55 protein-coding genes, 2 tRNA genes and 1 pseudogene are annotated in these 57671 nt (G+C 39.2%); 21 read left to right on the top strand and 37 right to left on the bottom strand.

The genetic code is table 11. The annotated features are described in order from the left end of the window. The first annotated feature begins 111 nt into the window (after positions 1 to 111). From I6F53_RS03570 to I6F53_RS03535, 8 genes are all read left to right on the top strand, one after another. Positions 112 to 342: a cell division protein ZapB gene (locus I6F53_RS03570; RefSeq protein ID WP_166420433.1), complete on the top strand. Its 231-nt coding sequence runs from the start codon at positions 112 to 114 to the stop codon at positions 340 to 342. Next, a complete protein-coding gene (locus tag I6F53_RS03565; RefSeq protein ID WP_197238510.1) occupies positions 342 to 647 on the top strand; it encodes a cell division protein ZapA in 306 nt (101 codons plus the stop codon). Before I6F53_RS03570 ends, I6F53_RS03565 begins: the two co-directional genes overlap by 1 nt. Before the next feature lie 63 nt (positions 648 to 710). After that, complete coding sequence (locus tag I6F53_RS03560) at positions 711 to 1730, top strand: MBL fold metallo-hydrolase (protein WP_197238509.1); 1020 nt, start codon at positions 711 to 713, stop codon at positions 1728 to 1730. A gap of 55 nt (positions 1731 to 1785) precedes the next feature. After that, complete coding sequence (locus I6F53_RS03555; RefSeq protein ID WP_197238507.1) at positions 1786 to 3255, top strand: LysM peptidoglycan-binding domain-containing protein; 1470 nt, start codon at positions 1786 to 1788, stop codon at positions 3253 to 3255. 66 nt (positions 3256 to 3321) lie between these two features. Then, a complete protein-coding gene (locus I6F53_RS03550; protein WP_007586440.1) occupies positions 3322 to 3810 on the top strand; it encodes an FKBP-type peptidyl-prolyl cis-trans isomerase in 489 nt (162 codons plus the stop codon). A gap of 21 nt (positions 3811 to 3831) precedes the next feature. Further along, positions 3832 to 4560 (top strand): SDR family NAD(P)-dependent oxidoreductase, encoded by a 729-nt coding sequence (locus tag I6F53_RS03545; RefSeq protein ID WP_197238506.1) that lies wholly within the window; start codon positions 3832 to 3834, stop codon positions 4558 to 4560. 24 nt (positions 4561 to 4584) lie between these two features. After that, positions 4585 to 5424, top strand: coding sequence for an amidohydrolase family protein (locus tag I6F53_RS03540; protein WP_197238505.1), 840 nt, complete (start codon positions 4585 to 4587; stop codon positions 5422 to 5424). A gap of 49 nt (positions 5425 to 5473) precedes the next feature. Continuing rightward, positions 5474 to 5845 (top strand): hypothetical protein, encoded by a 372-nt coding sequence (locus tag I6F53_RS03535; RefSeq protein ID WP_197238503.1) that lies wholly within the window; start codon positions 5474 to 5476, stop codon positions 5843 to 5845. 89 nt (positions 5846 to 5934) lie between these two features. Here I6F53_RS03535 and I6F53_RS03530 read toward each other — a convergent pair whose 3' ends face one another. The 4 genes from I6F53_RS03530 to I6F53_RS03515 all read right to left on the bottom strand — a co-directional run bounded on the left by I6F53_RS03530 (position 5935) and on the right by I6F53_RS03515 (position 9117). Continuing rightward, positions 5935 to 7110, bottom strand: coding sequence for a mandelate racemase/muconate lactonizing enzyme family protein (locus I6F53_RS03530; RefSeq protein WP_007375956.1), 1176 nt, complete (start codon positions 7108 to 7110; stop codon positions 5935 to 5937). A 26-nt stretch (positions 7111 to 7136) separates the two neighbouring features. Then, positions 7137 to 7904, bottom strand: a complete 768-nt coding sequence (locus I6F53_RS03525; protein WP_197238502.1) for a class II aldolase/adducin family protein — start codon at positions 7902 to 7904, stop codon at positions 7137 to 7139. Positions 7905 to 8069: 165 nt separating this feature from the next. After that, on the bottom strand, positions 8070 to 8393 hold the full coding sequence (locus I6F53_RS03520) for a c-type cytochrome (protein WP_197238501.1): 324 nt from the start codon (positions 8391 to 8393) through the stop codon (positions 8070 to 8072). Between the two features lie 184 nt (positions 8394 to 8577). Continuing rightward, entirely contained in the window at positions 8578 to 9117 is a 540-nt protein-coding gene (locus tag I6F53_RS03515; RefSeq protein ID WP_197178055.1) for a DUF2058 domain-containing protein, read from the bottom strand. 198 nt (positions 9118 to 9315) lie between these two features. Here I6F53_RS03515 and I6F53_RS03510 point away from each other — a divergent pair, with 198 nt between their 5' ends. Then, the gene (locus tag I6F53_RS03510; protein ID WP_197238500.1) at positions 9316 to 10464 is read left to right on the top strand and encodes an MFS transporter; all 1149 of its coding nucleotides are present in this window, start codon (positions 9316 to 9318) and stop codon (positions 10462 to 10464) included. On the opposite strand, the gene I6F53_RS03505 is transcribed toward I6F53_RS03510, so the two are convergent. Beyond that, positions 10431 to 10931, bottom strand: a complete 501-nt coding sequence (locus I6F53_RS03505; RefSeq protein ID WP_197178057.1) for a prolyl-tRNA synthetase associated domain-containing protein — start codon at positions 10929 to 10931, stop codon at positions 10431 to 10433. The genes I6F53_RS03510 and I6F53_RS03505 overlap by 34 nt on opposite strands. Position 10932: 1 nt before the next feature. Further along, entirely contained in the window at positions 10933 to 11328 is a 396-nt protein-coding gene (locus I6F53_RS03500; protein WP_197238499.1) for a hypothetical protein, read from the bottom strand. A gap of 169 nt (positions 11329 to 11497) precedes the next feature. Between I6F53_RS03500 and I6F53_RS03495 the strand changes: the two genes are divergently transcribed. The 4 genes from I6F53_RS03495 to I6F53_RS03480 all read left to right on the top strand — a co-directional run bounded on the left by I6F53_RS03495 (position 11498) and on the right by I6F53_RS03480 (position 18518). After that, a tRNA-Ala gene (locus I6F53_RS03495) sits at positions 11498 to 11573 on the top strand. A gap of 179 nt (positions 11574 to 11752) precedes the next feature. After that, positions 11753 to 13015, top strand: a complete 1263-nt coding sequence (locus I6F53_RS03490; RefSeq protein WP_197238497.1) for an ABC transporter substrate-binding protein — start codon at positions 11753 to 11755, stop codon at positions 13013 to 13015. Further along, entirely contained in the window at positions 13015 to 16251 is a 3237-nt protein-coding gene (locus I6F53_RS03485; protein ID WP_197238496.1) for an ATP-binding protein, read from the top strand. Before I6F53_RS03490 ends, I6F53_RS03485 begins: the two co-directional genes overlap by 1 nt. Before the next feature lie 59 nt (positions 16252 to 16310). Then, positions 16311 to 18518 carry a two-component system response regulator gene (locus I6F53_RS03480; RefSeq protein WP_197238495.1) on the top strand — a complete coding sequence of 736 codons (2208 nt, stop codon included), beginning with the start codon at positions 16311 to 16313 and terminating at the stop codon, positions 18516 to 18518. A gap of 80 nt (positions 18519 to 18598) precedes the next feature. Here I6F53_RS03480 and I6F53_RS03475 read toward each other — a convergent pair whose 3' ends face one another. Together I6F53_RS03475 and proB are read right to left on the bottom strand one after the other, a co-directional pair. After that, positions 18599 to 19846: a glutamate-5-semialdehyde dehydrogenase gene (locus I6F53_RS03475; RefSeq protein WP_197238494.1), complete on the bottom strand. Its 1248-nt coding sequence runs from the start codon at positions 19844 to 19846 to the stop codon at positions 18599 to 18601. After that, on the bottom strand, positions 19843 to 20949 hold the full coding sequence (proB, locus tag I6F53_RS03470) for a glutamate 5-kinase (RefSeq protein ID WP_166420417.1): 1107 nt from the start codon (positions 20947 to 20949) through the stop codon (positions 19843 to 19845). The genes I6F53_RS03475 and proB overlap by 4 nt, the downstream gene beginning before the upstream one ends. Positions 20950 to 21820: 871 nt before the next feature. Here proB and I6F53_RS03465 point away from each other — a divergent pair. Further along, the gene (locus I6F53_RS03465) at positions 21821 to 23668 is read left to right on the top strand and encodes a cation:proton antiporter (RefSeq protein WP_197238493.1); all 1848 of its coding nucleotides are present in this window, start codon (positions 21821 to 21823) and stop codon (positions 23666 to 23668) included. 70 nt (positions 23669 to 23738) lie between these two features. Here the strand turns inward: I6F53_RS03465 and I6F53_RS03460 are convergent, their stop codons facing one another. From I6F53_RS03460 to rpsJ, 21 genes are all read right to left on the bottom strand, one after another. Further along, positions 23739 to 24377 (bottom strand): tetratricopeptide repeat protein, encoded by a 639-nt coding sequence (locus I6F53_RS03460; RefSeq protein WP_197238492.1) that lies wholly within the window; start codon positions 24375 to 24377, stop codon positions 23739 to 23741. Positions 24378 to 24487: 110 nt separating this feature from the next. Continuing rightward, the gene (locus tag I6F53_RS03455; protein WP_024600222.1) at positions 24488 to 25801 is read right to left on the bottom strand and encodes an adenylosuccinate synthase; all 1314 of its coding nucleotides are present in this window, start codon (positions 25799 to 25801) and stop codon (positions 24488 to 24490) included. A gap of 214 nt (positions 25802 to 26015) precedes the next feature. After that, entirely contained in the window at positions 26016 to 26894 is an 879-nt protein-coding gene (gene hflC / locus I6F53_RS03450) for a protease modulator HflC (protein WP_197181492.1), read from the bottom strand. A 5-nt stretch (positions 26895 to 26899) separates the two neighbouring features. Beyond that, positions 26900 to 28069, bottom strand: coding sequence for an FtsH protease activity modulator HflK (hflK, locus tag I6F53_RS03445; RefSeq protein ID WP_166420414.1), 1170 nt, complete (start codon positions 28067 to 28069; stop codon positions 26900 to 26902). Between the two features lie 100 nt (positions 28070 to 28169). Further along, a complete protein-coding gene (gene hflX / locus I6F53_RS03440; RefSeq protein ID WP_197238491.1) occupies positions 28170 to 29459 on the bottom strand; it encodes a ribosome rescue GTPase HflX in 1290 nt (429 codons plus the stop codon). A 15-nt stretch (positions 29460 to 29474) separates the two neighbouring features. Further along, positions 29475 to 29738 carry an RNA chaperone Hfq gene (hfq, locus tag I6F53_RS03435; protein WP_024597268.1) on the bottom strand — a complete coding sequence of 88 codons (264 nt, stop codon included), beginning with the start codon at positions 29736 to 29738 and terminating at the stop codon, positions 29475 to 29477. Positions 29739 to 29819: 81 nt separating this feature from the next. Continuing rightward, positions 29820 to 30737 carry a tRNA (adenosine(37)-N6)-dimethylallyltransferase MiaA gene (miaA, locus tag I6F53_RS03430; RefSeq protein WP_197238489.1) on the bottom strand — a complete coding sequence of 306 codons (918 nt, stop codon included), beginning with the start codon at positions 30735 to 30737 and terminating at the stop codon, positions 29820 to 29822. A 10-nt stretch (positions 30738 to 30747) separates the two neighbouring features. Further along, a complete protein-coding gene (gene mutL / locus I6F53_RS03425; RefSeq protein WP_197238488.1) occupies positions 30748 to 32595 on the bottom strand; it encodes a DNA mismatch repair endonuclease MutL in 1848 nt (615 codons plus the stop codon). 32 nt (positions 32596 to 32627) lie between these two features. Next, complete coding sequence (locus I6F53_RS03420; protein ID WP_197238486.1) at positions 32628 to 33971, bottom strand: N-acetylmuramoyl-L-alanine amidase; 1344 nt, start codon at positions 33969 to 33971, stop codon at positions 32628 to 32630. 27 nt (positions 33972 to 33998) lie between these two features. Beyond that, the gene (tsaE, locus tag I6F53_RS03415) at positions 33999 to 34466 is read right to left on the bottom strand and encodes a tRNA (adenosine(37)-N6)-threonylcarbamoyltransferase complex ATPase subunit type 1 TsaE (RefSeq protein WP_197238485.1); all 468 of its coding nucleotides are present in this window, start codon (positions 34464 to 34466) and stop codon (positions 33999 to 34001) included. A 490-nt stretch (positions 34467 to 34956) separates the two neighbouring features. Further along, complete coding sequence (gene rpsQ, locus I6F53_RS03410; RefSeq protein ID WP_002957888.1) at positions 34957 to 35214, bottom strand: 30S ribosomal protein S17; 258 nt, start codon at positions 35212 to 35214, stop codon at positions 34957 to 34959. Next, a complete protein-coding gene (gene rpmC / locus I6F53_RS03405) occupies positions 35214 to 35405 on the bottom strand; it encodes a 50S ribosomal protein L29 (RefSeq protein WP_002957889.1) in 192 nt (63 codons plus the stop codon). Before rpmC ends, rpsQ begins: the two co-directional genes overlap by 1 nt. Continuing rightward, positions 35405 to 35818: a 50S ribosomal protein L16 gene (rplP, locus tag I6F53_RS03400; protein WP_002957890.1), complete on the bottom strand. Its 414-nt coding sequence runs from the start codon at positions 35816 to 35818 to the stop codon at positions 35405 to 35407. Before rplP ends, rpmC begins: the two co-directional genes overlap by 1 nt. Before the next feature lie 12 nt (positions 35819 to 35830). Then, positions 35831 to 36532, bottom strand: coding sequence for a 30S ribosomal protein S3 (gene rpsC, locus I6F53_RS03395; RefSeq protein WP_002957891.1), 702 nt, complete (start codon positions 36530 to 36532; stop codon positions 35831 to 35833). An 11-nt stretch (positions 36533 to 36543) separates the two neighbouring features. Next, positions 36544 to 36876, bottom strand: a complete 333-nt coding sequence (rplV, locus tag I6F53_RS03390) for a 50S ribosomal protein L22 (RefSeq protein WP_002957892.1) — start codon at positions 36874 to 36876, stop codon at positions 36544 to 36546. A gap of 13 nt (positions 36877 to 36889) precedes the next feature. Continuing rightward, positions 36890 to 37168 carry a 30S ribosomal protein S19 gene (gene rpsS, locus I6F53_RS03385; RefSeq protein WP_004588689.1) on the bottom strand — a complete coding sequence of 93 codons (279 nt, stop codon included), beginning with the start codon at positions 37166 to 37168 and terminating at the stop codon, positions 36890 to 36892. Between the two features lie 15 nt (positions 37169 to 37183). Beyond that, positions 37184 to 38008, bottom strand: a complete 825-nt coding sequence (gene rplB, locus I6F53_RS03380; RefSeq protein ID WP_002957895.1) for a 50S ribosomal protein L2 — start codon at positions 38006 to 38008, stop codon at positions 37184 to 37186. A 15-nt stretch (positions 38009 to 38023) separates the two neighbouring features. Next, positions 38024 to 38326 (bottom strand): 50S ribosomal protein L23, encoded by a 303-nt coding sequence (gene rplW, locus I6F53_RS03375; RefSeq protein ID WP_002957896.1) that lies wholly within the window; start codon positions 38324 to 38326, stop codon positions 38024 to 38026. Continuing rightward, complete coding sequence (gene rplD / locus I6F53_RS03370) at positions 38323 to 38928, bottom strand: 50S ribosomal protein L4 (protein WP_002957897.1); 606 nt, start codon at positions 38926 to 38928, stop codon at positions 38323 to 38325. The genes rplW and rplD overlap by 4 nt, the downstream gene beginning before the upstream one ends. A gap of 17 nt (positions 38929 to 38945) precedes the next feature. Then, positions 38946 to 39581: a 50S ribosomal protein L3 gene (rplC, locus tag I6F53_RS03365; protein WP_002957898.1), complete on the bottom strand. Its 636-nt coding sequence runs from the start codon at positions 39579 to 39581 to the stop codon at positions 38946 to 38948. A gap of 27 nt (positions 39582 to 39608) precedes the next feature. Continuing rightward, positions 39609 to 39920 (bottom strand): 30S ribosomal protein S10, encoded by a 312-nt coding sequence (gene rpsJ, locus I6F53_RS03360; protein ID WP_002957900.1) that lies wholly within the window; start codon positions 39918 to 39920, stop codon positions 39609 to 39611. Between the two features lie 581 nt (positions 39921 to 40501). Here rpsJ and plsB point away from each other — a divergent pair. After that, a complete protein-coding gene (gene plsB, locus I6F53_RS03355) occupies positions 40502 to 42940 on the top strand; it encodes a glycerol-3-phosphate 1-O-acyltransferase PlsB (RefSeq protein WP_197119723.1) in 2439 nt (812 codons plus the stop codon). Between the two features lie 21 nt (positions 42941 to 42961). Here the strand turns inward: plsB and tesB are convergent, their stop codons facing one another. After that, positions 42962 to 43819, bottom strand: coding sequence for an acyl-CoA thioesterase II (tesB, locus tag I6F53_RS03350; protein WP_197181500.1), 858 nt, complete (start codon positions 43817 to 43819; stop codon positions 42962 to 42964). Positions 43820 to 43896: 77 nt separating this feature from the next. On the opposite strand from tesB, the gene I6F53_RS03345 reads away from it, so the two are divergent. After that, positions 43897 to 44355 carry an EVE domain-containing protein gene (locus tag I6F53_RS03345; RefSeq protein ID WP_197238484.1) on the top strand — a complete coding sequence of 153 codons (459 nt, stop codon included), beginning with the start codon at positions 43897 to 43899 and terminating at the stop codon, positions 44353 to 44355. A gap of 74 nt (positions 44356 to 44429) precedes the next feature. Next, positions 44430 to 45464, top strand: a complete 1035-nt coding sequence (locus tag I6F53_RS03340) for a cytosolic protein (protein WP_197238483.1) — start codon at positions 44430 to 44432, stop codon at positions 45462 to 45464. 35 nt (positions 45465 to 45499) lie between these two features. Here the strand turns inward: I6F53_RS03340 and I6F53_RS03335 are convergent, their stop codons facing one another. Further along, entirely contained in the window at positions 45500 to 45697 is a 198-nt protein-coding gene (locus I6F53_RS03335; RefSeq protein ID WP_197238481.1) for a PLDc N-terminal domain-containing protein, read from the bottom strand. After that, positions 45697 to 46764 carry a potassium channel family protein gene (locus I6F53_RS03330; protein WP_197238480.1) on the bottom strand — a complete coding sequence of 356 codons (1068 nt, stop codon included), beginning with the start codon at positions 46762 to 46764 and terminating at the stop codon, positions 45697 to 45699. Before I6F53_RS03330 ends, I6F53_RS03335 begins: the two co-directional genes overlap by 1 nt. A 169-nt stretch (positions 46765 to 46933) precedes the next feature. Here I6F53_RS03330 and I6F53_RS03325 point away from each other — a divergent pair. Continuing rightward, positions 46934 to 47614 (top strand): annotated as a pseudogene (locus tag I6F53_RS03325) (TIGR00366 family protein). Positions 47615 to 47679: 65 nt separating this feature from the next. Here the strand turns inward: I6F53_RS03325 and I6F53_RS03320 are convergent. Continuing rightward, a complete protein-coding gene (locus tag I6F53_RS03320) occupies positions 47680 to 48696 on the bottom strand; it encodes a site-2 protease family protein (RefSeq protein ID WP_197238479.1) in 1017 nt (338 codons plus the stop codon). Between the two features lie 172 nt (positions 48697 to 48868). On the opposite strand from I6F53_RS03320, the gene I6F53_RS03315 reads away from it, so the two are divergent. Continuing rightward, positions 48869 to 50080 carry an EAL domain-containing response regulator gene (locus I6F53_RS03315; RefSeq protein ID WP_197238477.1) on the top strand — a complete coding sequence of 404 codons (1212 nt, stop codon included), beginning with the start codon at positions 48869 to 48871 and terminating at the stop codon, positions 50078 to 50080. Between the two features lie 32 nt (positions 50081 to 50112). On the opposite strand, the gene I6F53_RS03310 is transcribed toward I6F53_RS03315, so the two are convergent. Continuing rightward, the gene (locus tag I6F53_RS03310) at positions 50113 to 51189 is read right to left on the bottom strand and encodes a hemolysin family protein (RefSeq protein WP_197238476.1); all 1077 of its coding nucleotides are present in this window, start codon (positions 51187 to 51189) and stop codon (positions 50113 to 50115) included. A gap of 84 nt (positions 51190 to 51273) precedes the next feature. On the opposite strand from I6F53_RS03310, the gene I6F53_RS03305 reads away from it, so the two are divergent. Both I6F53_RS03305 and I6F53_RS03300 read left to right on the top strand, forming a co-directional pair. Further along, the gene (locus I6F53_RS03305; protein ID WP_197238475.1) at positions 51274 to 53769 is read left to right on the top strand and encodes an alpha/beta hydrolase family protein; all 2496 of its coding nucleotides are present in this window, start codon (positions 51274 to 51276) and stop codon (positions 53767 to 53769) included. Between the two features lie 216 nt (positions 53770 to 53985). Further along, positions 53986 to 54690 carry a response regulator transcription factor gene (locus tag I6F53_RS03300; RefSeq protein WP_024600237.1) on the top strand — a complete coding sequence of 235 codons (705 nt, stop codon included), beginning with the start codon at positions 53986 to 53988 and terminating at the stop codon, positions 54688 to 54690. Between the two features lie 16 nt (positions 54691 to 54706). Here the strand turns inward: I6F53_RS03300 and I6F53_RS03295 are convergent, their stop codons facing one another. The 3 genes from I6F53_RS03295 to I6F53_RS03285 form a co-directional block, all read right to left on the bottom strand. Further along, positions 54707 to 56218 (bottom strand): YifB family Mg chelatase-like AAA ATPase, encoded by a 1512-nt coding sequence (locus I6F53_RS03295; RefSeq protein WP_197238473.1) that lies wholly within the window; start codon positions 56216 to 56218, stop codon positions 54707 to 54709. 34 nt (positions 56219 to 56252) lie between these two features. Further along, positions 56253 to 56867: a trimeric intracellular cation channel family protein gene (locus tag I6F53_RS03290; RefSeq protein ID WP_197238472.1), complete on the bottom strand. Its 615-nt coding sequence runs from the start codon at positions 56865 to 56867 to the stop codon at positions 56253 to 56255. A 727-nt stretch (positions 56868 to 57594) separates the two neighbouring features. Next, a tRNA-Met gene (locus I6F53_RS03285) sits at positions 57595 to 57671 on the bottom strand.

Genomic DNA, 57671 nt, shown 5'->3' with positions numbered 1-57671 from the left:
TTATCCCTTAACGTAGAAGAAAAATCAGCTAAAACCGCCATAAATGCTGGCAAATCAATACACTTTGCTTTACATTTGCATGACATTAATTACAGTTATATGAGCGCCTTTATGAATAACACTACTCTTCAACAACTCGAACAACTGATCGATTCTTTAATCGAACGTAATAACCAATTACAAACAGATGTTGCTACTTTAAAAGAACAAAATACTAAACTAAGCGATGATAACGAATTGCTACAGCTTGAAGCACTTGAAAATGAAGAAAAGCAGAAAGATGCCAGCACTACTTTATCTGGTCTTCTTGATAAGTTACAAAGCGCACAACAGGCTAGCTAATGTCTGAGCTGCAAAACCAGCGGGTCACTGTTGAGTTGCTAGGTAAAGAGCAGCAATTTGCTTGCCCCGAAGGGCAGGAAGATGCATTAATAGCAGCAGCTAAAAATCTAAATGACTTAGTTGAACAAATGAAACTACGTTCAACCGTTAGAAGCGATCAAAAAGCCCTACTACTGGCTGCATTAAACTTAAGCCACGAATTGCTAGAAGCAAAAACACAGGCTACAGCTGAACAACAGCATCAAGACCAATTGATTGATAAACTCAGTCAGCATTTGGCAAATGACCCCAAACACCAAAAATAAAAAGCGCATACTGCGCTTTTTGTTTATTATTAAAATAATTAAACACCAGCGTAGAGATAATAAATGAAGTTAAAACTTTCAAACATAGCCTCTTTATGTAAGCACTTACTATTGGAATGCACATTATTAATAGTACCTAGCACCTACGCTGCCGTCACTTGGAATACAATAAACCCTCATATTCAGTTTTTAAAGCAACAAGACAAGCTTCGCTTTTACGACTCCAATCAAGTATTAATTGAAGGCGAAAAATGTGCCCTGCTTGTTGATACAAGCGCCAATTTTGCCGCAGTTGAGCAACTTGCTGAAGATTTGAAAAGACGTCTTAAAACGCCTTTATGTTATTTAGTTGCCACGCACTACCATGATGATCACTTATTAGGCATGGCGGTTATGCAAAATTTTTATCCTGATGCCAAGCTCATTGTTCATCAGCAAGTAAATAAAAATTTTAACCTTTATCAAACAGCCTATACCGACAAGCTAGACACCTATGAAAAGAGCATTGAGCTAAGCTACCAACGATTAGCAAGCGTAGAAAAAGATGAACAAGCTAAATGGCGAAATAAGTTAGAACTTGCAAAAAAACGGCTTTTTCACTGGCAAGAGTATCAACTTAACGAACCTAAAATTACAATCGATAACCGTAAAACTATCGACCTTGGTGGTTTTGAGGTAACTATTGAACCTCAACAGGCACATACCAATGGCGATTTAACTATTACCACTAATAACGGCAGTGTGCTAATTGGTGGCGATATCGTTGACTGGCTTCCTTATCCTGGTCACGGCGAACTTAAAAGTTGGCAGGCGTTGCTCAAGCAATATATTAACGACGAAAAGCTCACTGTTATTTTACCTGGGCACGGCGGCGCATTAACAAAAGAGCAGCTAAAACAGCCTCTATCGTTTTTAACAACCATAACAGAGCACGTTAAAAACAATAAAGATCAAAGTATTGAGCAGTTAATGCTGTCGTTTCCTGAATCAGTTATTGAGCCTTATAAACAAGAAGCGCTTAATATAAAATCGAGCAACTTTTTTTTACAAGCAGGCCTAAATCGCGCAAAAAGCGAAGAATAACTCAACACAACGGATTGTGTTAAAATAATAAAAGGAATTTACAAAAGTGATCACTATGCGCAGTTTGGTTTTATGTTGTTTGGGTATTTTGTTATTTGGTTGTCAATCAACGGAGCAAGAACCACAAGAAGCTCCACAAATATTTACTCATTTTGAGCCTAACTACACTTATGAGCAGGATGATGAAGTAGCTCAAACGCCCCAAGTTAGTGAGCACGTTACGCCACTTCAATTCAAAAAAACAATCGTAAAAAAGCGCCCACCAAAAACTACCGATCTATGGGTACATATAGCCAACAATCTACACTTTACGGTTTATCAAAATCGCGCTTTAAAAAAGCGTATCAGCTGGTACGCAAAGCAACCTAACTACTTACAAACGGTGAGTAAACGCGCAGCGCCTTACTTGTATCACATCGTAAAAAAAATTGAGCAAAAGCAATTACCTATGGAGCTCGCTTTACTACCGTTTGTAGAAAGCGATTTTAGACCAACAATAGCCTCATCGCAGCAAGCGGTGGGAGTTTGGCAGCTCGTTGGTGCAACAGCGCATCATTTTGGTGTTAAGTCAGACCAATGGTATGACGGGCGCCAAGATGTACTTGCTTCAACCGATGCCGCACTTGATTACTTAAGCTACTTACATAAACGCTTTGATGGTAATTGGCTGCATGCTTTGGCCGCTTATAATAGTGGCGAGGGCCGGGTTAAACGTGCAATCGAAAAAAACAAAAAACGCGGTAAAAGCACCGATTACTGGTCACTCAGCCTTCCAAAAGAAACCGCCGACTACGTACCCAAGTTACTCGCTTTAAGCTATTTAGTTAAGCACCCACAAAAGGGCATTAAACGTCCAAAGCTTGCGTATAAGCCATTTACAACGCAGATGAACATAGGTCAACAATTCGACTTTTCAGTCATCGCTAAACTCTCTGGTATAGGTTCAAAGCAGTTACACGCGATTAATCAGGGATATTTAAAAAATCAAAGCTCACCTAACGGGCCGCATACTTTACTGCTTCCCATTGGGCAAGAGACATTATTAAAAAGTCAGTTTTTTAAATCAAACTTTGCTGGAGAGTATATCGTTAAACAAAACGACACGCTTTACGGTATCGCTAGACGTTTTAGAATGTCGGTAAAAGCGTTAAAACAACTTAATAATAAAAATAATAATTTAATAGGCGTTGGAGAAAAGTTATTAGTTGGACAACCTAAAACCCTGCCAAGCACATTAACAGTTGATTACAAAATTAGCCCTTATCTAGAACACCAAGAAATTGCGATTCCCACCATTGAAATAGATTACGAAGTTAAGCTGGGTGATAGCCTTTGGAGTATAAGCCAGCTATACAATGTACCTCATAGCGACTTGGCAAAATGGAATAAGCTTTCTGCATCAAGCATTTTAAAACCTGGCACTCAGTTAGTGCTATTTATACCTCAAGCCGAAAAGCAAAAAGCAGCACCAATAAAAAAAGATTTTCTGCTAAATTTACAAAAAACACTAAATCAGCCACGTTAAGTTTATAAACAAGTATATTTCGCGTAAAATTGCGCCCTAACATAGTTATTATTTGAAGAGACAAGCATGCAAATTAGCAAAAATTCAGCAGTTGAATTTCATTACACCCTTAGCGAAGCGGGCGAGCAAATTGAAAGTAGCACAAACGAAGCGCCACTTACTTACATTCATGGCAGCGAAGGCATGCTTCCTGGTTTAGAAAAAGCACTAGAAGGCAAAGAAGCGGGCGAGAAATTTAGCGTTACTCTTGAGCCAAGTGAATCTTACGGCGAACGTGTTGATGACCTAATTCAACGCATCCCATTAAAGCACTTACAAGGCGACGTTAAAGTATGGAAGCCAGGTATGACTGCAATGGTTAGCTCTAACCAAGGTCGTCATCAGGTAACTATTGTTAAGGTTGGTCGTTTTAACGCAGATTGTGATTTAAACCACCCATTTGCTGGTAAAACGCTAACGTTTGACGTTGAAGTTATATCGGTACGTGAAGCAACAAGTGAAGAAGTTTCTCACGGACACGTGCACGCTGAAGGCGGCTGTGGCCACTCTCACTAGTCAGCAATAAAGGAAGTAAGTATGTCTAAAGTTGCAGTCGTTACAGGTGGTACAAAAGGTATTGGCTTAGCCGTAGTAAAGCGTTTGCTAAACAATGGCTATGAAGTACATAACCTTGATATAGAGCTGAGCGAAATCGGTATATTTCATCAATGTGATGTAAGTGATGTATCCGCGGTACGCAACTGTATCAACGCTATCTGTGAACAAAGCCAACGTATTGATGTACTTGTTTCTAATGCTGGAAAACACTTAAGCGCAAATATAGAAAGCACCGACGAGCAAACTCTCGATGCACTTTTTGCGCTTAATGTAAAAGGCGCTTATGCCGCAATACAAAGCGTATTGCCAAGCATGAAAGCGCAAAATGGCGGCGCTATTATATTAGTCGCTTCCGATCAGGCAATTATAGGTAAGCAAAACTCTTTTGCGTATAACCTAACAAAACATGCCCTTGCCTCAATGGCTAAAACAACGGCGCTTGATTACGCGGGTTTTAATATTAGAGCAAATGCGGTGTGCCCTGGCACAATAGAAACCCCGCTTTTTCATAACGCAATAGATGCGTATTGCAAAAAGAGTGGCGCAAACAAAGCTGAAATAGTTGCCGAGGAAGCAAGTCTTCAACCGCTTAACCGATTAGGTCAAGCCGATGAAGTTGCTGCCCTTGTAAGCTTTTTAGCAAGTGATGATGCCAGCTTTATTACTGGCAGCCTACAAAGTATTGATGGTGGTTATACAGCGCAATGAATACCGCCCAATGAGTAATGTGCAATGAGCCTAAAAATTATTGACCCACACGTCCACTTTTTAAATTTAGCAGAAGGTCAATACTCATGGCTACAAGGTGCTAACCCACCAGCATGGCCAAATTTAGACAAAATAAAACAGCCAGTAAGTGCAGAGCAACTTGTTAAAAGCACCGACTTTGAACTTGCAGGCCTTGTACATATAGAAGCAGGGTTTGATAACACCTCCCCTATTAACGAGCTAAACTGGCTAAGCTCACATTTAAAAAACCTGCCTTTTAAAGCCATTAGTTACAATCAAATTGACTCACCCGCAGATCAATTTACACATTGCTTAAAAGCTTTAGCACATTCAAATTTATGTGGCATTAGGGATATAACCGAAGGTAGTGATGCAAAGCGTTTATTAGATGCTAATAGCTTTAAAAACCTAATTACATTATCAAATACACAACTTCATTTTGAAGCGCAGTTTGATATTGAAAATAGCGAAATAACCAAACAAGTGGCTTACTACGCAAAGCAACTACCGCAACTTCAAATTATAATTAATCATGCAGGACTGCCAAGTAATTTAAATACTTGGCAACAAGGTGTTGAGTTACTTGCTCAGCATGACAATATTGCAATTAAATTTTCTGGCTTTGAATTACTTAAGCTCACCTGCGAGCAACAAGCAGCGTGTTTTAATTTTATTTTTAATCACTTTGGCCAGCAACGTATTATGTTTGCTAGTAACTTCCCTGTGTGCCAAATAAACACAAGCTACAACAACCTTTGGCATAATTATAAAGCTATATGTTCAAGCAATAAGATATGGCACAACCTCAGCTATACAAACGCTAAGCACTACTACCAAGTGTAAGTAAAACTAGTTATATTAAACTCTCTTTTTATGATAATACGGCCAATTTATGAAAATGTACTTTTTACTAATCGTTGTATTTTCAACGCTTCTTCTCAATGGCTGCATATCTCAAAATCCAGACCCGACACCTAAGCTGCAACATGCTCTACTGGCAAAGCCAAATAAAACAGCGGTTAGCAATGCAATTAAAACACTTGTACATATGCAAGAGACTCAATTAGCTGATGATGTATTTACTACCAGCAGCACAGTAACCCTTAGCAATGTAGATGGTAATAATATTATCGACACGCAAAGCCGCAATACACCCGATCAGTTTGAATTGATGATTAAAGGCAAGCAATGCTATATACGCCACCTTGATAGTAAAGCAACTATTGAACTTAAAGACGTGGAATGTAAAATCAACGAGTTATAACAAGCTTTACCTCCCCCAAAACAAGTAAAAGCCGGTAAGTGACTAATCACTTACCGGCTTTTTATATAACCTAAACTCAGATTAAAAAGTTACTTAATTTCTACACGTTGAGAGCGCATAACAATCTCATCGTTTAACTCAATACCCAACCCTGGCTCTTCTGACACTTCAAAGAAGCCATTTTTAGGTTGTGGGTCTTGTAAACATAACTCGCGGTTCCACTTTTTAATCGCATAAGTATGATGCTCATGAATCAAAAAGTTAGGAATAGCCGTTTCTAAGTGCAGTGATGCAGCTGTTGCAACTGGCCCGCCACATACGTGAGCTTGAATACGCACATCAAAAATATCAGCGTAATCACACACTTTTTTGGTTTCGGTAAAACCACCACATAAACCAATATCTGGTTGTAGAACATCAATACTTTGATCTTCTAAATACGGACGTACACCCCAGCGATTATACAAACGTTCACCACCAGCAATTGGCACATTAACTTTATCTGCTACTTTTGCGTGTAATGAGTGGTTTAAGTAGTTAACTGGCTCTTCAAAGTACATACAGTCAAATTCTTCTGCAATTTCACCTAACTGAATGGCTGTTGTCACACCTGGCAAACTGTGGCATTCAAAAATAATGTCTACTTCGTCGCCTACTGCTTCGCGAATAGCTTGCATGCGTGCACGGTATAGTTTCATTTCAGTACGTGAGATTATTTTTGTACGGTCGTAATAAGTATTACCGTCCTTATCGTACTGAATTGGATCTACTTTTACTGCATCGTAACCTTCGGCCATAGCCTTTAAGGCAGCTTCTGCATATTCTTGCGGTTGTACTAGCGCTTTAAATTCACTATCCCAGTCAAACTGTAATTGCGATGCGTAGGTACGTAGTTTGTCGTTAACTTTACCGCCTAACAATTGATATACAGGTAAACCAAGCGCTTTACCTTTAATATCCCAAAGCGCGGTATCTATTGCACTCATTGCTGCGTATACAACAGGTCCGCCGCCTAAGCCCCAAAAGCTTTCACGTAACATACGAGACCATAGTTTTTCTGTTTGAAATGGGTCGTGGCCGATTAAAAAGGCGTCGGCCATTTCCTTAATCATAGCCGCTGCAGCACTGTGACCTAAATCATATGCAAGGCCCGCTTCGCCAACACCACTAATGCCTTCATCAGTATGAATACGAACAAAAACAGGTGTCCAAGAAGGTCTATCAGGACAGTGAATATCAAATACTTCAACGCGATTTACTTTCATTAAAATTCCTTATTAACCACTACGGGTTATTTTGCAAAACTAGGGTCAAGTCGATACGCTTTACGTAACATAGCAGGCCACGCAAGTTGCCCGCCAGTACTACCACTGTGTACTACGTTTGCTTGATTATAAATATTGTCGATTATAGGCTGCGGCACTTCAATAACTTCTTGCGAACTTGCTTGCAGTGCTAATTGTATTTCGCACGCGCGTTGTAAATCATAAAAACGCATAAACGCATCACCCACAGTTGGGCCTACTGTTAAGCCACCGTGGTTTACCAATAACATATGGTTAGTGCTGCCCAAATCGTCTTGCAGCACTTTTCTCTCATCGTCGTTTACTGCAAGCCCTTCGTAGCCATGATAAGAAAGCGATGGCAGTGAAAACATTGAATACTGGCTAAGCGGTAATAAACCATTCTTTTGTGTAGCTACAGCGATTGTTTCTTTAGTATGAAGGTGAATAACACAATGCGCGTCTTCGCGTACCTCATGAATCGCACTGTGAATAGTAAAGCCAGCAGGGTTAATACTAAATGGCGTATCGTCAATAATGTTACCGTCTAAGTCGACCTTTACTAAATTAGACGCAGTTACTTCATCAAAGGTTAAACCAAAGGCATTTACTAGGTAGTGATCGGTGCCAGGCAAACGTGCTGATAAATGCGTATAGATCAAATCCCCCCAACGAAAGTGCTCTACCAGTCTGTAACACGCAGCTAAATCAATACGCAGTTGCCACTCTTGTGCTGATACTTTGTTTTTTAAATCGAGTTTGGGTAAATCAAACATAATAAGCCTTTTAAAAACGTACATTATTAACCTGTACGAACAGATGTTTAGAAGTCTAAAGCAGTCTCTATTTTATAGCAAACACCAAACAAAACAGCCACACTATTGTGTGGCTGTTTATAAAACTAAAATACCAATTGCATTAAAATGGTATAACTGCGTAAATTATTTTACGTTAGCTAGATAATCTGCAATTGCTTCAAACTCTTCATCAGTTACCGTTGCAACCATTGCTTTCATTGCCATAGTCATACCGTTATTACGTGCACCTGATTTAATGTCTTTCATTTGCGCTACTAAGTAGTCTTTGTTTTGACCACTTAGTTTAGGGTACATTCCCATAATTGGTGCTTTACCTTCAGCGCCATGACAGGTTTGACAATTTTTAGCGGTATAAAGTGTAGCGCCATCGGCAGCAGCTGCATTAAACGACAAACTTGCGGCTAAAGTAATGCCCGCGCCTAATAGTAGTGTTTTCATCTTGCTCATTGTATTTACTCTTCTTTTTTGACGGTTAGAAAAAACTGTTCTATTGATTGTAGTAAACAATCAAATAAAAAGCATACGTACGAAACGACGCTAGACGATCAACTTAACCAAAAACCGCTAACTCGTTTCTATCTCATTTTTATATACTTTAGCAAATAAAAATGAGCTTGCCCTTAATAGACTGTTACCACACTATATCATCTGGTACTTCAAAGTCTGCGTATGGGTCATCTTCATCTTTTGGTTTGTTTTCAGGCTCCACATGAAAAACAATATACTTTTCGTCAACTTCAGCCACTTTGCGTGCTGGTTCGTCGTCTAATACGTAAAATTGCCCTTCTAGTACACAAATAGCTAAACGACCGCCCGATAACGCTTTTTGCGTTTTCTCGTTCACGTCTAGGTTTTTTACTTTGTTTTGATAAGTAAAATTAAATGTGCGCTCACCACGAATAGCGTCTTGATTGTGGTGCTCTAAAATTTGTTTAACACGCGCTTCTTGCTCGCGTTGCTTTAAGCTCACTTGGCGTGTTTGGTTAAGCTCTTCAGCTTTTTTTTGCTGCTCTAGCTTGGTTTGTTGTATATGCTTTTGCAGATCACTTGGGTTACTAGTAGCCCCTTTCTTTTGCTTTTTTTGTTGCTTACGCTTTTCTGATTTAGCAACTTTAGCATTATGCGATGTTGTTAATCCTGCTTGAAGCAATTGGTCTTGTAATGAACCCATGGCTTTGTTCCACTAAAAACTAATATTAGGGTTATTTTAATCACCAACGAGTTCAAATAACAGCGCTATCGACATTAATCTAACAAACTAATTAAAACAATCCATGATATGACGCAAAGAGCATGGTTTTAATTATCAATTAAAAACAATTTTTAATTCAATGTCACGTAACCAATCAGCAAATGTATAAGCCATATAATGCGTTTACCTCATCTACTCATTTGCTCGGTATTTATATTTTTTGTACTTTATGCACCACAACCTCTACTTAGCCTTTTTGCAAGCGAATTTAATGTAGCCCCTGCAGTAGCTGGCAGCTTAATGACTGCAACTATGTTGCCCTTAGCCATTGCCCCGCTCGTCTATGGTTTGTTTTTGGCAAAAAGAAATCCATTACTAATATTACGTATTGCAATGGTGTTTTTAGGCCTTAGCTGCTTACTTTTTATATATGTACCTAGCTTTGAGCTTTTGCTATTAGTTAGATTTTTACAAGGCCTAACGCTTCCAGCAGCCTTAACTGCAATGACTAGTTATATAGGCATGAGTTATAGCGCTGATACACTTCAAAAAAATATGACCCTATATATTGGTAGCAGTATAGTTGGAGGCTACTTTGGCCGTGTCCTCGCGGCTTTATTTAGCGATTTATGGAATTGGCAGAGCTTTTACTACGTTATTGCTTTTATGCTTATTTTTTTAGCTTTAACAATCAAACATTCTCAATTTTCGAACCCAGCAACAAAGTCTCAGCTTTCGCCACTTAACTACATTAAACAACTTAAAGAAGGCGCTGTACTTAAAGTGTACGGTGCCGTTTTTTGTATGTTTTTTTGCTTTGCTGCACTACTTAATTACTTACCGTTTATATTGCAAAATACGTTTTTAATAACAAATACTCGCGACATAGGTTTAGTTTACAGTGGCTATTTAATTGGGGCTCTAGCCTCGATTGCCGCGCCTTGGTTACTTAAAAAAGCCCCTTCTCCTTGGCATTTATTAACTGCAGTCTTTAGTTTTTATAGCGTGAGTATTATTTTACTAATGAGCCACCAGCTCAGCTTATTTTTAATCGCATTTACTTTGTTTTGTGGTGCAATGTTTGTGATTCACTCAACCGCAGCGCCGCTCGTTAATAAAATAAGCAAAGCACCACCCAGTGTGACCAATGGCGGGTATGTATCGTTTTATTACAGTGGTGGAGCGCTTGGCTCGTTATTACCCGGTGTGGTGTACCAACATCATGGGCAAACAGCGTTTATGTTTACGCTGCTTGCTGTTTGCTTATGTGGTTTATTGCTAATTTTGTGGGCTTACTTAGAAGGCAGAAATACAACGCGTGGCTGATGTTTTGTGTGATTAAAAAATGTGTTTAAGTCAGCTTTACTAAGTAACCATGTTTGGGTGTTCTCAAACGGATGACAATGAAACAACTCTCCATGCCAAATCTCTTGATCAACCCATAAGCTTACTTCGTTTTGCTTATCATTTAAAAGAGCCAACATTGATACACACCCAGGCGCTACCTTTAAATACTTAGCTAAACGCTCACTTGAAGCAAATCCTAAACGTGAAAGTCCTTGCTGCTTTGACAATGTCTTTAAGTCGAGTTGCTTATCGTGTGCTGTAATAACTAAAAAGTGTCGCTTACCTTCGTTATCACGCAAAAATAGGTTTTTAAGACGCGTACCCGGGCGTTCAACCATAAACTCATCAGCCGCTAAGCTCGTGTGTAGCGGTGGATGTTCTATCACATCGTAATTAATACTTAGCTGCGCTAAAAGCTCTGCTAACTTGCTTTTATCAGCCAACATATTACAAACAACGCCCTCTTAATTGTACGCTTAGGTCTCGCCATAAAACTTCACTTACTTCGTGTTTATTATCGCAATACTGGCGCTCTTTTAACTCTTGGTTTAATAACTCAACAGCTTGATCTTCTAACTGCAGTTTTAGCACACTTGACTCTTCAAAATGCTCTTGCTCAATATACTGCTTAACTTCACCACGGCTTGGTCTGTTGTTAGGACCACGGTCTAGGTTAAAGTTTTCACGATTTTTAGCTTTTACCGAAACAACATAAGCAAAAAGTTTATTGCCTTGCTCATCTTGCCTTTCGTGAAACTGTTTATTATTTATTTCAAAAGGAGGACTGTCATTTGAGGCACAACCAGCGAGTAAAACCATAAGCGCTAGAACACATTTTTTCATTGTTTTTTATCGTTTTAGTTTTGAATTAAGCCGAGTCTAACAAAAATTGACGTAAACAGTGAAAATTTACGAAAAAATACTTGACCAAATTTATAAAAAAACTTAAAGTTCGTCCCGCTTGGAACTCAGCAGCCAAGCAGTTACATTATTATATGTAACTTAGGAATGTGGGGCTATAGCTCAGCTGGGAGAGCGCCTGCCTTGCACGCAGGAGGTCAGCAGTTCGATCCTGCTTAGCTCCACCACTTTCCTACTCCTTTTCAAATTCGCTCTACTCTTCTATTTTTTCATTGTTTTTATTATTTTTTGACACCCTACTATTCTAATTTTTCATTCTATATAATTTTAAATTTATCCATTCAACTTGTGTCTTTACAAGTTCTTAGCTATACATAATGTCACACATTAGTACTTTAGGCTTAACATGGACAACCCTAAGCGTTCAACGCTAAAAAAGCTAGCTGCAATAGGTTTAACAGCTGGTGCAATAACACATGCGCCTTATGTTTTTGCCCGAAAAAAAGTGACGTTAAGAGTGCTTGGTACTCATGTAACACTCCAAGAAGCTATTCGCAAACAAGCGATGAGCGACCTAGGTATTAATATTGAATTTACCCCCGCAGGTAGCGCTGCTGTTTTGCAAAAGGCATCAATGGACCCTAGCTCCTTTGATTTATACGAACAATGGTCAAACAGCATTAATGTGCTTTGGGATGCAGGTTCTATACAGCCAATAGAAAAAAAACGACTCACCTACTTTAACGAAATAAACCCACTGACTAAAACGGGAAAACTAACCGAAACTGCAAGTATTGGTGCAGGTGATGCCCCTTACAAACTATTAAATGTTCAACCTGATGGGACATTAAGCGCACAAGAAAGCGATCATATTAGCTTTTTACCTTATGTGCATAATGTTGACTCTTTTGGTTACAACACCGATTTTATTAAGCCCGGTATAGCATACGAAACAGAAAGCTGGAGTTGGCTGCTTGATGACGAGAACAGAGGCAAAGTAGCTATTGTAAATGCGCCTACCATTGGGTTATTTGACCTAGCCCTAGCAGCACAAAGTAAAGGGCTTATAAAATTTAACGATATAGGTGCAATAACCCGCCCAGAACTTGATAGATTGTTTAGCATATTACTCGACTTTAAACGCCAAGGTCACTTTAGCGGCTATTGGAACTCAGTTCCCGAGTCAATTGAGTTTATGAAAAGTAAACGTGCCCATATAGAAAGTATGTTTTCGCCTGCGGTTTCAGCCTTAAACAGCCAAAACGTTAATGTACGCTTTGCTGCACCAAAAGAAGGGTACAGAGGCTGGCATGGTGTTATGTGCTTATCATCACAAACACAAAATAGCGTAAAAGATGCAGCTTACGATTATATGAACTGGTGGCTTTCGGGCTGGCCAGGCGCATTTATCGCTCGCCAAGGTTATTACATTAGTAATCCACAACGCTCTAAACTACTACTATCTCCGGCTGAATGGGATTACTGGTACGATGGAAAAGTAACAAACGTAGATTTATTAAATACCAATGGCGAAGTAGCAGTAAAAGCGGGAGAGCAGCGTAATGGCGGTAGTTACCATAAACGCTTTAGCAATGTAGCAGTATGGAATACAGTTATGCCAACCTATGACTACAGCTTGCAAAAATGGTATGAGTTGATTAGCCGATAATGATAATAAATTCTATTAAATCAAAAATAATTTTAGCCTTATGCTTACTTGTTGGGCTACTCCTTTTGCAAAGTTACCTATTTAACTATTCGCAAAACGCTTTACTTAGCTTACAACAATCTCAGCATAATGCGCTAATTCAAAGCGAGGCAGTAACGCATTTAGAAAACGACATAATCTCTTTGCAAGGGCATGCGGTTTCATTTATTGACCATGCAAACGAAAATACGATTACCAAATTTAATTTTTATTTAAATAAGGCAAATCTGAATCTTGAACAACTAAAAACAAGCACCTTAAACCACGCACCAGAACACAGTAACTCATTAATTCGCCTTGGCGAGTATTTAAATAGTTATCAAGATACATTTGGCCAAGTTGTCATAAACAGAAAGAAACGTGAACATCTTTACACTACTCAATTTAAACAACCTATTGATGACCTACAAGTAACAATTAGTGATTTAGAAGAGTCTTCAAACAATAGCAATAAAGTTATTTTTAACGATGTTTTACTTACAATTAGTAATTTAAAACACGCAGCGGTAAGTTACCTCTATAAGCCTAATTTTGATGAAGCACAAAATGTTAAACAAAACTTAGACCACTTATATAAAAAGCTAACGAGCACCTCGATAATTAATGAATCATTTTCTAATAAAGCAGTAAATTTAAAACAAGCTTACAACCAATTTGTACTGCTTACCCGCAGCTACACTTTTTCTGTAAATGTAGTTTTAACAGGTATAGAAAACGAATTACTATACTTAACAAATGAAATTAAAAAGATAGAAAAAAACAAACTAGCTAAAACTGAAGACAAGCTAAGTAATCACTTAACTACAAATACAGAACAGGCGAATATATTTGCCGCTTTAATTATGTTAATCGTTTTATTTTTAAGCTATTTTATTTTTAGATCGGTTATAAAACCGATTACTCAACTCACTTTATTACTTAAAGATATGAATAACGAAAAGCCCGTAACTATTTCTAATTACAGCCAAAATCAAACTGAAATAGCATCGGTAATAAAAGCAGCTAATGCTTTATATCTAAAAAATAAGCAAACCAAAGAGCTACTTAACGAAACTCGTGTATTAAATTCTCAAATGGAGGCAATGAATGCCGACCTGACGAGTGCTATGCAGCAAACCGATAAGGCCAATAAAACAAAAATAGATTTTGTAGCTAACATGAGCCATGAGCTTCGCACTCCAATGAATGGTATATTAGGCATGCTGCAACTTTTACAAAGTAGCGAACTTCCTTCAAAACAAAAGCACTATGCAGATAAAGCCTTTTCAAGCGCTCAAAACCTATTACAAATCTTAAATAATATTTTAGATTTCTCTAAGCTAGAATCTGACAAAGTTCAGTTAGAGCAAATCCCGTTTACCTTACATACTATTGTTTCCAACGTTCAAAATTTGTTTTCAACTAATGCAAAACAAAAAGGCTTAGGATTAAACTTTATTTTACATGTAGATGCGGGCCTTGAACTTATTGGCGATCCCATGCACCTAAACCAAATAATTAATAATTGTGTAGGCAATGCAATTAAATTTACAGAGCATGGTGAAGTATCATTAATTATAGAAGCAACATCTCAACACGAAAAAACAATAAACCTACGCTTTAGTATAAAAGATACCGGAATTGGAATGACGGAAGATCAATCAAAAATTATATTTCAGTCTTTCTCACAAGGTGATTCGAGCACAACAAGGAAGTACGGCGGTACCGGTTTAGGACTCACTATAAGCAAACAATTAGCTAAACTGCTTGGCGGAGATATTCAAGTAAGAAGCACGATTAATCAAGGTAGCGAGTTTTTCTTTACTCTACCCTTTACCTTATCTGAGCAGCAAAAACTTAAAAAACATGCCCTATTAATTAGCCCCGATAATGAGCAAATTAAAAAATTAATGGACTTGCTAAGTAATATAAATATAACAACAGAAACAACACAAGAACCATTAAGGGCCATTGCTAAAATGTCTCAGCCCAATAGTCCATTTAGTATTGTAATAATGTCGATAGAGAAAAAAGAGCTCAACGATAACTTTATTTTACAGCAACTGTACGCTAAAAATAAAAACGCTAATGAAAAACTGACGCTTATTTTGTTAATTACCGATGAAGAGTTCCCTGAACCAATTGCAAAAAATGAAAATATAGACATTATCATTATTGGTAATAAAAATAGCGAAGTAGAAGTATTAAGAAAGCTTTCACCTAGTAACTTTAAAGAAAAGCTATTGAAACCTCATCCTAAATTTTCTGGATTTAATGCACTGGTTGTTGATGACAATAAAATTAATCAAGAAATAGCCTCAGCTCTTTTAGCTAGATTAGATATGACTGTAATCATTGCTGATAATGGACATGATGCATTAGATAAAGTAGAGATAAATGACATCGATATTATTTTTATGGATGTTCAAATGCCAGTTATGGATGGGCTAGAGGCAACAAGAATATTAAGAGAGCGAGGCTACAAAACCCCAATAATTGCAATTACTGCCGCTGCCGATCCTAGTGATAGAAAAGCAGCGTTTAGAGCGGGTATGGATGACTTTTTAGTCAAGCCAATTATTTTTGATGCGCTTTACAAAAGTATAGAAAAGCACCTACAAAGTAGCGAACCACTAAGTACTATAAATCTCCCATTAGCAAAAGAAAACTTAGAGAATAATGACGAATTATTAGTGAAATTATTTACTCAATTCGTCAACGATTACAATGACTTTTCGATTAAAGCTGATATATTAATCAAAAATGAAGAGTTCGAAAGCCTAACTCGACTCGTGCATACACTTAAAGGGTTAGCTGGTACATTAGGTTTGGAACTACTGGAACAAAGTACCCAAAGTACCCAAAGTACCCAAAGTATTGAGAAGAAATTAATTGATGGAAAAAGCATTAAATTATCCAACTTTACTGATCAATTAACACTCACGCTTTTTGCTATAAAACAGTTTTTAGTAGCTGAAAACCTAAAAAAAGAGCATATACAATTACAAGAACTAGGAAGTGAAGATTCAGTTATTGATGATATATATTCATTAGCATTAACGGCTCGTCCAATACCTAGTAGTTTGATTAGGCAATTAGACAGAAATAAGTACGATCGAGACCATCCTTTATTTAAGCTCAAAGAAGCTATCGATCATTTTAACTACGCGTTAGTAATTGAGCTAGTTGATAACTATAGAAACGATAATAAAAATTAGGCATAACCACCAACCTGAACTAGATTTAATGTTGCAAAGAACGCAAAGAAGGATAGATAGTGCATTCAAATTATCTCGCAAATGGCAATGGATTAACTGCAGAGCAAAAGCAAAAACCTTTAATTCTTATTGTTGATGACGAACCTAGTAATTTACACGTATTAGTTGAAGGACTTTTAACTGATTATGACGTACGTATTTCTACAAGTGGTGAACAAGCCCTCGTATTTGTTGAGTCAACACGTCCAGATTTAATTTTGCTCGATATAATGATGCCGGGCATGGATGGCTATGAAGTATGTAATATACTTAAAGCTAAACAGAACACGAAAGGGATCCCTGTCATATTTGTAACAGCGCTTACCGAAGAGGAGTCTGAAGAAAAAGGCTTTGCCATGGGCGCAATTGATTACATACATAAGCCTTATAAATTAGCACTCGTTAGAGCGCGTATTCGTACCCACATTACAGCACAAGGCATGCTAGATAGGTTAATAGAAAAAAACTTTGATCTGCACGATAAACTCCTCGAAATAGAATCGCTTGCATTAGAATTAAGTGAGCGTGAAGAAGAACTCAAACAGCTTTCTTCAAAACAAAAATTATTTTATCAAGCTTTAACGGGCACTGCAGATGGCGTTGTTATTACAGACAATGATGGCAAAATAATTGCTGTAAATCCCTCTTTTTGTCGTATTACAGGTTACTGTGAAGCTGATTCGCTGCAAATGCAGTTGCACGATGTAAAACAAAATAATCATCCAAGTATTAGCTTTGATCAAGTTTGGCATCATGCAAATAGAGCGGGTTACTGGAGTGGTGAGCTGGTAACAAGACGAAAAAATGGCGAGCTTTATCCCGAATTACTAACTCTCAGTATGGTTAAAGGCGATCAAGATACAAACGTACATTACATTGGTGTATTTAGCGATATATCTAGCTTAAAAGTCACTCAAGAACGAATAGATTACCTAACATGGCATGATGAACTTACAGGCCTACCTAATCGAAATGGATTTTTAAAACAATTAGAACAACAACTCCAAGTCTGCACCTCTGAAAAAAATTACGCTTATATTTACATTATTGATATAGATAGCTTCCACTCAATTAACGATGGTTTAGGCTTACTTGCCGGCGATAAAATACTAAAAGAGCTTACTAAGCGTGTTCATTCCCATCTTGATAAAAAAGATATTATTGCTCGTTTAGGCAGTGATGAATTTGCAGTATTGTGTACACTTGATAAAGGTATAGGCCGAACTAGAGCTCAAATAGTTGCCCAGAGAAAAGCACAAGAGTTATTAATTGCCGTAAATCAGCCTTTCTTTGTTGATGAACAAGAAATAAGTTTAACTGTGAGCATTGGCACGTATATTTTCCCTCGAGAAGATCAATGGGAAAGTGCTATAGAAACAATTAGAAACTGCGAAGCTGCTTGTTACAAAGCAAAAGAGAAAGGGGGTAACAGAATTACCTTTTTTGATACCTCATTTGGCGAGCAAGCAAAGCGTCGTTTTGAAATTGAGCAAGATTTACGCAAAGCAATTACGCAAAATGAACTTTCCCTTTATCTACAATCTCAATTTGACAGAAATCATAAACTTAAAGGTGCTGAGGTTTTATTACGGTGGGAACATCCTCAAAAAGGGTTTATTAGCCCAGGGGAGTTTATATCGATCGCTGAAGAGTCTGATATTATTTATGATTTGGATTGCTGGGTCAGCTCAAACGCTCTAAAAATCTTAACGCAGATTAGTAAAACACACCCTGATTTAAACTTATCTATAAATATAAGTGGACGCCACTTTCATGAGCCACGCTTTTTAGACTTCATCAGCAATAAAATAGAACAATATGGGATTAATCCTCAACAGCTGACTATTGAAATTATTGAAGGGACTTTACTTAATCATATGGAAGCAGCCATTAGCGCTGTCCATCGTCTTAAAAAGTTAGGTGTAAGAGTATCAATTGATGACTTTGGTACTGGATATTCGAGCTTAACTTACCTAAAACAATTACCAATACAAGAACTAAAAATAGACCGTTCTTTTGTTTTAGAAGCACCTACCGATAATAATGATAAATTAATTATTGATATGATTGTAAACTTAGGCCGTGTATTTGAACTCGAAATAGTGGCTGAAGGTGTGGAAAATCAATCTCACTTTGATTTATTTAAAGAATACCCTGAAGTAATATTACAAGGCTACCATTTGCATAAACCTGAACCTGCAAATGACTGGCTTGATAAATTAAATTAAATTAATTACAGAGTAGTCTGAAAAAACAAAAAGCCGAGTATTTCCATACTCGGCTTTTTAATAAAATTAAGCTTTAGCGGTTACTCGCGAACTTGGCCTTCACCATTCACTAAGTACTTCTCAGTAGTTAGTGACTCAAGCCCCATAGGGCCGTATGCATGAAGCTTAGAAGTTGCTATACCAATCTCTGCACCTAACCCTAGTTGTGAGCCATCTGAAAAGCGAGATGATGTGTTAACCATCACTACAGATGCATCAACACTGCGTTGGAACAACTCTGCAGCAGCTTCGTTTTTGGTACAAATTACTTCTGTGTGGTTTGATCCAAACTGTGCGATATGTTCAACCGCTGCCGTAAAGCTTGGAACTACGCGAATAGCGATTTCTAGGTCTAGGTATTCTTCACCAAATTCGTTATCGGCTAACACAGTTGCATTATCAAAGTATTTAGCTGCAAAGCTGTCAGCATTTATTTTTACACCTTCTTGGCGTAATACAACTGCGCACAGATTTAAAAACTCATCTGCAACATCTTGATGAACTACTAAGCCCTCAAGTGCATTACAAACACCCGTACGTTGCGTTTTACCGTTAAGTAGTAAGTTAAGCGCAATTTCTAGGTCTGCATCTTTATCTACATATAGATGACAAACGCCTTTGTAATGCTGAATTACTGGGATCGTGCTGTTTTCAGTAACAAAGTTAATTAAGCCTTCACCGCCACGTGGAATTATTAAGTCAATGCTTTCACGTTGCTGCATTAATTCCATTAATAGTGCACGATCTGGATCTGGAATCACTGAAATAAGTGATACTGGTAAGTTATGTTTTTCAAGTACGCTGTGCATTACACTTGCGATAGCTTGCGAACTTTTAAGTGCTTCTTTACCGCCACGTAAAATTACGCCATTACCTGATTTAAAACATAATGCGCCAGCGTCTGCTGTTACATTTGGGCGGGCTTCGTAAATCATACATACAACGCCAAGAGGTACGCGCATTTTACGAATTTTAATGCCATTTGGACGTTCTGTAATATCACGTAGCTGACCAACAGGATCGTCCAGGCTTACGATTACTTCAATACCTTCTGCCATTGCTTCAATACGCTCAGCGTTTAGAGTTAAGCGGTCGATCATTGAGGCTGCTAAGTTATTGTCGCGTGCTGCGCTTAGGTCACTTTCGTTTTCTTTGATTATAAATGCTTTTTGCTCTCTTAGTGCCGCTGCCATTTCAACTAATACTTGGTTTTTAGTCTCGGTATCGAGTAAAGCAAGTGTATGTGCAGCTTTTGCTGCCTGACGTGAAATGTCCGTAATTAAACTCATGACTTCTCCAATAATGCGATATGTTTTTCAGATATAACTGGTCCAATTGAATCCTGCATTTTTTCGCTGAATTCACTCTGTTCGTTGTCTGCAATAAAGTTTAACAAACAGCTACTATAATTTGCGGTCGCTTTCGCCAAACGCGTACCGTCTTCACTACGTACTAAAATGGTATCACCAACAGCAAATTCACCATGAACTTCCATGATTTCATCACCACGAATACATCCGCTTTCACCTTCTAGCGATTCGTCAAATGATCCATCAACAACAACTTCGCCTTGCTCGTTCGCTGTGTGTGTCATCCAGTGTACAGAATCTTGCATTGGTTTTTCGTACGGTAAAAATACGCTGCCAGGGTTTTCTCCAGCTAGCAGCTTTGTAAATGTTTCTTCTTTAAAGCCGTTTATAATATAAGTCGCTATACCATGTGACGTTGCTTTTTCGGCTGCTTCTATTTTAGTTTTCATGCCACCAGTGCCAACAGCACTTGTTGCACATCCTGCCATAGCATAAATAGATTCATCAATTGATTTTATTTCAGGCAGTAACACGGCATCGTCGTGCAAATTAGGATTTTTATCATAAAGTCCATCAACATCCGAAAATATTAATAACGCATCAGCATCTGCTGCTGCTGCAACCATTGCTGATAAGTTATCGTTGTCACCTACTCGCAGCTCGTCAGTGGTGACGGCATCATTTTCATTAATGATAGGGAGTACACCATGCTCAAGTAAAGTGAATACGGTTTCGCGAATACTTTGGTAACGCTCACGGTCACGTAAATCGCCGTGCGTTAATAATAACTGCGCAGAAGGAAAGTCAAAAAAGCGGTCCCACATGGCAATCATTTCTGTTTGGCCTGCTGCCGCCATTGCTTTTTTCATTACCACAGATCGAGGTTTGTCTGATGGGAATAAATGCGCGCCAGCCGCTACTGAACCAGATGATACTAAAATCACCTCTATCCCGCGGGCACGACAACGAACAATGAACTGTGCGATGGTTAATATGTAACGCGAACGGCAGCCATCTTGATCTGGTGCAATTAATGCACTACCTACTTTAAGTACGATACGTCGCCAATTTAACTTTTGCATAAATGCTCAACTTTCCATTTTATCTGCGCTCGCCTTAATTAGACGAGCTAAAACTAAGTAGCTAGGTTTAAAACATAGCTTCGAATTTTTCTTTTCATTTAGGCAACACTTTTTTACACACACGCGAAAACCATATCTAAAACGAGAGGCTTAGATTTAAGGTTAAGTACAAAGTAGTAACAACCCAATAATATTGAGCAGCACTAATCAAAAAATTTAAAAGTGTTGTTTATGCATCGCTGTAAAAAGCTGTGTGTGGCTTTTTTATTAACAACATACATAGAGCCTCTAAAGTCTGATACACCAACAGATAGGGTGAAGACCAAAGGACCGAGATTTAACCGCCACGATGGGGGGCTAAATATTGAAAGTAATAGTTCAACTCAAACCTTTATTTACTTAAATAATTAAATAAACTTGTTTGGCAAAACAATACCAAGAATTCGGTAAATGATATTTTGTAATGTTCAAATACTAGCAACATCACTAATGCATGATTATAAAGATTAAAAATGACGTTAAGATTAACAAGCCTGTATTATCTTTAATAAACTTCATTAGATGACTAATTATTAGAACACGAAGTATAATACACTAAATACCCCTTTAAAATCAAGGTTAAAATTCGAACTAAGCTAATACGAAACACTGATACCCTTTATATTGTTATTAAAATTCAATAAATTAAACAATTAATACACTTTAAAATAAGATGACTAAGTTCTCGCTAAATAATTTAAGCCTACTAATCTTTTATAAGCAGCTAAAATTGATTAGTAATATTTGAATTTCCCGTGTATACCCCTGTATTAATAATTAACAAAAGTTATACTTTCTAAACAAACCGTCATCAATAAGGAATTCTTAATCTATGTCAGCAATTTACATAGCCGGTATCGCACTTTGCTCTGTGCTTGCCCAATGGGTAGCGTGGGCTTTTAGAGTACCCGCTATTCTTTTTTTATTGCTTACTGGTCTTCTACTTGGACCATTTAGTGGTGTACTAGATCCTGATGCACTTTTAGGTGATTTACTATTTCCAGTAGTATCACTGAGCGTTGCAGTCATTTTATTTGAAGGTTCACTCACTCTGCATTTCAGAGAACTGAAAGGAATTGGGAAAGTTGTAAGAAACCTTTGCTCCATCGGTATGCTTACTACCTGTATTATTATTAGCTTAAGCGCCTACTGGTTACTTGAGCTAAATTGGCGTGTTGCTGCGGTTTTAGGTGCAGTGCTTGTTGTAACAGGCCCCACCGTTATAGCACCGTTATTAAACTCAATGCGCCCAACACAAGACATAGACCGCATTCTTCGCTGGGAAGGTATTGTAATAGACCCTATTGGCGCATTATTTGCCGTATTAGTATTTGAAGCTGTAATGCTTGTAGGCCAAGGCGAAGTATTTAGCCACACCATAATTGCTTTAGTTAAAACACTTGGCGTTGGTTTAAGTATTGGTGTTGCAGCTGGCTGGATCACAACGCTACTAATGCGCCGAGAGTGGTTACCATTTGAGTTACATAAGTTTGGTATTTTAGCTTTAGTACTTATTAGTTTTTCTGTATCAAACTACTTAAGCCATGAATCAGGTCTATTAGCAGTGACTGTATTTGGTATTTGGCTTGCGAACCAAGACGATTTAGAAATAGATTCTGTACTTGAGTTCAAAGAAGACTTGTCGATGATATTAATATCAACGCTGTTTATTTTACTTGCAGCACGCTTACAGCTCTCTGATTTAATGATGCTCGATAGCGATGTATTTATATTTTTAGCCATAGTACTTTTTATTGCACGCCCACTGTGTATAGCAATTTCGACCTTTGGCACAGACCTACCAATGAAGTCTCGTTTGGTACTCGCCTGGATAGCGCCTCGAGGAATTGTTGCTGCAGCTGTTGGGTCGGTATTTGCATTAAGCATGATGGAAGCAGGTGTTGCCGATGCTGAAAAAATGGTGCCACTAATATTTACAGTGATCATCATTACAGTTGTACTACAAAGCTTAACAGCCATTCCTGTTGCAAAGCTATTAGGTGTACGCCAGCCATCTCCAAACACTATATTAATTATTGGTGCAAACCATGTATCACGTGCAATTGGGCGTGGCTTACAAGAGCAAAATATTCCGGTTCACCTTTCAGACCCAGCATGGGAAAACTGTAGAATGGCGCGCATGGATGGCTTAGCTTGTTATTATGGTAATCCGCAATCAGAACATGCTGAACGCTATTTACCGTTAACCACTATTCGTAGTGTATTAGCCCTATCGCCAAATCGTCACCATAATGCGCTAGGCGTTCAATACTTTTCGCATTTACTTAATGAAAAAAATGTATTTTCACTTCGTTCATCAACGTCCCATGCAAAAGCAAATAAAGACAGCGCAACGTTTTTATCAAGACAAATACTGTTTGGAGACGAAGGATCGTATGCACGTTTAAGCAGCATTATTGCCAAAGGCGGTAAGGTCAGTTCAACACGTATCTCTGATGAATTCACCTGGGAGCAATATCTAGAAATGAATCCTGAGGCTATCCCTTTGTTTATTCTTAAGGGTGATAAAGACAGCGACGATGATACGCCAGTTAAGTTAAGGCCTTTTACAATCAACATGGAAAAGCCGCCGCAAGAAGGTGAGCGTATTGTTGCATTACAGCCACCTAAAATGTCGGTTTTAAAAGACCCGCAAACAAAGGCTAAAGAAGAAACTTAAATACTTTTACTACCTGTAAAAACACAAAAACCCTAGCTTATAAAGTTAGGGTTTTGTTTTTTAAGAGGCATTAAATTGGAAGCCGGGCGCGAGCAACCACACTATCAGGCATTTTTTGCGCTAACTTTGTCAGCGCTCGCTCAATTTTTTTATGAGTCGCTTTATCTGCCACCATAGAGTTAAATAGCCAACGGTAGGCATCTTCAAAATCACGTGGGCTTCCAAAACCGTCATTAAATAGTTTCACTAAACGCAGTTGTGCCTTTAAATTTCCTTGCGACGAGGCTTCACGCAAATATGTAATTGCCATCGCTTTATCTTGTTGAACTAAACGCCCGGTGTCGTAGTAACGTCCTAACTGCTCTAGCGCTGCCGCTAAGCCTTGCTCAGCCGCTTTTCGCATGTAATACACACCTAACTCGACATTACGATCCACGCACACGTTATAAGCCAGCATATCGCCGTATAAAAATTGATAAGACGGCAATGCCATTTTATTGGCTCGTGCTTCTATATCTTGCACTAACTGGCAATCATCTGCCTTTACACGCGCTAAATGTGTATTTTTATTTATTAACGCAATTAGCTCAGATTCAGTGTACAGCGGCACTGCAGCTGGGCTTTCTGTAGCTAAGCTATTGGTTGATATAAATAAAGACAACGAAATTAACGAAAGCCTTAATACGCAATTACGAGAAAATAAACGCATGCTCACCACTTATAAAAATAAACTTATTAAAAGATATACAAAGATCGTTCCAAGGTGAATTTTAGACACAAAAAAAGCTGCACTAGGCAGCTTTTTTTATCTAATAGTAATTACGCAAACGGGTTGCGAAGTACCATCGTTTCTACGCGGTCAGGACCTGTAGAAATAATATCAATTGGAACACCCGTAATTTCTTCAATACGCTTGATGTAGTCAATCGCAGCTTTTGGTAAACCGTCAAGACTCGTTACACCAACAGTGTTTTCTGACCAACCTGGCATTTCTTCGTATACTGGTGTTACTTTATCGTAACCTTCAGCTGCTAATGGCGTTATGTTAGTAACAGTACCATCTTCAAGCTTGTAACCAGTACAGATTTTAAGTGTTTCTAAGCCATCTAAAACATCAAGCTTAGTTAAACAAAAACCTGAAATACTGTTGATTTGAACTGCACGGCGCATAGCCACTGCATCTAACCAACCAGTACGACGAAGTCGACCTGTTGTTGCGCCAAATTCATGACCTTTATCACCTAGGTGCTTACCAACCGGATCTTGTTTTTCAAGACCATCGTAAAGCTCTGTAGGGAAAGGACCTGAACCAACACGTGTAGTGTACGCTTTAATAATACCTAAAACGTAATCAAGGTTTAGTGGACCAAAACCAGCACCAGTCGCAACGCCACCAGCTGTAGTATTTGAAGATGTTACATAAGGGTAAGTACCGTGATCGATATCAAGTAATGTACCTTGTGCACCTTCAAATAAAATGTTTTCGCCTGCTAAACGCGTTTGATCTAAAAGCTCAGTTACATCTACAACCATTGCTTTTAAGATATCTGCAACAGCCATTGCATCATCAAACGTTTTTTGGAAATCTACAGCATCTACTTTGTAGTAGTTAACTAAAGTGAAGTTATGGTATTCAAGAACTTCTTTTAATTTAGCTGCAAAAACTTCAGGATTAAATAAATCACCTACGCGTAAACCACGGCGCGCCACTTTATCTTCGTACGCTGGACCAATACCACGGCCAGTTGTACCAATTGGCTTATCGCCACGAGCAGTTTCGCGGGCTACATCTAATGCAACATGGAAAGGCAAGATTAGCGGACATGCTTCACTTATTAAAAGACGCTCACGTACAGGTACGCCGCGTTCTTCAAGCATGCCAATTTCTCTCATTAGCGCTTCTGGAGATAAAACTACACCATTACCAATCACACATTTAACATTGTCACGTAATACACCCGATGGAATAAGGTGTAGAACCGTCTTTTCACCTTCGATAACTAAAGTATGACCCGCATTGTGGCCACCTTGATAACGAACTACTAAAGATGCTTTGTCTGTAAGGAGATCAACTACCTTACCCTTTCCTTCGTCACCCCATTGGGTGCCTAATACAACAACGTTTTTGCCCATCGTAAATTCACTTAGAGAAAATTAGGACGAGATTTTACCAGAAAACTAAAGTAAAGATCACCCCTGTTCAGCTTATTTTTTCTGCTCGCAACTGTTCTACCTAAATATCAGCTAATAACCACATAAATAACAGTGATTTAAAGCACTAGATTACATTTAACAAAAAGCCCCGCAAATGCGAGGCTTTTTAACTTTTAAATAATTAAGGTGAAGCTTATTGAGCTTTAGCACCTTTCATATATTGGAAGAAGTCGCTATCTGGTGAAAGTACCATAACGTCTTGCTTATTTTTAAAAGTCTTTTTGTAAGCTTCAAGCGAACGTACAAAACTAAAGAACTCAGGGTCCTTGTTATACGCATTGGCATAAATACCTGCGGCATCAGCATCACCTTGACCACGTACAGAACGCGCATTACGCTCTGCATCGGCAAGCATTACTGTTACACGACGGTCAACACCCGCACGAATAGTCTCGGCTTTTTCCTGACCTTCAGAACGATGCTCTTTTGCAACAGCAGTACGCTCAGCGCGCATACGTTGGTAAATAGAGCTACTTACTTCTTGTGGTAGGTTAATTTGCTTAACACGTACGTCTAACACTTCAATTCCTAGCTCACGCGCGCTTTCAGAAGCTTGTACTAACGCTTCTTCCATTAACTCGCTACGCTCACCTGATACAATTTCGCGAATTGTACGTGTACCAAAGTTTGTACGAAGACCATTGTTTACTTTTTGCTTAAGTAGCGTTTCAGCATATTGCTTATCACCACGGGCACGTAAGTAAAAAGCACTAAAGTCGTTAACGCGCCATTTTACAAACGAATCAACTATTAAGTCTTTTTTCTCACTAGTAACAAAGCGGTCTGGTGCACCATCTAGCGTTTGAATACGTGCATCAATGCGACGCACTTGGCTAAAAAATGGCACCTTAAATTGCAGGCCTGGACCATATACAATCGCTTTATCGTCGCTATCTTTTTGTACTTTACTGAATAACATTACAATTGCTTTTTGTCCTTCAGGTACAACAAATACCGACGAGAAAGACATAACAATGGCAGCTAATAGTATTACTAAACTAAAGTTTTTCATTATGATTATCTCCCATCATTAAAGCGGTCGTTGTTAAAGCGGTCATTACCACTGTTAACAGAGCTATTGCGTGACGTATTTACCTTATTACGTAAATCTTGAATATCACTTGAGCTTGGAAGTGCAACGCGTGTTGCTGTCCCTTGCTTATCCATGATCTTATCAAGTGGTAAATAAATCATGTTATTACCGCCTTTCACATCAACCAGTACTTTAGAGCTGCTACCTAACACTTCTTCCATTGCATCAATGTATAAGCGCTCACGAGTAACTTCTTTAGCTGCTTGATATTCAGGTAATAGCTTTTCAAAACGAGCTACTTCACCTTGTGCTTCTAATGTAATACGTTCTTGGTAACCTTCAGCTTCTTGAGTCATACGTGTTACTTGACCACGAGCACGCGGTTCAATTTCACGAGCATATGCTTCTGCTTCACGGATAAAACGTTCTTCATCTTCTTGTGCAGCAATCGCATCATCAAATGCATCTTTAACTTCAGTTGGCGGACGAGAATCTTTAAAGTTCACGTCAGTCACAATTAAGCCTAAGTTATATGGTTCGATGATCTTATTAAGCTCATCCCATGTATTTTGACGAACAACCTCACGGCCATTAGTTAATACTTGGTCCATTTTTGCATGGCCCACAACGTAACGTAGTGCACTATCTAGTGCTTCTTCTAAGCTACTATCAGCGTTAGTTACGCTAAATTGATAAAGATATGGGTCAATAACACGGTATTGCACCTGAAACTCAACGCTCACTACGTTTTCGTCTTCAGTAAGCATAAAACCAGAAGCCGATAATGAACGAACTGCTTCAATATCTACTGGGATTACCGTTTCAATAAACGTCATTTTCCAACGCAGACCAGGATCAGCAATTCGGTCATATTTACCAAATTGAAGAACCACACCACGCTCGGCTTCTTTAACCGTATAAATACCACTTAACGCCCATACAATAACGGCGATAATAAGTATGAATGAAATACCGGCTCCGCCAAGTCCACCGCCGCTACCATTGCCGGATTTTTTCCCGCCAAATAAGCCGCCGAACTTGTTACTAAACTTGCGGAACACCTCGTCTAAATCAGGTGGGCCTTGATCACGTCCGCCTTTATTATTCCACGGATCTTTGTCATTGCCATTATTACCCGGTTCATTCCAGGCCATAGCTATACTCCATTGTTATCTAAATAAATTAGGAAATTGTGTTAAATCTAACAAATCTACCGCGTTTCTCATACAAAAACCGACATTAAAACGTCAATTTTTAATTACGGTTGATAAAACCAGCAATTTCAGGACCAAATTCTTTAATTAAACGATTCCACTCAACCATTGGCATTCTAACATCTAACAGCCAATTACCTTGCTCATCAAATCGCTCTTCATGTACTGCATTTAAACTAAACAATGCAGCTCTTAGGCGGCCATACAATGGCGTAAGAAATAATGTTTCGTTAAACATCTTCTTAGCAAGTAGCTCACTAATAGCCTCGCTAAGTAGTTCACACCCTTCACCAGTCTGAGCGCTAAGCCATACTCTTATAGGTTGGCCTTCGTCATCTCGATCAATACGTGGACTTACATTATCCAGCGCATCAATTTTATTATAAATTAATAACTGTGGTACTTCATCGGCTTCAATTTCTTTAAGCACCGATTGTACTTGTTCAATATTTTCTTGAAGACGAGAGTCTGCTGCATCAATTACATGCAACTGTAAATCAGCTTCACGGGTTTCTGTTAGTGTAGCTTTAAAAGCAGCAACTAAGTCATGCGGTAAATGACGAATAAAGCCCACTGTATCAGCCAAAATAACAGGACCAACATCACCTAACTCAAGCTTACGTAAAGTAGGGTCAAGCGTTGCAAACAACTGATCGGCTGCGTATACATCTGAGTTTGTAATTCGATTAAATAATGTAGATTTACCCGCATTGGTATAGCCAACTAACGATACCGTAGGTATTTCGTTACGTGTACGAGCTCGCCTACCTTGTTCGCGCTGCACCGCTACTTTAGCTAAACGCGCACGGATATTTTGAATACGAGCACGAAGTAATCGTCTGTCCGTTTCAAGTTGGGTTTCACCAGGTCCACGTAAACCAATCCCGCCTTTTTGGCGTTCCAGATGGGTCCAGCCTCGAATTAATCGAGTCGACATATGGCGAAGTTGTGCCAGTTCAACTTGCAGCTTACCCTCATGGGTGCGTGCACGTTGGGCAAAAATATCAAGAATTAGTGTCGTTCTATCAAGCACACGACACTGACAAACACGCTCTAAATTACGCTCTTGTGATGGTCTGAGTTGATGATTAAAAATTACGACATCTGCATTGTGGATTTTAACAATCTCAGCTATTTCTTCTGCTTTACCGGTACCGACGAATAGTTTCGGATGTGGTGCTTGACGGCTGCCTTGCACAACCGCCAAACTACTAACACCAGCAGAAGATACCAACATTTCTAATTCATGAAGATCTTCACGATCTCCTTCCTTAGGCAAGTCGATATGAACTAAAATTGCATGTTCGCCGGATTCATAGCGGTCAAACAAACATTATGCTCCTAATTAAAAGTTTCCAGCTTCTGCCTCTTCAGTGTCTTCACTCCCTTGAACTGCTTGGAAGTTAACTGCGCGAGCAGGGACAACTGTTGAAATTGCATGCTTATAAACCATTTGATTTACTGTGTTCTCTAGTAAAATAACAAATTGGTCAAATGACTGAATTTTGCCTTGTAATTTTATGCCATTTACCAAAAAGATTGATACTGGAATGCGCTCACGACGTAGTGCATTCAAAAATGGGTCTTGTAACGATTGGCCTTTTGCCATGTTATTATTCCTTCGTTCTAGGTGTTATTATAATTAAGTGGCTGAACTTATTTAATTAAACTAAATAATATTCAACTACTACTAGCTTAGCGAACTTACTACACGATGCAAGTTTTCTTCGTCACCCGTTGTTAACCAAGTAACATCAGGCCAACTACGAAGCCACGTTAACTGACGTTTTGCCAATTGACGGGTTGCTGCGATGCCACGAAAAACCATTTCATCATGGTTTGTTTCACCCGCAAGGTAATCCCACATTTGTCTATAACCAACACAACGAATAGAAGGCATATTGGGGTGTAAATCCTTACGTAGATATAGGGTCGAAACTTCATTTTCAAACCCCTGATCAATCATTATTTTAAACCTTTCTTCAATTCGGCGGTGTAATTCGCTGCGTTCTTGCGGTGCAATCGCAAATTGATGAAAAGTATAAGGTAAAGCCGGCTGTTTTTGCTTTTGCAACTCAGTCATGGTCTTACCAGTTAACTTGTAAACCTCTAAAGCTCGATTAATTCTTTGTGAATCATTTTCACTTATTTTTTCGGCTGCTTTTGGGTCAACTTTAGCTAATTCTTTATATAAATGAGGCCAGCCAAATTCTTCAGCTTGCGCTTCTAGTTCTGCTCTTATCGCTGTATCTGCTTCAGGTAATGGTGATAAACCTTCAATTAAAGATTTGAAGTACAACATTGTACCTCCAACCAGTACGGGTACTTTACCTTGTCTATGAAATTCGTCAATTTTTTGTACTGCATCGCGCCTAAAATCAGCCACTGAATATGTTTCACTCGGGTCAAGTAAGTCAATCAGATGATGTGGAGCTTTAGCTAGTTCTTCGGCATCGGGTTTTGCAGTACCAATGTTCATATCTTTATACACTAACGCTGAATCAACGCTGATTATTTCTGTATTTAAATGCTCGCACAGTAAGATTGCCAATGCTGTTTTACCCGCAGCAGTTGGACCCATTAAAAATATGACTGGTAAATTACTCAACACTGATACCTTAATCTAATTGCGTTAAATAGTGATTTAGCTCTATTTTAACTGCTTTTGCGCGCAAGCGTTCAATAGTTTGCGGATTATTTTGTAAGCGCGTTTGTTGCGCTAAAAACACATTACTTAAATAAAACCGGGTCGGGACACAGTTCATTTGCCACTCTAACCAATTTTCTATATTTGCAAGCTGTGCTTTACATGCATTAAGTAGCTCACCTACCGCTACACTTACATCAAGTAAATATAAACACGTTGGTAATTTTTTAATCATTACAAACTGTTTTTCTATTACCAGTTCAAAACCAAGTAAGGTAAACCACGATTGTTGGGCTTCTATAAGCAAGCAATCTTCTTTTTCTAGATTTACTCGTACAGGTAACAAAAGAGCTTTCCCTTCTAAACTGCCAAACTCTTTAATTTGATTATGCCAGTCATCAACTAATGCATATTTAAAATGTGAGCAATACAATTGCTGCTCTTCACTAAATACACACATACCTTCACTAACACTAATAATAGAAACAGCCTGTAAAACATTCCTAGCAGGCTCTACCTCGTTTTGTGTTGCTGGTAAATTTGTTACATTGTCAAAATGCGCAGCGTGTTGCTCACTGACACCTTGATAGAAAGCATTTACATCATGGTGACTTGTATTTGGTGTAGCCCGATATCCCCCATTACCTCCACCCGTTCTAGTGCCTGATGATGAGCTACCAGCACTTCCAGAATAAGAGGGCTGTAATTGCGATTTAGGATAATCAAACACGGCTTCGCTCTGAATATTATTAGCAGTGCTATGCGTTGTTCCCATGAACGCTGGCACGGACTCAGTTTCTGTGTTCACAGGTTCGTTACTAAATTCGCCTTGCAGTGGTACTACTACCTGCTTAATGGCTTGCAATATAAAATCATGAATTAAGCGCCCTTGATGAAAGCGCACTTCATGCTTAGCAGGGTGAACATTTACGTCAACCTGTCGTGGGTCTATATCAATATAAATGACAAAACCGGGTAATTCTTGTGTTCCGCTTACTTCTTCAAATGCCTGGCGTATAGCATGCAAAATAAGCTTATCGCGCATCATACGATTATTAACATAAGTATACTGAGTCGTATTAGCTGAACCTACAGGTAGCACCCAACCATGCAGCTGTAAGCCACCCTCTCCTGATTGAATATGCAAACCTTGCTCAGCAAAAGCCTTACCTGCAACTTGTGCTACGCGTGTAATAGCCTGCGAGGGATCTATTTTAGCACGATACTGCCTTACTACTTTTTCGTTGTGAGTTAGTGTAATAGAGACATCAAAGCGACTAAGCGCAATACGCTTTATCAACTCATCAATATGGCTAAATTCAGTTTTTTCGGTACGCAAGAATTTACGCCGTGCGGGGGTGTTAAAAAATAAATCTTTTACTTCAATGGTTGTGCCATCAGGGTGCGCTACTGGCTTTACTTGCACGGCCATATCGCGACCTTCTGCAAATGCTTGCCAAGCAGCTTCTTGATCTTTTGGTTTTGAGCTCAGCGTTAAACGCGATACAGAGCTAATTGACGCAAGCGCTTCGCCTCTAAAACCAAGTGAACAAATATTTTCGAGATCATCAAGCGACTTTAATTTACTGGTAGCATGGCGAGAAAGTGCAAGCGTTAGCTCATCTTTACTTATCCCTGAGCCGTTGTCGCGAATACGAATAAGCTTATGACCACCACGCTCTATATCTATTTGAATACGTGTAGCACCAGCATCTAAACTGTTTTCGACCAACTCTTTTACTACCGACGCAGGACGCTCTACCACTTCGCCTGCGGCAATTTGGTTAGCTAAACGCGCGGGTAATATTTCAATATTCATTAATTTCCTAACAGATATATTTTAGTGATGATTTAGCTTTGCGGTATATCGAGCTCTTGCCCAATAAATAAAGTATTAGAGCTAAGCTTATTAACTTGTTTTAATTTAGTGACCGTAATGCCATAGCGACTCGCCAACATACTTAAAGACTCACCCGGGCGGACTTTATGTTTTGTTGGGTATTGCGATTTTAATTTGGCAAATAAAGAATCATCGGGTGGATTTTTTAAATAATAATTTTTAATTGAAGTAAATATAGCTTTAGCCAAACGCTCTTGATGATTAGCGCTTTTAAGTAGCTTTTCCTCACGCGGGTTAGATATAAACCCTGTTTCTACTAAAATAGACGGAATATCTGGTGATTTAAGTACAGCTAGACTCGCATGTTGCGGATCTTTTTTATGCAGCTTTGCCACTTTACGTAGCTCTTTAACCACTTCGTCGGCTACATTTAAGCCGGTTTTCATAGAGTGGTCCATCGACATATCAAGCAGTGCTTGCGCCAAATATTTTTCGTTAGCGGCATCTTTCATTACGTCGGCAGCACCACCTAAAAGCTCAGAGTGCTTTTCCTTATCTTCTATCCATTTACCTATTTCTGAATTAGCACGCCTTAATGACAAAACCCAAACAGAAGCACCATTTGGCCCAGGGCTTGTAAATGCATCCGCGTGGATAGAAACAAAAAAGTCAGCCTTTTTCTCACGAGCTCGATTAGTACGGGTATTTAGTTTTACAAAATAGTCACCGCTTCGTACCATACGCGAAATCATTCCGCGCTCACCATCAATCATACGCTCTAAACGTTTTGCAATTTGCAGTGTTACCGTTTTTTCGTACGTACCAGAGGGCCCAATTGAACCGGGATCTTCACCGCCATGACCCGCATCAATTGCAATAACAATATCGCGTTCTTGGCTTAGTTGGCGGTTTTTGGCTGCAGTTTGAGTAGGAGAGGTAACTACAGCAGCTTGGCTTTTATTGTATAAATCAACAACGAGTCTATTTTTATAAGGACCTGTAGGTGCTAAAGCAAATACAACGGGCTTTACTGGCGTACTTAACTCAAACACTAAGCGTACGCTTTGTTTATTTTTAGGTTTCGAGTAACGTAATTTACTTACTATTTGATGTTTTGGTGGCACACCAGGTAGTATTTTTAACTCGCTGGTATTTTCTAAGTCAATCACCAAGCGGCTAGGATTTTTAAGCATAAAATAGCTAAAGTCGGGCTTATCATTCAAATCAAACACTACACGCGTACTATCTGGGGATGGCCAAACACGTGCACTATTGATTGTATTTTTAGCCCACAGCGGCAAGCTTATGGTAATAACCATAAGGTAAATAAAGAGTTTAACTACACCTCGGCTCATTTGATAATTACTGCCTTAACTATATTATTATTTGTTATTTAGTTTTTCGACAATTGCTACACCGCGCTCACTAGCACTATTAATAACAATTTTACGCTCGTTACCCATATAGCTTAGAGTAATATCTAAATCAGGCACAGGAATAAATTCGCCACCCTTTTCTGGCCATTCAACAACACAAATTGCATCTGGTGAAAAATAATCACGTATTCCCATGTATTCAAGTTCTTCAGGATCACCTAAGCGGTACAAATCAAAGTGATAAACATTTGCGCGTTCGAGTTCATAAGGTTCTACAAGTGTATATGTTGGACTTTTAACCTTACCTGTATGGCCAAAACCTTGCACTACTCCTCGAGTAAACGTTGTTTTACCCGCACCCAAATCACCATGCAAATAAATCACCGCACCTTGTTCAATAATATCAGCAACACGGTTACCCATTGAGACCGTGGCTACTTCATCAGTTAAATGAAATTCAAAACTACGCGTCATTACTACCTCAAAAAATCATTCAAAAGCGCATATTTGCTAATCATACCAGAATATTAATTTAAGGCGATAAATTGAGGTTTCAGGCATTAAAAAACCGGATAAACTTATAATCAAAGCAGTATTTGGATATCTATTTTTCGATACTTTGAAACTGTATCATTACAATCTAATAAGGTAAGTGAATTTTTTTGGCTAGAAGACAGTAAAAGGAAAGTAACACCACTAATTAGATAACTAAATGCATGCGTTAAAGTAACTGAAATATGAAGCCTTATTATCTTATTTTTCTGCTCCAGCAGCCAGCCCTACTAACAAAACATAGCTGGCACACTAAACTCCAACCACTCCCTAAATACCTTTCATATTTTCAGGTGAAAGGGCTAAATTCAAGTAAGTACGCTCAACTTTGTACACAATTTACAGTAGCTTTAAATACAAAAAGCCCCAGCTAATGCTGGGGCTTTTTTACAAAACTAACTTAATTAAAAAATTATGCTTGTTTTGGACTAGAAATAACGTCTACTAAAGTCCAAGATTTATTCTTAGAAATTGGTGCACATTCACGGATAGTAACTACGTCACCCGCTTTTGCTGTGTTATTTTCGTCATGTACGTGTAACTTAGTCGTACGTTTAATGAATTTCCCATAGATTGGGTGCTTCACGTAACGTGCGATAGCGATAGTGAAAGATTTTTCCATCTTGTCGCTGATTACACGGCCTTGAAGAGTACGAATTTTATCGCTCATTATTGACCTGCCTTCTGGTTAATAACTGTTTTTACACGCGCGATATCGCGGCGTACTGTTCTTAGCGTGTGTGTCTGAGCTAACTGACCAGTGCTAGCTTGCATGCGCATATTAAATTGCTCACGAAGTAGTCCTAGAAGTTCAGCATTAAGCTCTTCTACGCTTTTGTCTTTTAGTTCGCTAGCTTTCATCACATTACCGTCCGAGTTACGAAAGTTGTTTTGAATGGCAATTTACGAGCAGCAAGGTCGAATGCTTCACGAGCAAGCTCTTCTGAAACACCTTCCATTTCGTAAAGTACTTTACCAGGCTGAATTTCAGCAACCCAATATTCAACAGAACCTTTACCTTTACCCATACGAACTTCAAGAGGTTTTTCTGTAATCGGTTTGTCAGGGAAGACACGAATCCAGATTTTACCTTGACGTTTCACGTGACGCGTCATAGCACGACGAGCTGCTTCGATTTGACGAGCAGTCATACGGCCACGGCCAGTTGCTTTCAATCCGAAAGTACCGAAGCTTACTTTGTTACCGTTTTGCGCTAAACCGCGGTTGCGGCCTTTGTGCATTTTACGGAATTTTGTACGTTTTGGCTGTAACATTAGTCGCTACCTCTACTTAGCACTTTTCTTGGCTTTCTTTGGTGCGCGTTTAGCTGGCTTCTCTTGCTCTTGTACTAGTGGTAAACCACCAATAACTTCGCCTTTGAAGATCCAAACTTTAACACCAATGATACCATAAGTGGTTAAGGCTTCAGAAGTTGCGTAATCGATATCAGCACGAAGAGTATGTAGAGGTACACGACCTTCACGATACCATTCTGAACGTGCGATTTCAGCGCCGCCAAGACGACCGCTAACTTCAACTTTAATCCCTTTAGAACCGATGCGCATTGCATTTTGTACCGAACGCTTCATAGCGCGACGGAACATAACACGACGTTCTAGTTGAGAGGCAATGCCGTCTGCTACTAGTTGTGCATCTAGTTCTGGTTTACGTACTTCAGAGATATTAATCTGAGCAGGTACACCAGCGATTTTAGTTACCGCTTGACGTAATTTTTCTACGTCTTCGCCTTTTTTACCGATAACAACACCCGGACGAGCCGTGTGGATTGTTACTCGGATTGATTTTGCTGGACGCTCAATAACGATTTTAGACACAGAAGCCGTTTTCAATTCCTTTGTAAGGAATGTACGAACTTTGTGATCGCCAAAAAGCTGTGCAGAGAAATCTTTTGAACTCGCGTACCAGGTAGAAACCCAAGGTTTAGATATACCTAGGCGAATACCAGTAGGATGAACTTTTTGTCCCATTACTTATACTCCTAGCTATCTGAAACCATAACAGTGATATGGCTTGTACGCTTAAGGATGCGGTCTGCGCGTCCTTTAGCACGAGGCATAATACGTTTCATTGTAGGACCATCGTCCACAAAGATCGTTGTTATACGAAGCTCATCAATGTCAGCACCTTCGTTATGCTCTGCGTTAGCAATAGCAGACTCAAGTACTTTCTTAACTAATACAGCGGCTTTCTTAGGGCTGTACGCCAGGATTTCTAGTGCGCGATCTACAGGTAACCCGCGGATCTGATCTGCAACTAGACGTGCTTTTTGCGCCGAACCAGAGGCGAATTTATGTTTAGCTAATGCTTGCATTTATCTTCCCCTCTTATCGTTTCTTCGCTTTCTTATCCGCAGCATGGCCACGGTAAGTGCGAGTTGGTGCAAATTCACCTAGTTTGTGACCGATCATTTCGTCAGAAACGAAAACTGGTACGTGCTGGCGACCATTATGGACAGCAATGGTCAATCCGATCATGTTAGGTATGATCATTGAACGACGGCTCCAAGTTTTAATTGGCTTTTTCTCACCGCTTTCCAAAGCTTTCTCTACCTTCTTCAGCAAGTGTAGGTCTATAAAAGGACCCTTCTTGAGAGAGCGTGGCATGGCTATTCCTCAATATTACTTAGTACGACGACGTACTATAAATTTATCCGTACGCTTGTTCTTACGCGTCTTCGCACCTTTAGTCGGTTTACCCCATGGAGACACAGGATGACGACCACCAGATGTACGACCTTCACCACCACCGTGTGGGTGATCTACCGGGTTCATGGCAACACCACGAACTGTCGGACGAATACCACGCCAGCGATTTGCACCTGCTTTACCAAGTGAACGAAGCATATGCTCAGCATTGCCTACTTCACCTAGAGTCGCACGACAATCAGATTCAACTTTACGAACTTCGCCTGAACGAAGACGTAATGTTACATATTGACCATCACGAGCAAGGATTTGAACGTATGCACCAGCAGAACGTGCTATTTGAGCACCTTTACCTGGTTTTAATTCTACGTTGTGAACAGTCGAACCTACAGGCATATTACGCATTGGTAATGCATTACCAGGTTTGATTGGTGCATCAACACCAGACTGGATTGCATCGCCAGCTTTTAAGCCTTTAGGTGCGATAATGTAACGACGCTCACCGTCTGCATATAATACAAGAGCGATGTTTGCGCTACGATTTGGATCGTATTCTAAACGTTCAACAGTAGCTGGAATGCCATCTTTAGTACGTTTAAAATCGATTAAACGGTAGTGTTGTTTATGACCACCACCGATATGACGAACCGTAATACGACCATTGTTATTACGACCACCTGATTTAGAGTTTTTCTCTAAAAGTGGTGCGTATGGCTTACCCTTATGTAGATCAGAGTTAACCACTTTAACTAGGTGACGACGGCCCGCAGAAGTAGGCTTACACTTTTGAAGTGCCATAATTCTATCCCCTTATTACTCGGCGCCGCCGACAAAGTCTAGCTCGCTGCCTTCTTTAAGAGTAACGTAAGCTTTCTTCCAGTCGCTACGACGACCGAAACGTGCGCCAGTACGTTTTGTTTTACCCTTAACGTTAAGTGTGCGAACACCAGTTACTTCTACTTCAAAAAGCTTCTCAACTGCTACTTTAATTTCAGCTTTAGTTGCGTCATTTACTACTTTGAAAACAATAGTATTGTTTTCTTCAGCAGCAATTGTGCTTTTTTCAGAGATATGTGGAGCAAGGATCACTTTTAAAAGACGTTCTTCGCGAATCATGCTAGCGCCTCCTCAAGTTGCTTAACAGCAGCGGCTGTAATAAGTACCTTATCGAAAGCAATTAAGCTTACAGGATCGATACCAGCTACATCACGCGTGTCAACCTTATAAAGGTTACGTGCCGATAAGAAAAGATTTTCATCTACTTCTTCAGTCACGATAAGAACATCTTTAAGCTCAAGTTCTTTAAGCTTAGCAACTAGTTCTTTAGTTTTTGGTGCTGCTAGAGCAAAACTTTCAACAACGATTAAACGCTCTTGACGAACTAATTCAGATAAGATGCTTTTAATCGCACCACGGTACATTTTACGGTTTACTTTTTGGCTGTGGTCTTGTGGTTTAGCTGCAAAGCTAACGCCACCTGAACGCCAAATTGGGCTACGGATTGTACCGGCACGTGCACGGCCAGTACCTTTTTGAGCCCATGGTTTTTTACCACCACCGCTTACTTCAGAACGTGTCTTCTGAGCACGAGTACCTTGACGAGCGCCTGCTGCGTATGCAACAACTACTTGATGTACTAATGCTTCGTTAAACTCACGTCCAAAAGTAGCTTCAGAAACTTCAAGACCGCCAGAAGCGTCTTTAATTGCTAATTCCATCACTAAATCTCCAGGACTTATGCTTTAACAGCTGGTTTAACGATAACGTCACCGCCAATAGCTCCAGGTACTGCACCCTTAACTAAAAGCAAATTACGCTCAGCGTCAACGCGAACTAGTTCTAAGTTTTGAGTCGTTACACGCTCAGCACCCATATGACCGGCCATTTTCTTACCTTTAAACACCTTACCAGGTGATTGGTTTTGACCGATTGAACCAGGAGCACGGTGAGATAGAGAGTTACCATGTGTAGCGTCTTGCATGCTGAAATTCCAGCGCTTAACACCACCTTGGAAACCTTTACCTTTAGAAGTACCGGTTACGTCAACCTTGTTGATTTCGTTGAATAATTCAACAGTAAGCTCAGCGCCTACTTCAAAATCGCCTTCACCACCGTTAAGGCGGAATTCCCACAGACCGCGACCCGCTTCAACACCAGCTTTAGCGAAATGACCCGCTTTAGCTTTGTTTACACGACTTGCTTTTTTAGTGCCTGCGGTTACTTGAAGCGCGTTATAACCGTCTGTTGCGTCAGATTTGATCTGAGCAATGCGGTTAGGTGTCGCTTCAATAACTGTCACAGGGATAGATACACCATCTTCAGTGAAGATTCGTGTCATACCCACTTTACGACCGACTAGACCTAATGCCATTTTCCTAAAACCTCTCTAATCTTTCGATTAACCCAGGCTGATTTGAACATCAACACCAGCAGCAAGATCTAAACGCATAAGCGCGTCTACAGTCTTGTCAGTTGGTTCTACGATGTCAATCAGACGTTTATGGGTGCGGATCTCGTACTGATCACGCGCATCTTTATTAACGTGCGGTGAAGTTAGTACAGTAAAACGTTCAAAGCGTGTAGGTAGTGGAATTGGTCCACGTACTTGTGCGCCAGTGCGTTTCGCAGTTTCCACGATTTCTGCCGTTGATTGGTCAATCAAACGGTGGTCAAAAGCTTTTAGGCGAATACGAATGCGTTGATTTGACATTCTTAACCTCAATATAAAGAGCATATAAAAGAGCATAAAAAAACGACCGAAACAATCTTAAAACTTAAGATGCCGGCTGTTTGATTATATCTACGTTGAGTTCCAAATCGGAACTCCTGTTTATTAGCTTGAAATCCAAGCTTAATTTATCCTTTCTAATTCCCAGAGGAATTTTGAAAGCCTGCGTATTATAGAGGTATTGGTGATAAATGCAACAACTATTTAGAAACAATACAATGGCTGTAAATTTGATTAAATAAGCGTCCATAAATGCTTACTCGCTATACTTGAACTAATAGCCCTACTTGCTAGTCAATAAACAAGTTAACACCTTAATTACGCAAACTAAGTGATTTTTAGATATTATGGTATCCTACTGCGCTAATTTTGCCTTTAATATCAATTCGCTTAATAAAGTGAGCTATTTTGAGGCTGGAAAAACGTGTTGATAGCTAGGCAAAAAATTCGCTATTTAGTTGTTCTAAATGAGAATTTTTTAACGCAGGTAGCGACACGTTTAGCCCCGCAAAATGATTAAGTATTATTGCGGATTGGTATAATACTCTCAATATGGTGAGTCGATGCGTATTTTTAATTATTGTTTAAATGTTATGTCTGCTGGATTTAGCCGCTTATTTGTGAAAAGCAAAGTGCTGCCAGAAAATCCTATTAAACAGTATGATCTAAACCCTGAGTATCCTACATTTTATATAGTGCGCCTAAATTCGCGATTTGATTTAGCCGCCCTTGCACATGCTTGTAAAAAAAATGGCCTACCTAGTCCAACCGAAGAGCAAGTATTAGGCAACCAAAATTTAGACCGCTTTATTGGCATTAAAAACCCGCCGCCACTGTTTGGTGATGAAGCTAAGCCAACCAATGCTTTAGCTCAAGGTAAGCAAATTATTGAGTACCTCATACAAAGCGGACAGCAAAATGTACAAGTTGTTCCGGTAACTATTTTATGGGGACGCGACCCAGGCAAAGAAAAGCCAGGATTACGCACTTTAATTACGCATTCCCTAACTCCTAGCTGGTTTAGAAAGATTTTTGTCGTGTTGTTTTCAGGTCGCGATAACTTTATTCGCTTTAGTCAGCCTCTCGACTTATCGCTGTTAGTGAATGAGAAAGCAGACGTAAGTGAATTACCACATAAGTTGTTACGTGTTGCACGTGTACATTTTAAGCGTCAAAAACTTGCAGCTACGGGCCCTAAAATGCCCTCTCGCGAGCAATTATTTAATTCATTATTAGCATCACCTACAATAAAAAAAGCAATTCAAGATGAAGCTAAAGCTAAAAATATCAGTCAAACCGAAGCGCGCCAAAATGCACTTAAGCTACTTGATGAAATAGCGGCTAATTACTCTGAGGCGATGATACGTGTAGCTGAAAGGTTTTTAACCTGGTTGTGGAATAAGCTTTATAACGGTATAGACATTAAACATGCTGAACAAATTCATGAGCTAACCGATAAAGGCCATGAAATTATTTATATGCCTTGTCATCGTAGCCACATGGACTACTTACTGCTTACCTACTCTATTTATCATTTAGGTTTAGTGCCACCGCATATTGCTGCGGGTGTAAATCTTAACTTTTTCCCTGCTGGCGGTATATTTAGACGCTCAGGCGCATTTTTTATTCGTCGCTCGTTTGCCGGCAATAAGCTTTACTCAGCCATATTTAAAGAGTATTTAAGCCAGCTATTTATTAAAGGCTACTCTGTTAAATTTTATACGGAAGGTGGACGAAGCCGTACTGGGCGTTTGCTACCGCCTAAAACCGGCATGCTCTCAATGACCTTACAAGCCATGCTGCGCGGAATAGACAGACCTATATCTATTGTTCCTGTGTATATTGGCTATGAGCATGTAATGGAAATTAATACTTATCTTAAAGAACTAGATGGTAAAGATAAAAAAGGCGAATCTATTTTTGGAATTTTTAAGGCAATCAAAAACCTTAAAAACTACGGCCGTGGTAATTTAAACTTTGGTGACCCAATCTCTATAAACCAATATTTAAACGATAACCAACCAGATTGGCGAGACTCAATACACCCAACTGATGTACAAAAGCCACAATGGTTAGCACCACAAGTAACTAAACTTGCCGACCAAGTGATGGTTAAAATTAATAATGCGGCAGCGCTTAATGCGGTTAACTTACTAGCGATGATATTGCTGGTTAACGATAAACAAGCATTGAGCAAACCAAAGCTATTAGCACAACTTGATTTTTACCTGCGTTTACAACGCGACGCTAGCTACAGCGATAAAGTAACAGCCCCAGACGAAACGCCAGAGCAATTACTAACGCATGCATTAAAGCTTAATAAGTTTGAGGTAATAAGTGATGAGTTTGGCGAAATCATTACGATTAGCGATAAAGAAAAAGTATTGTTTAATTACTACCGAAACAATATTTTGCACTTGTTTGCAGTACCAAGCTTAATTGCGTTGCACTTATTTAAGCAACACAGCACGACCATTGAGCAATGCCAGCAACTTGTAAAAACGTTTTATCCGTTATTTGCCAAAGAGTGGTACTTGCAGCCTCTTGATGAAAACTACATAACACGTATTTTAGCGAACTTTGCAGATCAAAACTTAATTGAGTTTGATGGTGACAATATTCATATAACAAACGGTAATGACTGCTTAGCTAAGCTAGAAATGCTTGGGCGAGCACTTAGCTTTACTCTGCAACGATACGCTATTGTGATTGGTTTTATTCAAACAAGTGATGGCATTGAAAAAGCTGAGCTAGAGCGAGAAAGCCAAGTGTTAGCGCAACGTTTAGGCACACTGCATGGTATTAAAACACCCGAGTTTTTTGACAAAAAAGTACTTGTTAGTTTTATTGAAAACTTACGTGGTGAATCATTAATAACAGAAGGTGATAAAGGCTTAGTAGGTAGTACACAACTTTGTGAAACCTATGCACACCTTAAAACATTACTGCCAGCACGCGTCTGGCAGTCAATCAGCGATATAGTACAAGATCAGTGTAACTAGTACTCAATCCATAGAAGGTGGTTAGCGCTGACGCATAACCCCTTCTTGCATTGTTGAGGCAACTAAGTTGCCTTGGCGATCAAAAAACTGCCCGCGTACCAAGCCACAACCATTGCTCGCACTTGGACTATCAATTGAATACAAAATCCAATCATCCATTCTAAACGGGCGATGAAACCACATTGCGTGGTCTATGGTTGCTACTTGCATATTTGGCTGCATAAACGATACACCATGAGGCTGCAATGCAGTTGGTAAAAACTCAAAGTCAGACGCATAAGCAAGTAAATAATTATGAATGCGTTGATCGTCAGGCATCTCACCATTAGCTTTAAACCAAATATGTTTTACCGGTTCAATAACCTCTGGTTTAAACGGGTTATGAAAAGTAACCGGTCGCATTTCAATCGGCATTTCACGCGTAAACTTATTACGGATCACCTCTGGAATATGCTCAGCATTTTCTTGATAAAACTCAAGCGATGAACGCAGATCTTCAGGTGCGGGTACATCAGGCATTGTTGCTTGATGCGATAAGCCATTTTCCTCACCCTGAAATGATGCGGTCATATAAAAAATCGGTTTACCGTACTGAATCGCTTTTACTCGCCGAGTACTAAAGCTCTTCCCATCACGAATAGTTTCTACATCATAAACTATAGGTTTAGCAGGATCGCCTGGGCGTAAAAAGTAAGAATGCAATGAGTGAACTATACGCCCTTCGGGTAGCGTTTCTTTAGCGGCAGAAAGTGCCTGCCCCATAACCTGACCGCCAAATACAGCACCAAAGCCTAAGTCTTGGCTTTGCCCTCGGTACAAACCTTTCTCAATTTCTTCAAGTGATAATAGCGACAACAAATCATCTAATACTTGGCTCATTATTTCTTCCTCAATCCCCAGATAAGTTAATGATACTATAGACTACAACTATGTAAATCTTTGTTAGGAGTACTGTTATGGCTTACTGGCTTTTTAAAACTGAACCCGATGCGTTTTCATTAGATGATTTAAAAAACGCACCAAAACAAACGACTCTTTGGGAAGGCGTGCGTAATTACCAAGCGCGAAACTTCATGCGTGATGGCGTTAAGGTCGGTGATTCAGTGATGATTTACCATTCAAGCTGTAAACACGTAGGTGTAGCGGGTATTGCCGAGGTTACAAAAGAAGCCTACCCAGACCCCACTCAATTTGATTTAAGTAGCGACTATTACGATGCAAAGGCCACCAGCGACAAACCACGCTGGGTTGTTGTTGAAGTTACTTATCAAAGCCACTTAAACAAACTGGTTAGCCTTAAGGATATTAAAGCGAATAATAATATTACTGAAATCGCACTTAAAAAAGGTGGGCGATTATCAATTATGCCCGTCACTAAAAATGATTGGGATGAAATAATTAAAATGGCGCAGTAGCAACTATTTCCTTCTGTTTGACCTAATTTCACTGAGTTTGATATGATCCGCGCCGACTTATAGCTGGAGGATTAATGAAATTACTGTATTGGTTAGATGAATGGTTAACTCTCCCGCGAGATGAACAACAAACCCAACTGCCTATGTCGGGTAGTGACTTACTCGGCGATGTATTTGTTAAGTATGAATTTGTTGACGTTAATAAGCCCCTGCTTTTTACTTTTTCTCCTGCTGGTACTAATGTGCAAGAACAAGATCTCAATCCTGATTTTGCACCTTGGGGTTATCATCTAGCTCAAAAACAAAACGTAAACATCATCGCTTTTCAGCACTTGGGTAAAAGTAATTGGTTTCGTAATCGAAATTTAATATTCTTTCTCGAGCAATTATCAACATTACTTACGCCGTTTAATTGTCGGTTAGGTTACGGTCTAAGCCGTGGCGGATTTGCTGTTGGTGCTTTTGCTAAATTATTAAAGCTAAACCAAGTGCTATTCTTTCATCCGGTAAGTACTAAAAATAAAGAGTTAGTACCATGGGATGACCGCTCTAGTACCGATATAGCTCAGCAGTTTGACTGGCAACAGGATTATCACGATCTAGATTTAGGTGATGCCCAAGGCTATATTATTTACGATCCGACTAATCGCATAGACCGCATGCACGCTAAGCGCTATAAGCAATTAACTCACTTGCGTGTATTTGGTATGGGCCATGGCACACACGCCACATATTTAAATAAGTTTGGATTTTATAAGCAAGTAGCCGTTGATTTCATTCAACATCAGCAAATCGATATTGCACAGTTTCGTTTGCAAACAAAAACGTTGCGCTTAAAAGAAGACTATTATCAAAGTCTCAATACAGCTAATGCAGACTCACCCCATCGTTTAGCATTATTGAGTACAGCACATAAAATTTTAGCTGATGAAAAAGAAGTGTATGTACAAGAGCACCAAGCAAAAATTGATATTCAGCCCTTGATTGATGTGGCGCTCAAGCACCAAGATGAACACCCTAATGATGCTATTCAGCTATTAGAAGTCGCCCAGCAGCTGCTACCTGACGACCCTCTAATTGAGCATAAACTTAAACAGCTAGAAGAGTAGTACTCCAGCGAAAGCGGCTATAAAAACTAACGACTCTATTTTGCCTTTTTCTTTTTGTGCCCATGCTTGGGCACAATGGCAAAGTACATCATTAATCCTAACCACGAAAATATAATTATTCCCATTAGCCAGCCGTTCTTTTCATGGCCCTTTGTGCGCTTACTATTAAGTACAATAACGACAGGTAATATGTAAGCACTTAAAACAACAATTAAAAATACAACTTCATTCATTATTTTTCTAAACTCGACCAATCTACTTCACTGCTTAATACTCGTTCTACCGATATATAATGCAAAATATCGCCTTCACTTACTTTGTAATCTAATGGCGGATTTAAATCCATATTTTGAGCACTTAGATTATGAGCTACGCCTAACAGTATTGCATCATGCTCAAGTTTAAAGTGATGAAACAAAGTACCAAACTCCATTTCTTTACTGTCTTTTGGTATTGCTAAGCTAAATTGTGTATCACCACGCAGCGTAGAAAGTAGCTCTTCTTGCACACGGCTAGAGCCTGGATCTTGCATAGAGCGTACTAGTATTTCTGCTGATTTAGCACTGCTGCATTCTACATTTTGACAATGCTCTAGTAGCATATCTACTTTAGTTTCATCTAAAAAGTGAGCGCTTATATGGCAATCGTCTTTTACTAAGCGACTAATACGCAGTGCTGTGGTAAATGTTTGGTCATCATCTTGCCCATCAATAATCACTTTATCGGCACGGCGAATAGCGACACGCTCTAACTCTCCTAAGTTTGTAAAACTAGTTAAACGTGCAAAATCGACGCTTTCGTTAGCTAAAAAAGGATGATCCATTTGCTCTGTTACCGCGAGTAAAATACGACGTTCGGTTCGTTTCGTATCTGCCAAAATATAATCAATCATCTTTTTTGTACGAGTATCATGCCAACCAAAAATAATAATATGGTTGTTACTGTGGGCAAAGTTTTTATCACCAGTCATAGCGCGCCTAATTAAGTAAGTAACAGTTTGTCCTGCTTTTCCTAGCAAAACACCAAATAAAGCTAAACCAAAAGGAATTTGTATTAATGCAACCACCCAACGACCCAGATCAGTAGTTGGACTAAAATCACCATATCCCACTGTTGATGTTGTTACTGTGTAATAGTAAAAAAAGGTAGTAAGCGAAGTTAACGCTTCCTCGTTTGCTATAAACAATAATCCCCATGTTAATAGCATATGAGTCAAAATAGCTAATGCCACTGCTTGCCAACTCAATTGATCTATATGAGCACGAAGAAGTAACGCTAGCCTTTTAAATATCACCGGCATAATACAAAATCTTTGTTATTAAGTTATCTATAAACAGTACGTTACTGTAAGCGATGCTTTTAAGCAATGTTTAAGCTTTTAACCGCAAATATTAGACTAAATGCTGTTTGCCAATGGTGATTTTTCATGATTAATTAGCGTTAAAATAATAACCAAAACAGTTGTATTTATGCTTAATAAAATAGCCACGCCTTTTACCAAACTTGTAGAGCGCTACCTTCCCGATCCCTTTATATTTGTGATTTTACTTACAATAATTACTCTTATCAGTGCAAGCTTATTTACAACCGCAACCAGCATTGAAGTACTCCAAGCATGGGGTGGTGGGTTTTGGAACTTATTAAGCTTTGCCATGCAAATGCTACTAGTGTTAATGACAGGCTATATGTTGGCAAATACGCCATCTATAAGTAAGTTATTAGAAAAATTAGCTACATTCGCAAATACAGCACCTAAAGCAATTATATTGGTAACACTTATTTCGCTTTTAGCGAGTTGGTTAAATTGGGGATGTGGTTTAGTTATTGGTGCCCTATTTACCAAAGCAATTGCTAAACATACGCGTGTTGATTATCGATTATTAGTAGCCAGCGCTTACTCAGGTTTTGTTGTATGGCATGGCGGATTAGCAGGTTCGATTCCTTTAACTATCGCAACCGAATAGCACTTTTCAGAGGCCAGTATTGGTATTATTAGTACAGAGCACACTTTATTTGCTGGCTTTGCAATGGCCGTTGCATGGGGTGATGCGTGGACTAATTTAATTCAACCTTTTTGGGCGCTGCCCGTATTGGCTATAACAGGCTTAAAAGCAAAATATATTATGGGGTATTTATATCGCTGGTATTGAGCTTTTATTAATTTTGAAGGAGCTGTAATAAATATTACAGCTCTCTCTTACCTGGGAGATAAAACCTAGCTCGATAAAATTGTCATCGGAAGACTTAAAATTGGATTTTCTGAATCGGCAAAGTGCATCATTACAGCTACATGCCCAGCGACTACAACGGCATACATAACCGCTGAAAAGCCTTGGCCATATTTATCTAGCGGCATTAAATGTGAGTAATGACGGCCTCGCCATTCAAATACAATTTCCAGCGCACCTACAAACAAAAAGAATACCAGCAACATTAAACCAAACGTATAGCTAAGCCATAAGCCAAATAGCACGCCTAACAAACATACGCTTAAGCCAATCCATGAACGCATTGAAAAGCTAATACTTTTTAATACATGCCCGCCATCAAGCGGTAAAATAGGTAACAAGTTAAATAAATTTAATAACGCACTAAGAACTGCAACACCTGCAAATATTTCCATTTCAGTGGCGTAATACAAAACGACACCCAACACCGAGGTTATTAAACCAAACGCGGGTCCCATTAATGATATAACGACATCTTGCCAGCGAGTCGTTATTTTATCGTCACTTACAGCTAGCCCACCTACAAATGGGATTAAGTAAATACCTTTGGTTTTTATGCCAAAGTATTTCATTGCTCGCACATGGCCGTACTCATGTACGACTAAGCAACCAATTAGCATTAGTGCAAATTCAAGACTAAATAACCACGCATAGCCTGCAACAGAAGCCCCTGCAAGCACTACTTTAATGACCTTAGCACTTTTAAAAAGCTTAAAGCCTAATGCAGCCAGACCTAAAAAGCCTTTTTTAGGTGACCCATTTGTAGGTGCTGGTAGCGCAAGCTGTGTTGCAAATTGCTCATCTACAAAAAGCGAAATACTTTGCTCTTCCACCGCTCCAGTATCAATACCAATTACTTTGTTGTCGTGAGTAAACTGATAATAGTTTTCACGAGGGTTATCAAAGGTAATGGCTTGTTGTCCATGAAACACTTGCACAATTTTTTGCCCAGACACCATAAGCGAAAATGGTTGCTCGGCTAGGGTAAGATCTATTCTTATCATAATTAAGACCGTTTAAAACAATGGCGCTAGTATACCTGCTCACTTATAAAACACGAGCAACACAATAAAAATCTATTTCAAACTTAAAAAAATATAAATTAAAAGTACTGACAAAATTGAATCCCACTACTACTTTTACAGTAATGATAAATTCGCAGTGAAAGAGATAACTGTGAAGAAAATAGTGCCTAATATTTTAGTTGTTGACGACTCAAAAGCTATTTTGATCGTTATGAAAGCTATACTTAACGAATTAGGTATGTCTGACACTATAACTACGTGCTTAAGTGCAAAAGAAGCGCTTGATAAAGTAAAAAAAGATATCAACTACTTTGATGCTATTTTTACCGATCTCAATATGCCTGAAATGGATGGCATGGAATTAATCCGCCACTTAGGAGAATTGAATTACCAAGGCGGTATTATTATTGTTTCCGAAATGGACCAAAAAGTTATTAGCTTAGCCGCCAGCCTGGCCAAGCAACACAATGCTCATCTTATAGGCAATATTACAAAACCAGTACAGCTATCTCAGGTAAGTAAATTACTCATTAAAGTAGCGCAATTAAATAGCCATACTCTATTAAAAGAGCCATCCATTTCAGAGGGTGAGCTTATTGAAGCATTAAATAATGATGAAATAACGCCTTTTTATCAACCAAAAGTAAATGCTAACAGTAATATAATTGAAAGCGTTGAAGTCTTAGCACGTATTTTATCAAGTAAAGATGGCAGTATTATTTTGCCTAATCGCTTTATTAGCGTTGCCGAGCAACATCATTTAATTAATCAAATTACATTTTCCCTTTTTGAAAAAGCCACCAGCGAATTTATAAATATAAAAGCTCAGTTGGGCCACAACTTTAAAATGGCATTTAATCTATCACCAACCCAACTTGATGACTTAAACTGCCCGAATAAATTACTACTCATTTTAGAGCTAAATCAGCTTACCCCTAGCAATATAATTATAGAAATAACAGAGCAGCATGCACTTTCTAGCCTCACGCAATTAGAAACGCTAAATAGATTAAGAATGCACGGCTTTGGTGTATCGCTAGATGACTTTGGGGTTGGTTTTACTAATATAAATCAACTTCGCAATCTTCCATTTACTAAAGTTAAAATAGACCGCTCACTTATCAGCCATATAGAAACAGATTTATTTTCTCAAGTAGTGGTAAGTTCATTATTTAATATTACAAGTAAAGACCATTTAGATTTAGTTGCAGAAGGCGTTGAACGCCCAGAAGAGCTTGCTTATTTAAGACACTACAAAAGAAACTTAGCTATACAAGGTTTCTTATTTAGCTGCCCTAAACCACAAAGCGAGTTTATATCTTGGGCCAAAGATTGGCTCAGAACTGATGGCAGCCCTGCTTAAAAGGATATTAATATTTAATCGGGGCTGGTTAACTAATTATCACCCCGAGTATGTTTATCTTCTTCACTGACTATATGCGCACTACTCGCTAAACGTTTGTGCCAACGCTGTTTAGCTACTGCACGCATATTGGTTGATTGGTCTCGCTCATCAACAATTTCTAACCCCATCAAGGCTTCAATCATATCCTCTAGTGTTACAATTCCTTGTACGTCACCGTACTCATCAACAACTAAGCATATATGCGTGCGCTTTGTTAAAAGAGTTTGCAGTAACGATGATACATTTTGAGAGTCCGGCACCGTATAAATGGGCTTGATCAATTTACTAATTTTATAATCTGTACCTAATCGATGAAACGCCAGCATAATATCGTTTTTATGCACAAAACCTATAATATCATCTGCGTCTTTATCAAAAACCAGCACACGAGAAAACGATGACGATCCATGCTCGTTTAAATACTGATTAACCGTTAAGTCTTTGTGGATTTTAAAAATAACCGTTCGGGGCGTCATTAAGTCGCATAATTTTGCATGTCTAAAATGCAAAAGATTACGAATAATATCAGACTCATCCTGATGTAATGCACCTGACTCTGTGCCTATATCTGCCATTGCTTCTATTTCTTGGCGAATATAGTAAGCCTCATCGTGCTTTGGACCCATTAAATTTGTTAGCTTTTGAGCAAACCATACAAAAGGCTTTAGCGATATAACTAAAAACCGCAAAGCATAAGTAACACTTGGGGTTAAAGCTCGCCAGTAATTAGCCCCCAAGGTTTTAGGTATAATTTCAGAAAGAATTAATACGAGAAATGTCATAATGGCTGATGCAATACCTACCGCGGCATCGGAGAATACAACAGCCGCCTGTGCTCCAACCCCTGCAGCGCCCGCAGTATGAGCAACTGTATTTAAAGTTAAAATAGCAGCTAAAGGCTGATCTATATTGTTTTTAAGTTTTTCGAGCTGTTTAGCAAGCTCAGGATGATCTTTTCTAAGTGATGCAACATAACTAGGCGAGATACTTAATAACACAGCCTCCATCACAGAACATAAAAACGAAATAACAATCGCCACTACCATATAAACTATCAGTAAAGTCACTTTCTCTCCTCTATATTGGATATGTGAGCATAGTAACAATACATGCTATATTTGGCCAAACTTCCAATAATAATAGGCATAATAATGAAATTTAGTGCACTTTGGTGTCATCAAAATAAACTATTTAAACACGCAGCGACTCTTTTGACGCTTAGCAGCTTAAGCTTTGCTGCAATAGCTGCACCATTGGATAAATCAAAAATTCAGTTTATTGGCCCGCTTGCCGAAGACATGCAGCTAAAGCCTTTTCAAACACCTCATGGCAATGCCATTATTAATAACCTATTACCACAACTACAAGCAGACTCAGATAGTTTTTCTGTATTTGGGAAAAAACAAAATTGGCAGCCATTTAATAAAATCAATGCGCTCACTCTAGGTGGGTTACAGGCACTAAAATTTAATATCGAAACAACCCGCTTCACTCAAGGTACGCTTACCTTAAAAGGGATTGAACAAGGTCAGTTATTTATTAATGGCGAACTCCAAACTGGCGACAAGAACAGCTATAAACTGGCTTTAAGTAACAGTACTCACTCTGTTTTAATAGTAGCTCAGCAAGTAGCTAATTGGCATGACGTAACGCTTGATTTTACGCCTAAAAGCGACGTTGATAAAATTACGCTTAGCGCCTCACAAACAAAACGTTTATCTGCAAAGCAATTGTTTGATGCCCCTACAATTAGCCAATTATCACTCGCACCTAATGCCAAGCAGTACGTTACTACTACTCGTACTTATAGCGATAAAACACAAAACCAAGCAAATACAGTTACTGTACTTAAAAATTCAGACAATCAAACGCTTTATCGCTTTGAAGCGGGCCAACCAAGTAACATTATTTGGAGTCCAGATAACCAATATTTAGTGTATTTATTAAATGGTGAGCTTAAACAGCTTAGCCGCAAAAACTTATCAATAAAAACATTAGCAAACGATTTAGAAAGAGCCAATAGCTTTACCTTTTATAACGACACCAGTCTTTTGTTTAGCTGGTCTAAATCACCTGAGAGCACTAACAGCTTAACCAAGCACTATAAAGGTCTACAAGATCGCTGGTCATATGCACGTACCACCAGCCAAATTTATATGCTTGATACTAAAAGTGGGTTAACAAAACCACTCAGCCAAGGTCCTCTTTCTTATAGCCTTGAAGATTCAAATAGTAACCGTGGCAAAATATTAATGAGCCGCCCAGTAATGGCAATGCAGGCATCAACCCACCCAGAAACAGAACTTGTTGAACTCGATTTAAAATCAAACAAGCTTTCATCGCTTGGTAAATTTAAAACATTTAACCAAGCTAAATACACAAATAAAGATATTTATGTAGTTGCAGGCCCTGACTTTAAAAATGGCGCAGGCAGAGTACTACCAAAAGCAATGCTTGCTAATAACTACGACGGGCAACTCTATCTACTTACTGAAGGTGGTAAAAATGTTAAAGCACTCAGTAAACAGTTCGACCCCGCTATTGGTCAACTGCAAGTTTTAGAAAACGGCGATGCGCTCATTAAAGTAACAGAGCAAGACACTCAACCACTTTACCTATTTGATTTAAGTAAACAGCGCTTTAAAAAGTTAAATACAGGATTGGATATTGTTGAACAATTTAGTTACTCACACGACCGTAATACCGAAATTTTATTAAGTGGCACTAACGCTTTAGCACCACAACAACTAAAGCGCCTTAACGTAAGTAAAAATAAAACAGATTTAATATGGGATTCAAAACCAAGTAGCTATGCAAATACACGACTCCCTACATTAGAAGAGTTTAATTTTAAAAATAAAAACGGTATTGAAATAACGGGTCGTGTGTACATTCCTAGCAACTTAGATAAAACTAAAAAGCACCCAGCGCTCGTGTATTACTACGGCGGTACTTCACCAGTTACGCGTGGTTTTACTGGTCGCTACCCATTTAATTTATGGGCAGAAAATGGCTACGTTGTTTATGTAGTACAGCCTACTGGTGCAACAGGGTTTGGACAAAAGTTTTCAGCGCAGCATGTTAATGCCTGGGGCGACTACACAGCAGATGACATAATTGAAGGCACTCAAGCTTTTTTAAATAAATACGACTATGTTGATAGTAAAAAAGTAGGGAATTTAGGGGCTTCGTACGGTGGATTTATGACTATGCTACTAGCAACTAAAACCGATATATTTAGTGCCTCAATTGCCCATGCGGGTATTTCTAACATTACCTCGTATTGGGGTGAAGGTTGGTGGGGCTATTTATATTCTGGCGAAGCATCAAAAAATAGCTTTCCGTGGAATAACCCTGAGCTGTACAGCCAGCACAGCCCTGTGTTTCATGCCGACAAAGTAACAACTCCTATGTTACTTCTTCATGGTGATAGCGATACCAATGTACCTGTTGGCGAAAGCTTAACTATGTACACCGCGCTTAAACTGCTTAATAAAGACGTGGAGTTAATCGAATACAAAGGTGCCGATCATCAAATATTTGCACGCGATAAACGATTTGACTGGTGGAATACCATGCTCGCGTATTTTGATAAAAAACTAAAAGACGAACCACAATGGTGGGACTCTATGTATAAAAATGACTAGGTCTGCTTCTTCTAAATAACAACTTAATACAGATTTATTAATTGTAGTATTAATTACTTAGCACCTTTGAATTAGTTTAAAGGTGCTAATCTCATCCTCTCATAACTTCTTGTACGCCTTTGAAATATTAAGTTAACTAAAACTAGCAAACCCCCTTCTCAGCATTTACCTAATGGTGCTACCATACAGAGCTATAAGCATTCAAAATAAAGTACTATGGCTATTAATGTTTTATTGGTTGAAGACGATGAACTACTCGTTAAACGCATCCAAAATCACTTTGCAGATACCGAATTTACAATAGAGGTAGACCCAACTGGCGCTGATGCACTTAGCATTGTTAGGCAGCGAGTAAACCTGCGCGGTGCTATATCATTAGCCATAATTGACATTGTTTTGCCAAAGCGCGACGGGCTTCAGCTCGCAAAAGAATTAAACACACTGACCGATATTGGCGTTATTGTATTATCGAGTCGTGACTCCCAAGCCGATCGTATTGCAGGCCTTGCACAAGGTGCTGATGACTATATTTGTAAGCCTGTCGATTTACTTGAGTTAGAGCTTCGCATGCGCGCGCTCTATAAGCGTGTTGCCGTTAACCTAGAAGACGACGAAAGCGAAGAGTTTATAGAATATGCTGACTTTAAGCTTCATCCCGATAACCGCACATTAATTACTGCTGCAGGCGTTGAGTCACGCTTAACTGAAGCCGAACATAAAGTGCTTATTTGCTTAATTAGTAATGCCGGTAAAGCCACATCCCGCGAAAAAATATCAGAAGAAATAGGCCAGCCCGATTGGAGCCCAAACGATCGTACTGTTGATGTGCTTATTGGTCGTTTACGTAAAAAATTAAATGACGAAAAAGATCAAAAACGCATTGTCACCGTACGCGGTAAAGGCTATATGCTCTCTATTTAACCTAAACTTGGGTTATTTAGTACTTAGTTAATTGAGCAATAAGGCGCTCAAACGCACGGTAGTTAAGTGCCTCTTTCAGCTCATTTAAACTAATATTTTCAGCGCCTTTTAAGTCACTAATAGTGCGCGCCACTTTAATCACCCTATGATAAGAGCGTGGCGATAACGACAGCTTTTCGCTCGCTCTGGCTAAAAACTGCAACTCTGCAGCCGCCAGTACACAGTGCACACTCATTTCTTTGTTATTAAGCCTCGCATTAACCTTACCTTGGCGTTTTAGCTGCAAGTAATAAGCCGCTTCAACCCTTGATCTAACCTCAGCGCTGCTCTCCTCTGGCTGAGTACTTTGTAGCTCAACACTCGTTAACCTAGGTAGTTCTATTTGCAAATCAATCCGGTCAATAAAAGGCCCAGATACTCGCGATAAATAGCGCATAACTTGATCGGGAGTTGCCCGCTTATCTGTATGACTCCCCGTTGGGCTTGGGTTTAATGCTGTAATAAGCTGAAACTGCGCCGGAAACTCCATTTGCCTTGCTGCACGTGAGATAGTAACCGTGCCGGTCTCCATTGGCTCACGTAGTGAATCAAGCACCTTACGCTCAAATTCCGGTAATTCGTCCAAAAACAAAACGCCGTTATGCGCCAATGAAATTTCACCGGGCTTCGGGTTTGAAGAGCCACCCACCAAAGCGACTGCTGAGCATGTATGATGTGGATTACGAAATGGCCGCTGTCGCCAATTAGTTAAATCTATGGATTGCCCAATAATGGAGTAAAGCGCGGCAGTCGAAATAGCTTCATCATCCGACATAGCAGGCATTATAGTTGCCATTCGCTGAGCGAGCATTGACTTACCAGTACCTGGTGGACCTAAAAATAGTAAATTATGTCCGCCAGCTGCAGCAATTTCGAGTACTCGCTTTGCACCGGGCTGACCTTTCACATCGCTTAAATCAAGTAAAAAGTCAGGGGCTTGTGTGCAGTCGGGATACTCTATATTTAATGGTAAGGGTTGTTGATTAAGTAAATCCCCCCACACTTCTTGAATAGAGCTTACGGCTTTGCGTTTAACGCCATTAACTAGGCTTGCTAGGCTGTCGTTTGCAATAGGTAAAAAGCAGCAACGATCTTGCTCTTTTGCAGCAAGTACCGAAGGTAAAATAGCGTTTACACCACGCACCTCACCATTAAGAGCAAGCTCACCATAAAACTCGTACTTATGAATATCAGGACACACTATTTGCCCAGAGGCGACTAAAATACCCACCGCAATAGCAAGATCAAACCGTCCGCCATCTTTTGGCAAATCGGCAGGGGCTAAATTTACAGTTATTCGTTGATCGGGAAAACCAAATTGTGAGTTTTCGAGTGCGCTGCGCACCCTGTCTTTTGATTCTTTAACAGACGCTTCGGGAAGGCCTACAATATGAAAAGCGGGTAAACCATTACCTAGGTGAACTTCTACAATAACTTCAGGGGCATTTATACCCACTTGAGCACGAGAAAATATGCGAGCTAACGACATTCCTTATCCTAGTAAATGGTGTGATTACACCAGTTTAGTCAGGATATTTAAAAACGTGTAATGTGATTTGCCATTTTATCGCAGCCAAGCGCAGTAATAAGGTCATTAACATACCTAATATCATTGCCATTTCTGTTGCTAACGAAAAACCAATGCCAAGCGTATAAACAGTGCCACCCGCTATACAGGTAATAGCGTAAAGTTCACCTTTTAATAGCATAGGGATTTCGCGTGCAAGTACATCTCGAATTAACCCACCAAAACAGCCAGTAATTACACCCATAATTACGGCTGTCATATCGGGCATGCCAGCAAGTAGCGCTTTTTGCGCCCCCATTACGGCAAAAAAAGCTAAACCAAACGCATCTGCTGTTTGTAAAATATAATGAGGTATCGGCTTTTGTTTATTTATAAGGCGTGTTGTAACAAATACTGAAGCTAGTATGGCAAAAAAATAACTTTGGTCGTGCAACCAAAACACAGGAACATCTAAAATCAGATCTCGTACTGTCCCACCGCCAATAGCCGTTACCGTCGCTAAAACTACGACCCCAAAGCCATCCATTTTTTTCTCGTACGCTAGTAAAGTGCCCGATACGGCAAACACTGCAATGCCTATTAAATCAAACCAGTGATAAAGTTCTGTCATGTGTATTGTTACTTAAAATCTTTTAACCGTTTTAACATAAAATACTCTTTTTAAAAAATAAGTATTTTATTAAACGTTACGGGTCTTAGAGGAAAGTCACTAAATAAAGCAGAATATAAAATATTTTACCAAACTCCAGACGCAAAAAATCACTCGATAAAGAGTGCGATTTTGTTTTAACTTTTTAGATATTTAATTTCAGTGGTTTCGGGTGCCTGAGTTTGTAAAAAGCGAACCGACGACCTTCGCTTACTTATGCAAAATGTTTTGCGCAGTAACGGTGAGTTTTATAATTATAGGAATTCATTAAACTGCAGACGCAAAAAATCACTCGATAAAGAGTGCGATTTTGTTTTAACTTTTTAGATATTTAATTTCAGTGGTTGCGGGAGCTTGGGTTTGTAAAAAGCGAACCGACGACCTTTGCTTACTTGTGCAAAGTGTTTTACGCAGTAACAGTGGGTTTAAATTTATAAGAATTTATTAAACTGCAGACGCAAAAAATCACTCGATAAAGAGTGCGATTTTGTTTTAGCTTTTTAGATATTTAATTTCAGTGGTTGCGGGAGCTTGGGTTTGTAAAAAGCGAACCGACGACCTTTGCTTACTTGTGCAAAGTGTTTTGCGCAGTAACGGTGAGTTTTATAATTATAGGAATTCATTAAACTGCAGACGCAAAAAATCACTCGATAAAGAGTGCGATTTTGTTTTAGATATTTAATTTCAGTGGTTGCGGGAGCCGGATTTGAACCGACGACCTTCGGGTTATGAGCCCGACGAGCTACCAGACTGCTCCATCCCGCG

Origin of the sequence: Pseudoalteromonas sp. SWN29, assembly GCF_015864465.1 — a bacterium.
Taxonomy (GTDB): Bacteria; Pseudomonadota; Gammaproteobacteria; order Enterobacterales; family Alteromonadaceae; genus Pseudoalteromonas.
Note: the sequence above shows the minus strand (reverse complement) of the source record. Positions and strands in the feature narration are given on the sequence as shown.

What these genes read in the sequence shown, in the direction of transcription:
- I6F53_RS03530 (WP_007375956.1), bottom strand. Translation starts at nt 7,110, where the DNA reads ATGAAAGTAAATCGCGTTGAAGTATTTGATATTCACTGTCCTGATAGA.
- hflC (WP_197181492.1), bottom strand. Translation starts at nt 26,894, where the DNA reads ATGAAAAACTTTAGTTTAGTAATACTATTAGCTGCCATTGTTATGTCT.
- I6F53_RS03505 (WP_197178057.1), bottom strand. Translation starts at nt 10,931, where the DNA reads ATGTTGGCTGATAAAAGCAAGTTAGCAGAGCTTTTAGCGCAGCTAAGT.
- rpsC (WP_002957891.1), bottom strand. Translation starts at nt 36,532, where the DNA reads ATGGGACAAAAAGTTCATCCTACTGGTATTCGCCTAGGTATATCTAAA.
- rplW (WP_002957896.1), bottom strand. Translation starts at nt 38,326, where the DNA reads ATGATTCGCGAAGAACGTCTTTTAAAAGTGATCCTTGCTCCACATATC.
- rplD (WP_002957897.1), bottom strand. Translation starts at nt 38,928, where the DNA reads ATGGAATTAGCAATTAAAGACGCTTCTGGCGGTCTTGAAGTTTCTGAA.
- I6F53_RS03560 (WP_197238509.1), top strand. Translation starts at nt 711, where the DNA reads ATGAAGTTAAAACTTTCAAACATAGCCTCTTTATGTAAGCACTTACTA.
- I6F53_RS03335 (WP_197238481.1), bottom strand. Translation starts at nt 45,697, where the DNA reads ATGAATGAAGTTGTATTTTTAATTGTTGTTTTAAGTGCTTACATATTA.
- I6F53_RS03475 (WP_197238494.1), bottom strand. Translation starts at nt 19,846, where the DNA reads ATGAGTTTAATTACGGACATTTCACGTCAGGCAGCAAAAGCTGCACAT.
- rplC (WP_002957898.1), bottom strand. Translation starts at nt 39,581, where the DNA reads ATGGCATTAGGTCTAGTCGGTCGTAAAGTGGGTATGACACGAATCTTC.
- hfq (WP_024597268.1), bottom strand. Translation starts at nt 29,738, where the DNA reads ATGGCAAAAGGCCAATCGTTACAAGACCCATTTTTGAATGCACTACGT.
- I6F53_RS03330 (WP_197238480.1), bottom strand. Translation starts at nt 46,764, where the DNA reads ATGCCGGTGATATTTAAAAGGCTAGCGTTACTTCTTCGTGCTCATATA.
- I6F53_RS03485 (WP_197238496.1), top strand. Translation starts at nt 13,015, where the DNA reads ATGATAATAAATTCTATTAAATCAAAAATAATTTTAGCCTTATGCTTA.
- rplB (WP_002957895.1), bottom strand. Translation starts at nt 38,008, where the DNA reads ATGGCACTTCAAAAGTGTAAGCCTACTTCTGCGGGCCGTCGTCACCTA.
- I6F53_RS03510 (WP_197238500.1), top strand. Translation starts at nt 9,316, where the DNA reads ATGCGTTTACCTCATCTACTCATTTGCTCGGTATTTATATTTTTTGTA.
- I6F53_RS03290 (WP_197238472.1), bottom strand. Translation starts at nt 56,867, where the DNA reads ATGACAGAACTTTATCACTGGTTTGATTTAATAGGCATTGCAGTGTTT.
- I6F53_RS03500 (WP_197238499.1), bottom strand. Translation starts at nt 11,328, where the DNA reads ATGAAAAAATGTGTTCTAGCGCTTATGGTTTTACTCGCTGGTTGTGCC.
- I6F53_RS03295 (WP_197238473.1), bottom strand. Translation starts at nt 56,218, where the DNA reads ATGTCGTTAGCTCGCATATTTTCTCGTGCTCAAGTGGGTATAAATGCC.
- rpsQ (WP_002957888.1), bottom strand. Translation starts at nt 35,214, where the DNA reads ATGAGCGATAAAATTCGTACTCTTCAAGGCCGTGTAATCAGCGACAAG.
- I6F53_RS03525 (WP_197238502.1), bottom strand. Translation starts at nt 7,904, where the DNA reads ATGTTTGATTTACCCAAACTCGATTTAAAAAACAAAGTATCAGCACAA.
- I6F53_RS03300 (WP_024600237.1), top strand. Translation starts at nt 53,986, where the DNA reads ATGGCTATTAATGTTTTATTGGTTGAAGACGATGAACTACTCGTTAAA.
- tesB (WP_197181500.1), bottom strand. Translation starts at nt 43,819, where the DNA reads ATGAGCCAAGTATTAGATGATTTGTTGTCGCTATTATCACTTGAAGAA.
- rplP (WP_002957890.1), bottom strand. Translation starts at nt 35,818, where the DNA reads ATGTTACAGCCAAAACGTACAAAATTCCGTAAAATGCACAAAGGCCGC.
- tsaE (WP_197238485.1), bottom strand. Translation starts at nt 34,466, where the DNA reads ATGACGCGTAGTTTTGAATTTCATTTAACTGATGAAGTAGCCACGGTC.
- I6F53_RS03460 (WP_197238492.1), bottom strand. Translation starts at nt 24,377, where the DNA reads ATGCGTTTATTTTCTCGTAATTGCGTATTAAGGCTTTCGTTAATTTCG.
- I6F53_RS03465 (WP_197238493.1), top strand. Translation starts at nt 21,821, where the DNA reads ATGTCAGCAATTTACATAGCCGGTATCGCACTTTGCTCTGTGCTTGCC.
- I6F53_RS03570 (WP_166420433.1), top strand. Translation starts at nt 112, where the DNA reads ATGAATAACACTACTCTTCAACAACTCGAACAACTGATCGATTCTTTA.
- I6F53_RS03345 (WP_197238484.1), top strand. Translation starts at nt 43,897, where the DNA reads ATGGCTTACTGGCTTTTTAAAACTGAACCCGATGCGTTTTCATTAGAT.
- rpsJ (WP_002957900.1), bottom strand. Translation starts at nt 39,920, where the DNA reads ATGTCAAATCAACGCATTCGTATTCGCCTAAAAGCTTTTGACCACCGT.
- I6F53_RS03320 (WP_197238479.1), bottom strand. Translation starts at nt 48,696, where the DNA reads ATGATAAGAATAGATCTTACCCTAGCCGAGCAACCATTTTCGCTTATG.
- I6F53_RS03550 (WP_007586440.1), top strand. Translation starts at nt 3,322, where the DNA reads ATGCAAATTAGCAAAAATTCAGCAGTTGAATTTCATTACACCCTTAGC.
- I6F53_RS03305 (WP_197238475.1), top strand. Translation starts at nt 51,274, where the DNA reads ATGAAATTTAGTGCACTTTGGTGTCATCAAAATAAACTATTTAAACAC.
- I6F53_RS03520 (WP_197238501.1), bottom strand. Translation starts at nt 8,393, where the DNA reads ATGAGCAAGATGAAAACACTACTATTAGGCGCGGGCATTACTTTAGCC.
- hflK (WP_166420414.1), bottom strand. Translation starts at nt 28,069, where the DNA reads ATGGCCTGGAATGAACCGGGTAATAATGGCAATGACAAAGATCCGTGG.
- rpsS (WP_004588689.1), bottom strand. Translation starts at nt 37,168, where the DNA reads ATGCCACGCTCTCTCAAGAAGGGTCCTTTTATAGACCTACACTTGCTG.
- I6F53_RS03535 (WP_197238503.1), top strand. Translation starts at nt 5,474, where the DNA reads ATGAAAATGTACTTTTTACTAATCGTTGTATTTTCAACGCTTCTTCTC.
- I6F53_RS03545 (WP_197238506.1), top strand. Translation starts at nt 3,832, where the DNA reads ATGTCTAAAGTTGCAGTCGTTACAGGTGGTACAAAAGGTATTGGCTTA.
- rplV (WP_002957892.1), bottom strand. Translation starts at nt 36,876, where the DNA reads ATGCAAGCATTAGCTAAACATAAATTCGCCTCTGGTTCGGCGCAAAAA.
- I6F53_RS03515 (WP_197178055.1), bottom strand. Translation starts at nt 9,117, where the DNA reads ATGGGTTCATTACAAGACCAATTGCTTCAAGCAGGATTAACAACATCG.
- plsB (WP_197119723.1), top strand. Translation starts at nt 40,502, where the DNA reads ATGCGTATTTTTAATTATTGTTTAAATGTTATGTCTGCTGGATTTAGC.
- mutL (WP_197238488.1), bottom strand. Translation starts at nt 32,595, where the DNA reads ATGAATATTGAAATATTACCCGCGCGTTTAGCTAACCAAATTGCCGCA.
- I6F53_RS03565 (WP_197238510.1), top strand. Translation starts at nt 342, where the DNA reads ATGTCTGAGCTGCAAAACCAGCGGGTCACTGTTGAGTTGCTAGGTAAA.
- I6F53_RS03455 (WP_024600222.1), bottom strand. Translation starts at nt 25,801, where the DNA reads ATGGGCAAAAACGTTGTTGTATTAGGCACCCAATGGGGTGACGAAGGA.
- I6F53_RS03540 (WP_197238505.1), top strand. Translation starts at nt 4,585, where the DNA reads ATGAGCCTAAAAATTATTGACCCACACGTCCACTTTTTAAATTTAGCA.
- proB (WP_166420417.1), bottom strand. Translation starts at nt 20,949, where the DNA reads ATGCAAAAGTTAAATTGGCGACGTATCGTACTTAAAGTAGGTAGTGCA.
- I6F53_RS03555 (WP_197238507.1), top strand. Translation starts at nt 1,786, where the DNA reads ATGCGCAGTTTGGTTTTATGTTGTTTGGGTATTTTGTTATTTGGTTGT.
- I6F53_RS03420 (WP_197238486.1), bottom strand. Translation starts at nt 33,971, where the DNA reads ATGAGCCGAGGTGTAGTTAAACTCTTTATTTACCTTATGGTTATTACC.
- I6F53_RS03340 (WP_197238483.1), top strand. Translation starts at nt 44,430, where the DNA reads ATGAAATTACTGTATTGGTTAGATGAATGGTTAACTCTCCCGCGAGAT.
- rpmC (WP_002957889.1), bottom strand. Translation starts at nt 35,405, where the DNA reads ATGAAAGCTAGCGAACTAAAAGACAAAAGCGTAGAAGAGCTTAATGCT.
- I6F53_RS03490 (WP_197238497.1), top strand. Translation starts at nt 11,753, where the DNA reads ATGGACAACCCTAAGCGTTCAACGCTAAAAAAGCTAGCTGCAATAGGT.